Source organism: Geodermatophilus poikilotrophus, assembly GCF_900111455.1.
In the GTDB taxonomy this organism is placed as follows: domain Bacteria; phylum Actinomycetota; class Actinomycetes; order Mycobacteriales; family Geodermatophilaceae; genus Geodermatophilus; species Geodermatophilus poikilotrophus.
In genome coordinates this window covers 288,357-344,325 of record NZ_FOIE01000002.1, presented here as the reverse complement: position 1 = coordinate 344,325, position 55,969 = coordinate 288,357, and the positions used below count along the sequence as shown (strand labels likewise).

Sequence of the window (55,969 nt, the reverse complement as noted above, 5' to 3'; positions counted from 1 at the left end):
AGCATCTCCAGCAGCGCCTTCTTCTCGGAGCTGAAGACCAGCGCGCCGTCGGCGAGACGGGCGGTGAACAACGGCTTGATGCCGAAGGGATCGCGGGCGCCGAACGCCGTGCCGGTCCGGGTGTCCCAGATGACGAAGGCGAACATGCCGCGCAGCCGCCGGACGACGTCCTGACCCCAGTGGTGGTAGCCGGCGACGATCGCCTCGGTGTCGCCCTCGGTGGCGAACTGCGCGCCGAGGGCGGCGAGCTCCTGGCGCAGCTCGACGTAGTTGTAGATCTCGCCGTTGAAGACGATCCGGTAGCGCCCGTCGGCGTAGGGCATCGGCTGGTGGCTGTGCTCGATGTCGATGAAGGCCAGCCGGTTGAAGCCGAAGGCCACCCGCGCGTCGTTCCAGACCTGGGTCTCGTCGGGGCCGCGGTGGCGCAGGCAGTGCAGCGCCTCGCGCACCTCCTTGACGCGGGTGTCGTCGACGCGGTCGGCGTCGGTGGACAGGTAGGCGAGCAGGCCGCACATGGGCGTGGTTCTCCGGGGGTCGTGGTGTGCCGGCGGAGTGGCCGCGGCAGGGTCAGACGCGAGCGCCGGCGCGGGTCTTGCGCGTGGCGTTGCGCTCGGCCACGAAGGACAGGATCGGAACGGTGCCTGCCACCAGGGTGAGAAGCGCGCCCCGCAACGTCCAGGAGGCGCGCAGGGCGAGGTCGCAGGCGGTCAGGAAGAAGACGAAGTACAGCCAGCCGTGCAGGGTGCCGAGGACGGTGACCGGGCCCTCGATGCCGGCGAGGTACTTCAGGGGGACGGCCACCAGGACCAGCGCGATGAGCAGGACGCCCACGATCCAGGCCATCACCCGGTAGCGGGTCAGCGCGGCGGGGACGTCCCGACCGACCCGGCGGGCGAGCGCGCGGGGCAGCCGCGACGCCGTCGTCGGTTCAGCGGCCATGCTCGGCCCGCTGCCGCAGCGCCCGCTCGTTGAGCTCGGCGAGGTGGGCGTTGTAGGCGGCCAGCTCCGGGTCGCCGGTGGTGTCGATGCGCGGCCGCTGGTAGAGCACCAGGTCGCTGCCCGGCTCGTCCTCGTCGGGGTCGCGACGGACCTCGTCGAGGCACATCTTCACGTAGAAGCCCAGACCCATGAACCCGTACAGGGGCCACTGCAGGGCGTAGCTCCAGTTCACCGCGCCGCCGCCGGCCTCGGCCTTGGACAGCTGCCAGTACCCGAGGAAGAAGGTGGCCACGAAGAGGGCGGCCACCACCAGGTGCAGGAGCACCCACTTGGGTGTCAGCAGCCGGGAGAACACGGCCCCGACTGTAACCGGAGGTACCCCCGTGGAGGGGACGCCGGTGAGGGGGCTCACCGTGCCGCCGCCGGGTCCCGGCCGCCGTCCGGCGCGGACCGCCGGGCCCTCGTCGGGCCGCCCGGCGACCCGACCCGCCCGTGCCGTGTCTCCGGTGGTCGGCCGCCGTGCGGGGTCGGCTAGTCTCGCCGCAGACTGTGGTCGGCACAGGCGCCGTTCGCCGGGCACCGGCTGACGGCCGGCCAGGAAGACCGTCCGGCGTGCCGGATGAGGACGAGGAGGCAGCGAGCAGTGGCTCGAGGCAGCAGGCTCGCGCGGGTCGCCGCGCTCGGTCTCCTGGGAGTGCTCGCCCTGACCGGGTGCACCCCGAACAACGAGTTCTGGCGCTGGGGCTGGCCCGACGGGATCACCGACGAGGCCTACGAGATGCGGACCCTGTGGATCTGGTCCGTCATCGCGGCCCTGATCGTCGGTTTCGCGGTCTGGGGGCTCATCGGCTGGTCGGTCGTCATGCACCGCAAGCGCGGCGACGAGCTGCCCAAGCAGACGGCGTACAACCTGCCGCTCGAGATCGTCTACACGATCATCCCGTTCCTGATCATCGCCGGGCTGTTCTTCTTCACCGTGGTGGTGCAGAACCGGGTGCAGGAGCGCAGTGCCGACCCCGACGTGACCATCGCGGTCAACGCCTTCAAGTGGAACTGGCAGTTCGTCTACCCGGAGACCACGGGGGCCGACGGCGAGCCGATCAACACGGTCGGGAACAGCGAGGAGATCCCGATCCTCGTGGTGCCGACCGACGAGACCGTCCGCTTCGAGGTGGCCTCGGCCGACGTCATCCACTCGTTCTGGGTGCCGGAGTTCCTCTTCAAGCTCGACGTCATCCCGGGCAACGAGAACGGCCGGGACAACGTCTTCGAGGTGACCGTCCGCGAGGAGGGTGCCTTCGTGGGCCGCTGCGCCGAGCTCTGCGGCACCTACCACGCCTACATGAACTTCGAGGTGCGGGCGGTCTCGTCGGCCGACTACGACGCCTACCTGGCCGCGCGCGAGTCGGGCCTGAACACCTACGACGCGCTGGAGAGCATCGGTCAGCCGGGCGCGGCGACCAGCACCGCGCCGTTCGACCTGATCGACGACCTGCAGCGGGCCGACGGCTGACGTGTCCACCACCCGCGATCCGCAGACCACGCAGGAGGGACGGCCGTGAAGGTCGAAGCGCTCATCTTCAACGTCATCGGCGTCTTCTGCCTCGTGATGGCCACCGTCTACGGCGTCTGGTCCCGTGAGCCGATCGGCACGACGGCCCTCGTCCTCTCCGGCGGGCTGACGTTCCTGGTCGGCGGCTTCTTCTGGTTCGTCTCGCGGCGCATCGACGCCCGTCCGGAGGACCGCAAGGACGCCGACATCGCCGACGGCGCGGGCGAGCTGGGCTTCTTCAGCCCCGGCAGCTACTGGCCCTTCGGCATCGCGCTGTCGGCCGGCCTGATGGGCCTGGCGCTGGCGTTCTTCTACACCTGGCTGATCCTGCTCGCGGGTGTCGCGCTGCTGGTCACCATCGGCGGGCTGCTCTTCGAGTACTACGTGGGCCAGAACGCGCAGGGCTGAGTCCCCGCTCGACCTCGAGGGCCCCTCTCCGCTTCGGCGGGGAGGGGCCCTCGTCGTGTCCGGGACCGCCGGGCCCTCACCTCGGGCGGGCCGCACGTCCTGGCCTCTGAGGGGCTGCTCCAGCGTGCGCGACGCCGACCCGGGCCCCTGGGGGCGCACCGGCCCACCGATGCGCTCAGCGGCCCGCGGGACGGCTGGGCACCGGCCCGTGGAACGGACCCTCCCGCCGGACCGCTCGCCGGCCACGGGGGAAGAGGCGGACCGGGGGCGTGCGCACCCCCGGTGGGCCACCCCGACCCGCCGACGGCCACGGCGTCGGGGCCGGGGCGCTCGGATCACCCCTCGGCGTGGTCCTGGTCGTCGACACGACGTCGTGACGTCGGTGGTGTGCCCGACCGGCGGCGCACAGAGCGGTGCGTCGCGACGGCTGGACCGCCCGTCGTGACGGCGCCGGGCAGGCCCACGGTGCGCTGGGTCCGGGCACGTCCCCTGGGGAGCGCTCCTCGCGTGCGGGGGAGGGCCACGCCGTCCGCTGGCGTCTCCGCCGGACGGCGCCGATGGAGGGGAGGGTGGTCGGCGGCGTCGGCGTGCTGGGCAGTGGAACCCCGGAACGCAGCAGGGCCCCGACGGGAACTCCGTCGGGGCCCTGCAGGGGGTCCTTCTTCAGTCGCGCGGCTCCTGCGGCCGGCCACCGTCGGAGGGGCGACCGGAGGTGGTGAGCTCCCGGGACTCCGCGGCCGCCAGGCCGTGCTCGTCGCGGCGCTGCTCGAGCTCGACCTGGGCCGGCTCCTCGATCGGCTTGAAGAAGCCGCGGATGGCCCGGCGGGCGCCGCCCACCTGGTTCATCCGCTTGGGCACCGGAGCGCCGCCGTAGGCCAGCTGGCTGTGGCCGTGCTCGTCGACCGGGCCGAGGGGCTGGTGCACCTCGATGAACTCACCGTGCGGCAGCCGGCGGATGACACCGGTCTCGAGGCCGTGCTCCAGGACCTCACGGTCGTGCTTCTGCAGACCGAGGCAGATCCGGTAGGTCATCACGTAGGCGATCGGCGGCAGGATCAGCACGCCGATCCGCCCGGCCCAGGTCATCGCGTTGAGGCTGATGTCGAACCTCTCGGCGATGACGTCGTTGGCGCCGGAGAGCATGAGCACGACGTAGAAGGTCAGCGCCATGACACCCAGCGAGGTCCGCACCGGGACGTCGCGGGGACGCTGGAGCAGGTGGTGGGAGGCCGTGTCGCGGGTGAGCTTGCGCTCGATCATCGGGTAGAGCGCGAGGACGGTGAAGATCAGACCGGCGATGACGACGGTCGGCCAGAACAGCGCCGGGATCGTGTAGTCGCCGGGCAGGTTGATGTCCCACGCCGGGAACAGTCGCGTCGAGCCGTCGAGGAACATGATGTACCAGTCCGGCTGCGACGCGGCCGAGACCTGGGCCGGGTTGTACGGGCCCCACAGCCACACCGGGTTGATCTGCACCAGGCCACCGAGCGCGGCGACGACACCGAACACGATGAAGAACAGACCACTGGCCTTGGCGGCGAAGGCGGGGAAGAGCCGGTTGCCGACCACGTTGTGCTCGGTCCGCCCCGGGCCGGGGAACTGGGTGTGCTTCTGCTTGACCAGGATCAGCAGGTGGACGGCGATGAGGCCCAGCAGGATCGCCGGGATGATGAGCACGTGGGCGATGTAGAAGCGCCCGATGATGTACTCGCCGACGTAGTCGCCGTTGAAGACCGCCCAGTGGACCCAGGTGCCCACCACGGGGATGGACAGGATGATCGCCGAGGCGATGCGCAGGCCCGTGCCGGAGAGCAGGTCGTCGGGCAGGGAGTAGCCGGTGAAGCCCTCACCCAGGGCCAGCAGCAGCAGACCGACACCGATCAGCCAGTTGGTCTCCCGGGGACGCCGGAAGGCGCCGGTGAAGAAGATGCGCAGCAGGTGCACCACGATGGCGGCCACGAAGAGCAGGGCCGCCCAGTGGTGGACCTGACGCATGAACAGGCCGCCGCGGACGTCGAAGGACAGGTTCAGGGCAGAGTCGTACGCCGCCGACATCTCCAGGCCCCGCAGCGGGGCGTACGTGCCCTCGTAGACGACCTCGCGCAGGGAGGCGTCGTAGAAGAAGGTCAGGTACGTACCGGACAGCAGCAGGATGACGAACGCGTAGAGCGCGATCTCACCGAGCAGGAACGACCAGTGGTCGGGGAAGACCTTGTTCAGGGTGCGGCGCAGTGGACCGGCGACGATCAGACGGTCGTCGACCTCCAGCGCCGCCTTGCCCAGCGCGGTGGTCGGGACACCCGGCGCTGTGGCGGTACGAGCCATCAGATGCGCTCCCGGTTCCAGTAGGTGGGGCCAACAGCTTCAATGTAGTCACTACGCGCCACGAAGAAGCCCTCGTCGTCGACAGTGATCGGCAGCTGGGGCAGCGGGCGGGTCGCCGGGCCGAAGACCGCCTTGGCGCCCTGCGTCACGTCGAACTGCGACTGGTGGCACGGGCACAGGATGCGGCTGGTCTCCTGCTCGTACAGCGAGACGGGGCAGCCGGCGTGGGTGCAGATCTTCGAGTAGGCGACGTAGTCGCCGTAGCCGAAGTCCTCCTGGCCGTTGCGGGGGCGCTCGACCGACAGCTGCTCGGGGCGCAGCCGGATGAGCATCGTCGCCGCGTCGGCCTGCCGGTTGCCACCGGGGACGGCCGGGAAGACGGTCTCCAGGGAGCCGGGGACCTGGTCGCCGGGGCGGATGGGGCTGCCGTCGTCGCGGACGAGGCGGACGCCCTCGGCCCAGCTGGTGGTGCCCAGCGGGTCGCCGGTGTTGGGGTTGCGGATCAGACCGCCCAGCGGCATGACCAGCATCAGCCCGATCCCGCTGCCCATGAACACCAGGGAACGGGTGATCAGCTTCCGGCGGGCCAGGCCGCTGTTGTGCAGGCCGCCGACGAGGGTGGCGCCGGTGGTGACCCGGTCGAAGTGCGAGCCGTCGTGCTTGTCCTGCACCGCGGTCTCGTGCGGCAGCAGCTTCTTGGTGTAGAGCACCAGCCCGACGCCCACCAGCGTCAGGGCCAGGCCCCCGAGCGCCCCGATCAGCGGGGTGAACAGGGCGCTCCAGCCGCTGTCGGTGATGTCCCACTGCCAGTCGGGGAGGAACCAGCCGGAGCCGACGTAGACCACGAAGGCCGCGAACGCGGTCAGCCCGGCGAGGGCGAAGGTCAGGGCGACCTGGCGGACGGCCTGCTTCTCCACCGCGGAGCCCGGCTCGGGGCCCGGGTCGACGTGCAGGACCTGCACGCTGTCGTACCGGGCGCCCAGCAGGTCGAGCTCCTCGCGGGTCAAGGCCGCGAGCTGCTCGGGGGTGTAGTCGTCGTCCGGACCGCCGTGCAGGGGGCCGGGGACGTCCGCGCCGCCGGTGGAGCCGGGGGCGCTCTCGCGCGTGCTCACGCTTCCTCCTCGCTGGCGCTCCTCGGGAGCGTGACCAGTGCTGCCGTGGTGCTGCGGGAGCTCGCGCGCTCGCGCGCCGGTGCTCCCTCCTCGCCGTCCCCCGCGAGCGGGAGGCTCCCCCAGCGGAGGGTGAGCGCCCGCGGTGCGGTGGTGGGGATGGTGCGCGTGCTCACGCCTTGCTGCCCATCCAGAAGATGCCGAACATCAGCGCCGCGACGCCGACGACCCAGATGACGAGGCCCTCGGCAGCCGGACCGAGTCGGCCCACACCGGCACCGCCGGGGTCGGCCTGCCCCTTCACCGTCTGCACGTAGTTGATGATGGAGCGCTTCTCCTCGGGGGTGAGCTGGTTGTCCCCGAAGACCGGCATGTTCTCCGGCCCGCTCAGCATCGCGGTGTAGATCTCGAGGTCGTTGGCGTCGTCGAGGCTCGGGGCCCGCTTGCCGGAGGACAGGGCGCCGCCCTCACCGACGAAGTTGTGGCACGAGGCGCAGTTGAGCCGGAACAGCTCCCCGCCCTCGGCCAGGTCGCCGTCGCGCAGGTCACCGGACGGGAGGGTCGGGCCGCCACCGTTGGCCTGCACGTAGGCCATCAGCTGGTCGATCTCCTCGTCGGAGAAGATCGCCGGCTTGTCCGGCGCCTGGGCCTCCTGGCGGACCAGCGGCATGCGGCCGGTGTGCACCTGGAAGTAGACGGCGGCCTCGCCGACACCGATCAGGGAGGGCCCGCGCGTCGGCACGCCCTCGAGGTTCTCGCCGTGGCAGGTGATGCAGCTGCGCTCGTACAGCTCCCGGCCGGCGGCCTCGGCGGAGGACTCCGTCGTGTTGGTCTGCGCGGTCGCCTGGGACGGTGCGAGGGCGGAGTACAGCGTGCCGGTGAGCACGAGCGCGGCCATCAAACCGGCCACGTTGGCGACGCGGCGGCGCTGCTTGGAGCGCCGCCGGACGCGGGCCGCGGCGGCAGGGGAACCGGCGGTCGGACGGCGGGACCAGCGACGGAGGCCCCGGGGCGTGTCCTCGCCGGTCAGGGCGTCGGACTGCGGATCAGGAGTGGACACCGTTTCCCTAGCGGATCAGGTAGATCGTGGCGAAGAGCCCGACCCACACGACGTCGACGAAGTGCCAGTAGTAGGAGACCACGATCGCGGCGGTCGCCTGTGCCGGCGTGAAGCGGCCCATGGTGGACCGGATGAGCAGGTAGACGAAGGCCACCAGCCCGCCGATCACGTGCAGGGCGTGGAAGCCGGTCGTCAGGTAGAAGACCGAGCCGTAGGTCGAGCTGGAGATCGTCGTGGCGTGCTCGGTCACCAGCACCCGGTACTCGTTGGCCTGCGCCAGGACGAAGACCAGGCCCATCACGAAGGTGATCGTGAACCAGCGCCGCAGGCCGTAGACGTTGCCCTGCTCGGCCGCGAACACGCCGAGCTGGCAGGTGACCGAGGAGGCCACCAGGATGATCGTGAAGACGAGCGCGTAGGGCAGGTTCAGTTCGGTCGGCTCCGGTGGCCACCCCTCGAGGGCCCGGGCGCGCGCCGTGAAGTACATGGCGAACAGTCCGGCGAAGAACATCAGCTCGCTGGAGAGCCAGATGATCGTGCCGACGCTCACCAGGTTCGGTCGGGTCAGGGAGTGCACCCGGGAGGTGTCGAAGGTGCCGCTCGCCACGGGAGCCGTTGTCACGACGCCCATCATGGCATCGTTCCCGGTGAGGCCACGACCGCGGGTGGGACGGCGTGCCGACGCCGTGACCTCCTCGACACCGCGGTCCCGTGCTGCCTGGTCAGCGGGTCCGCTGCCACTACGCTCGGCGCCGTGAGCGACGCCGCCCCGGCCACCGTCCTGGTCTACAGCTCCCGGCCCGACGTGCGGGCCGCCGTGCGCACCGCGGTGGGCCGCCGCCCGGCCGCCGACGTGGGCCCCCTGACCTGGGTGGAGTGCGCCACGGGGGAGGACGTCGTCGACACCGTGGACGGCGGCGGCGTGGACCTCTGCATCCTCGACGGCGAGGCGCAGCCCACCGGTGGCCTGGCGCTGGCCCGTCAGCTCACCGTGGAGGTGGCCGACCGCCCGGCGCTGTGCGTGCTGATCGCCCGCCAGCCCGACCGGTGGCTGGCGCACTGGTCGCAGGCCGACGCCACCCTGCCCCTCCCGGTCGACCCGCTGACCGCCCCGGCCGTCGTCGCCGACCTGCTGCGCGACCGCGCAGGGCGGCGCCCGGTATCCCGGTGAGCGCGCGACCGACCTGGCCGGCCCTGCTCACCCGCCTGCTGGCGCGCGAGGACCTCTCCGCCGCCGACACCGCGTGGGCCATGCGCGAGGTCATGGCCGGTGAGGCCACCCCCGCGCAGATCGCGGCCTTCGCCGTCGCGTTGCGGGCCAAGGGCGTGGCCCCGCAGGAGCTCAGCGGGCTGGCCACGGAGATGCTCGCGCAGGCGACGCCGGTCGAGCTGCCGCTGGCCTCGGTCGACATCGTCGGCACCGGTGGCGACGGCGCGCACACGGTGAACATCTCGTCGATGGCCGCGGTGGTCACCGCCGCCACGGGCGTGCCGGTCGCCAAGCACGGCGGCCGCGCGGCGTCGTCGTCCTCCGGTGCCGCGGACGTCCTCGAGGCGCTGGGCGTGGTCATCGACCTGCCGGCCGCCGCGGTCGCGCGCTGCGTCGAGGAGGCCGGCATCGGCTTCTTCTTCGCGCCGGTGTTCCACCCGGGCATGCGCCACGCCGCGGTGCCCCGGCGCGAGCTCGGCATCGCGACGGTCTTCAACTTCCTGGGGCCGTTGACCAACCCGGCGCGCCCGGCCGCGGCCGCCATCGGCGTGGCCGACCCGCGCATGGCCCCCGTGGTGGCCGAGGTGCTCGCCGAGCGCGGCACGCGGGCGGTGGTGTTCCGCGGGGACGACGGCCTGGACGAGCTGACCACCGCCACGACGTCGTCGGCGTGGCTGGTGCGCGAGGGCGAGGTCGTGCCCGACCGGGTGGACCCGGGGGCGCTGGGCGTCCCGGTGGCGGGGGTCGACGCGCTGCGCGGCGGCGACCCGGCCTTCAACGCCGACGTGTTCCGCCGGGTGGTCGACGGCGAGCGCGGGCCGGTGCGCGACGCGGTGCTGCTCAACGCGGCCGCCGCGCTGGCCGCCTTCGACGAACGGTCCGTGCGGCTCCACGACGCCCTGGCGACGGGCATGGAGCGGGCGGCCGCGGCCGTGGACGACGGCCGGGCGGCGGCGCTGCTGGAGCGGTGGACCATGGTCAGCCGGGCGCTGCGGCAGGGCGCCGCGCGCTGAGGGAGGGCCCCGCTGGCCCCGTCCCGGGGCTCGCGCCGAGCGGAGCGAGGCGTGAGGAGGGCGGGGTCCCTTTTCAGTCGGCCGACTCGAAGCCGATCGCGAAGGCCGCCTCCAGGTCGTGCCGGGAGTAGGCGCGGAAGGCGATGTGCGTCTCGGTCTCGAGGACGCCGGGCACCTTGTTGATCCGACCGGCGATCACCTCGGCGACCTGGTCGAACTCGCGCACCCGCACGATCGCGATGAGGTCGACCTCGCCGGCGGTGGAGTAGACCTCGCTGACGCCGTCGAGGCCGGCGACGGCCTCGGCCACCTCGGGGATCGCGTCGGTGGCCGCGTCGATCATGACGATGGCGGTGATCACGCCGGGGATGCTAGAAGGACCCCGCTGCCCCCCACCACTCGCTCCGCTCGCGGCGGGTCCCTGCAGCGGGGCCGTTCCAGCAGGTCACCGGCTCGGCGCGGGCCCCTGCAGCGGGGCCGTTCCAGCAGGTCACCGGCTCGGCGCGGGCCCCTGCAGCGGGGCCGTTCCAGCAGGTCACCGGCTCATGGCGGCTCCGCGGGAGACCCGCTCGGGGCGTGCCCGGGTGCCCAGCGAGCGGCCGTCGGCGAACGGGTCGCGTCCGGCGCGGCCGGCCTCGACCCGGTCCAGGAACTCGGTGTAGCCGCCGGTGCCGGGTACCGGGCAGGCCAGCGTGCCGTCGACCTGCACCAGCCGGGTGCCGGGCTTCTCCATCCAGCGCAGCACCAGCTCGGTCTCGTCGACCGAGGCGGCCAGCTCGCCGTCGGGGCCCAGCGGCGTCTCCGCCGTCGCCAGCAGCCCCTCGAGGGTCGCCCGGACCGAGCTGCCGCGGGCCGCGCACCCGGCGGCCACCAGCCGGCCCCGGCGGACGACGGACAGCTGCCAGCCGCCGTCGCCGTCCGGGCGGGCCAGCACCAGCTCGGGCACCGCGGCCAGGGACTCCAGCCGCTGCCGTCGCCGGACCGCGCGCACGAGGGTGGCGGCGCGGTCGCGCAGGACGGCGGCGTCCTCGTAGCGCTCCTCGGCGGCCAGCCGCTCCACCCGCGCCAGCAGAGGCGCCAGCAGCGCGTGCGGGTCGGCGGCCACCGCGGTCCGCAGGACGGCGGCGATCTCGCCGTACTCCTCGACCGACTGGGCGCCGGTGCACGGTGCGCCGCAGCGGCCCATCCCGGCCAGCGCGCAGGCGGTGCCGAGCACCCGCACCGACAGCCGGCCGGTGCACTGGCGCAGCGGCAGCGACTCGTGGACGGCGGCCACCGCGGCGTCGGCCGCCCGCCGGTCGGGGAAGGGCCCGAGGAACACCCCGGCGCCCGGGCGCACCCGGCGCACCACCGACAGCCGGGGGAAGGGCTCCTCGGTCAGCCGCACCCACAGCGCCCGTTCGGGGAACCGGGAGCGCCGGTTGTAGCGCGGTTTGTGCTCGGCGATCAGCCGCAGCTCGCGGACGGCGGCCTCGAGGTCGTGCGCGCACGGGATCGCGTCGACCCGCTGGGAGAGCGCCACCATCTCGGTCATCCGGCTGCGCTGCTCACCGGCGGTGAAGTAGCTGCGCACCCGGCTGCGCAGGTCGGTCGACGTCCCGACGTAGAGCGGCTCGTCGCGGGGGCCGCGGAACAGGTAGACGCCCGGGCCGTGCGGGACGGTGTCGGCCAGGTGCCGCTTGCGCAGCCGGTCGGGGTCGACCTGCCGGGTGAGCCCGGTCAGCTCCTCCAGGCTGGTGATGCCCAACGGCCCCAGCCGCTCGAACAGGCCGTGCAGGACGTCGACGGTGGCGCGGGCGTCGGCCAGCGCGCGGTGGCAGGGCTCGGTGCTGGTGCGGAAGAAGGGCGCGAGGGTGGCCAGCTTGCAGTTGGGCACCTCGTCGCGACTGAGCAGCCGGCGGGCGAGGACGGCGGTGTCGACCGAGGCCGTGGCGGGCCAGGGGATGCCGTTCTCCGCGCAGGCGGCCTTGAGGAAGCCGAGGTCGAACGGCGCGTTGTGGGCGACCAGCACCGCGCCCCGGGCGAACTCGAGGAAGTGCGGCAGGACCGCGCCGATGCGGGGAGCCGCGGCGACCATCGTCGAGGTGATCCCGGTCAGCACGCTGATGTAGGGCGGGATCTCGCAGCCGGGGTCGACCAGGGTCTGGAACTCGCCGAGCACCTCCCCGCCGCGCACCTTGACCGCGCCGATCTCGGTGATCGCGCTGTCCTTCGGGGACCCCCCGGTGGTCTCCAGGTCGACGACGACGAAGGTGACCTCCGCCAGCGGGGTGCCGAGCTCGTCGATGGTGGCCTGCTCGAAGCGCGGCAGCCCGGCCGCGGCCCGGGCGGCCGTCCCGGCCAGGCGGGCGGGGGAGAGCGGCACCGGCCGGGAAGGGGAGGGGCGCACGGTCGGACGGTAGGTCGGGGCGCTGACAGTCCCGGGGACGCGCGCCGGGGAACGGGCTCCGCCGGCCCGTCCGGGGGGAGCGGCGCGCCGTCCCCTGGCGCGCCCGCCCGACCCCCGACACCATCTCGTCGAGGACCGCTGCGGTCCCGACTCGCCGAGGTGGTCCGTGCACTCGCTCTCCCGGTGGCGCCCCGGCCGCCGCGCGGTGGCGTCCCTGTCCGTGGGCGTCGTCGCGCTCGCCGCCGCGCTGTCGTCGGCGACGCCCGCGGGAGCCGACCCGGCCGACCCGGCCGGCGTGACCGCCAGCCTCCTGGACAGCCCCGAGCTCGACGCGCTGCAGCGGCGCGCCGCGGAGGTGCAGGCCGACCTGCAGGAACGGCAGTCCCGGGTCGTCGCGGCCCGCGAGGCCCTCGCCGCCGCCGAGGCGGCCGCGGCCCGGGCGGAGGCCGACATCGTCGCGGCGGACGCCGAGCTCGCCCGGGCCAGGGCCGAGGTGGCCCGGCACGCCTCGGCGGTCTACCGGGACGCGGGCGAGGTCACGCCGCTCTCGGTGCTGCTGTCCGGTGGTGGTCCCGGGGACGTCGTCGCCGCGGGCGGGCTGCTCGACGCGGCCGAGCGCCACGCCGCCGCGGTGGTCGCCGCCGCGGAGCGTCGACGGCAGGAGGCCGCGGCGCGGCGGGCGGAGGCGGAGACGACACGGGAGACCGCCCGTGCACGGGCAGCGGAGCTCACCACCGAGACCGCCGGGCTGGAGGCGGCCGCGGCCGCGGCGGGCCGGGACCTGGAGGTCGCCGTCGCCGCCGTCGACCGGCAGCTGGGCCGGCAGCAGGAGGAGCAGCGCGCGGCCGGCCGGCAGGCGGCGGCCGACTGGCAGGGGTACCTCGGCGAGCTGGCCGCGGCCGGCGTCGACCCGCCGCCGGCCGCGGCGCTGCGCGACCCGGCGGTCGGCCTGCCCGACGGGCTGGCGCCGGTGCCGGCGTCCGGCAGTGGGGTGCAGGCCGGGGCGGCCCAGCTGCCGGACGCGCCGGGTCCGCTGGTCGTCCCGGCCGCCGAGGCGGTCGCCGCGGTCAGCGCCGCGCTGGACACCCTGGAGCTGCCCTACGCCCCCGGGGCGGCGGGCCCGGACGCGTGGTCCTGCGGATCCCTGGTGCACGCCGTCTACGCCTCGGCGGGGATCGACCTCCCGGACGACCCGGTGGGGCTCCACGCGGGCACCACGCCGGTCGACCCGGCCGACGTCCTCCCGGGGGACCTGGTCTTCCTCGGTGCCGGCCGATCCGGTCCGGGCAACGTCGGCATCGCCCTCGACCGGCGGACCGTGCTGGCGGCCGACGCCCGCGCCGGTGCCGTCGTGGTCGGCCGCCCGGCGGCCGACCGGGTGCTGGGCGTCGGACGGCCCACCCTCGGGCTCCGCGCGGCCGTCCCCGCGACCGGATCCTCCGGCGGAGCGCTGCCGGTCGAGTGCGGCGACCTGCGGTACCCGCCCGGGACGTCCGGGGGGCGGGCGTGGGGCGGGTTCCCGAACGGGCTGGTCCCGCTCGGCGCGATGTGCCCGCTGGGGGTCCCCGGGCACGTGCTGCGCTGCGACGCGGCGGCGGCCTACCAGGCGATGAGCAGCGCCTTCGCCGGCGCCCTCGGGACGCCGCTGTGCCTCACCGACTCCTACCGCAGCTACGGCGACCAGGTCCGCCTGTACGGCGAGAAGCCGGAGCTCGCCGCGGTGCCGGGCACCAGCGACCACGGCTGGGGGCTGGCGGTCGACCTGTGCGGGGGCGTCGAGCGGTTCGGGACGGCGCAGTACGCCTGGATGCTCGCCAACGCCGGCCGCTTCGGCTTCCACCACCCGCGCTGGGCCGACCCGGGCAACGGCCGCGAGGAACCCTGGCACTGGGAGTACGCCGGCGGCTGAGCCGGAACTGTCGGTGCCCGCTCCTAGCGTCCTGCCCGGATCGACCGGGGCCACGGACGGCCTCCCGCGACGAGGGTCGGCCAGTGGAGGAGTGGACCGTGCACATCGACTGCGACACCTGCACCGCTCGTGGTACCGGCTGCGGCGACTGCGTCGTGACCGTCCTCCTGGGGGCGCCGCCGGGCTGGCGGGGTGCCGACCCGACGGTGGTGCCGATGACCGGCCGGCGGGACGGGGAGCTCAGCGCCGAGGACGTCGTCGTGCTGCCGCCCGGGGTGGTCGTGGAGTTCGACGAGGTCGAGCGCCGCGCCGTCCGGGTGCTGGCCGACGCCGGTCTGGTGCCACCGCTGCGTCACCAGCGCTCCGCCCGGCCGGCCCCGGCACGACGGGCCGCACCGCAGCGGCGGGCCGGCGGGCAGGGCGCCGGGCGGCGCACCGGGTGAGGGGGGTGGCGCAGCCGTCCGGCCGTGCGACGGCCGGCGTGTCGCGGACCACGAGGAGCCCCGATCCCACAGTCCTCGGCACCCCCGTTCGTCACTTGTTCAACAACCCCCGTACGGTGAGCCGGTCCGGCCGGGTGGTCGTCACCTGCAGACAGGTGACCTCGGCCGGTCACCGCCGAATCGCCCGACGCGCCGCACCGGCGCCGAGGGGGAACCGGGGACCCACCGCAGCACTGGGGTGAGTTCTCCTGCGCGCCGGTCCGCCGGGGTGCAGAGATAGGGCGCCTTCTTCCCAGCCCGAACCCGTCAGCTAACTCGGTAGGCGGTCGCTGAGGAAGAACGGAGAGCCGCCGCCCGTGGCGACCCCCCGCCCTGCCCTGGGGCATGCCGTCGACCAGTTCCACCCCGACCTCCCGGTCGCGGTCCGCCGCTCCGGCCCGTCCGGCGTCCTCGCCCGCGGGCTGGTCCTGGGAGCCACCGCCACCCTCGCCCTGACGCTCCTGCCGGGCACCGCGGCCGCGGACCCGGAGGAGGCCACCAGCGCCGCGCAGGCCGCGCAGCTGGTCGCCCGGGCCGCCCACGACCTCGAGGTCGTCACCGAGCAGGTGAACGAGGCCCGCGAGATCCTGGCGCAGCAGCAGGCCGCCGTGCAGAGCGCCGACCGGGCGGCTGCCGAGGCCCGGTCGCAGCTCGACGCGCTCGACGGCCACGTCCGCCAGGTCGCCCGCGCGGCCTTCACCGCCTCCTCCGGGAACGGCATGGCCGAGCTGGACCTGCTGATGACCAGCGGGTCGGCCGAGGAGTTCGTCTCCCAGCTGGCCACCCTCGACGCGATCGCCGGGCACACCGACGAGGTGCTCGGGGAGGTCGCCGAGTCCGCCGCCGCGGCGGAGCGGGCCCGCACCGAGGCCGACGCCGCCCAGGCCGCCGCGCAGCGGACGTTCGACGACGTCACCACCCGCCAGGCCCGGCTCGAGGCGGACACCGTCGAGTACCAGGCGCAGTACGACGCGCTGTCGGCGCCGCAGCAGCAGGAGGTCGTGGCCGCGCACGCCGGGCAGCCGGTGGCCGCCGCGCCGGCGGCCGCGGCCAGCGGCGCCGCGCAGACCGCCGTCGACACCGCGCTGGCCCAGGTCGGTGACGCCTACGTGTGGGGCGCCGGCGGGCCGGACGCCTTCGACTGCTCGGGGTTGACCCAGTACGCCTACGCCGCGGCCGGCACCAGCCTGCCGCACTCGTCGCGGATGCAGGCGACGATGGGCACCGCGGTGTCCCGGGCCGACCTGCAGCCGGGTGACCTAGTCTTCTACTACAGCCCGGTCAGCCACGTGTCGATGTACATCGGGAACGGCCAGATGGTGCACGCCTCGACCTCCGGGCAGCCGGTGAAGGTCGTGAGCGTGGACTCGATGGGGGGCATCACCGCCATCCGCCGCATCGCCGGCTGAGCCGAGCCGCGGCCTCGCGGCCCCGTCCGGGGGAGCCCGAGCGTGCGAGGGGTCCCCCGGACGGGCCTTCTAGGATCGGGCACGTGAGCGGGGCGGACGGGCAGGGCGCCCGCCGGGCCGCGCTGCTGGTCGCGGCCGTCGTCGGCGCCGCGCTCGTCGTCGTCCTCGTGGTGGTGCCGCCGTGGACGCTGCTGGCCGAGCCACCGGGCGGGCCCACTCCGGCCGACCCGTCGTCGGTCCTCCCGCCGGACGTGCTGCAGCGGGCGGAGTCCTTCGCCGCCGCGCTGCGCCCGGCCTCGCTCGTCTCGTTGACCCTCGGTCTGGCTGTCTCCGCGGTCCTGGGCCTGACCCGGCTCGGGGCGCGGCTGGTGCGCGCCGTCGCCGCGCCCCTCGGCGGCGGGTGGACGGCCCAGGTGCTGCTCGGTACGGCGGCCGTGGTGGTCGTCGGCCGGCTGGCCACGCTGCCGGTGTCGGCGTACGCGGAGGTGGTCCGCCACCGGTACGGCCTGTCGACCCGCGGCTGGGGGCTGTGGCTGCGCGACGTCGCCGTCTCGACCGCCATCAGCGCCGTGGTCACCGCGCTGGCGCTGGGCAGCTTGCTGTGGCTCGTCCGGCGGGCGCCGCGCACCTGGTGGGCGTGGGCCGCGGCGGTGGCGGCCGGCTTCGTCGTCGTCGGGTCGTTCCTGTACCCGGTGGTCATCGAGCCGGCGTTCAACCGCTTCGAGCCGCTCCCGGCCGGTGAGCTGCGCGCCCGGCTGCTGGACCTGGCGGAGGAGAACGGCACCCCGGTGCAGGACGTCCTCGTCTCCGACGCCTCCCGGCGGACGACGGCGCTGAACGCCTACGTCTCCGGGTTCGGCTCGACCCGCCGCGTCGTCCTCTACGACACGACCCTCGAGCAGCTGCCCGAGGACGCCGTCGCCTCGATCGTCGCGCACGAACTCGGCCACGTCGTCCACCGCGACGTCCTCACCGGCACCCTGGTCGGGGCGCTCGGCGCCGCGGCCGCCGTCGCGCTGTCGGGCTGGCTGCTGTCCTGGACGCCGCTGCTGGGCCGCGCGGGGGCGCAGTCGCCCGCCGACCCGGCCGTCGTCCCTCTCGTGCTGCTCCTGCTGTCGGTGGGCGGTCTGCTGAGCACGCCGGTGCAGAACCTGGTGTCGCGGCAGGTCGAGGCGCGCGCCGACCTGCGGGCGCTCGAACTGACCGGGGACGCCGGGGCGTTCACCGCCATGCAGCGGGAGCTGGCCGCCACCAACCTCAGCGACCCCGACCCGCCCGTCGCCTGGCAGTGGTTCTTCGGCTCGCACCCCACCGGCGCGCAGCGGATCGCCTTCGCCGAGGACTGGCAGCGCCTGGAGGACGCCGGGTGAGGACGCTGGTCGTCACCAACGACTTCCCGCCGCGCCAGGGGGGCATCCAGACCTTCGTCGCCGCCCTGCTGGCCCGCCGCCCGCCGGAGTCGCTGGTCGTGCTCGCCTCCCGCTCGCCCGGCTGGGAGGCACACGACGCCGCGCTGCCGTACGAGGTGGTGCGCCACCCGACGGGGGTGCTGCTCCCCACCCCGCGGGTGGCCCGCGCGGCGGCCGCCCTGGCCCGGCGGCACGGCTGCGACACGGCGTTCTTCGGCGCGGCCGCGCCCCTGGGGCTGCTCGCGCCTGCGCTGCGCGACGCCGGGGTGCGCCACCTGGTCGGGGCCACGCACGGCCACGAGACGGGCTGGGTGGCACTGCCCGGCGCGCGGCAGCTGATGCGGCGGATCGCCGCCGGGCTCGACGTGCTGACCTACATCAGCGACTACACGCGGGGTCGGCTGGCGCCGGCGCTGGGCGCGGTCACCCGGATGGCGCAGCTGCCGCCGGGGGTGGACGTCGACCGCTTCACCCCGGACGCCGACGGGGCCGCCGTGCGCGAGCGGTACGGGTTGGGGGCGGCGCCGGTCGTCGCCTGCGTGTCCCGGCTGGTGCCGCGCAAGGGCCAGGACGTGCTGGTCGCGGCCTGGCCGCGGGTGCTGGGCCGGCACCCCGACGCCCGGCTGCTGCTCGTCGGCGGCGGCCCGCTGGAGCACGACCTGCGCCGGGACGTCGCCGCACGCGGGCTGGCGCGCTCCGTCGTCCTCACCGGGCCGGTGCCGCCGGCCGGGCTGCCCGAGCACTACGCCGCCGGGGACGTGTTCGCCATGCCCTGCCGAACCCGCCGCGGCGGTCTGGACGTCGAGGGCCTGGGCATGGTCTACCTCGAGGCCGCCGCCTGCGGACGGCCCGTGGTGGCCGGCACCTCCGGTGGTGCGCCCGAGACGGTGCAGGAGGGCGTCACCGGGCACGTCGTGGCCGATCCGCGGTCGCCGGAGGCGGTGGCCGCCGTCCTCACCGACCTGCTCGACGACCCGGACCGGGCGCGGCGGATGGGTGCGGCCGGCCGGGCGTGGGTCGAGCAGCGCTGGTCCTGGACGTCGATCGCGGACACCTTCGCCGGGCTGCTGGAGCCCTAGGTCCCCTGCAGGGGCCGCCGACCCCGTCCCGGGCCTGCGAGGGGTGGGAGGACGGGGTCCTCCCACGAGGGACGGGGACGCGGGTCTGGCTACGTCCGGTAGAGCTCCTCGACCTCGGCGTCGAACTCCTTGAGCACCACCGAGCGCTTGAGCTTCAGGCTCGGCGTGAGCATCCCGTTGTCCTCGGTGAAGTCGGTGCCCAGCACCCGGAACCTCTTGATCGCCTCGGCCTGGGACACCGCCTTGTTGGCGTCCGCGACGGCCGCGTCGAGCTCGGCGAGCACGTCGGGGTCCTCGGCGAGCTGGGCGGCGGTGAGGCCGGCGTCCTTGCCCTGGGACTGCAGCCACAGCGGCAGCGCCTCCTCGTCGAGGGTGACCAGGGCGGCGATGTAGGGCCGCTGGTCGCCGACGACGATGCACTGGCTGACCAGGCGGTGGGCGCGCAGCCGGTCCTCGAGCACGGCGGGGGCGACGTTCTTGCCGCCCGCGGTCACCAGGATCTCCTTCTTGCGCCCGGTGATCCTGACGAAGCCGTCGGCGTCGATCTCGCCGAGGTCGCCGCTGCGGAACCAGCCGTCGGCGTCGATGGCCTCCTGCGTCGCGGCCTCGTTCCGCCAGTAGCCGCGCATGACGATGCCGCCGCGGATGAGGATCTCGCCGTCCTCGGCGATCGCGAAGCCGACGCCGGGCAGCGGGCGGCCGACCGTGCCGATGCGCAGCGCGCCGTCGTGGTTGACCGATGCGGCGGCGGTGGTCTCGGTCAGGCCGTAGCCCTCGAAGACGGTGACGCCGATGCCGCGGAAGAAGTGGCCGAGCCGCTCGCCGAGGGGGGCGCCGCCGGAGATGGCGCCCTGGCAGCGGCCGCCGAGGGCGGCGCGCAGCTTGCCGTAGACCAGCCGGTCGAACAGGGCGTGCTGGGCGCGCAGCCCGAGGCTGGGACCGCCGGTGTCCTGGGCGCGGGACCAGTCGATGGCCACCTGCGCGGCCCGGTCGAAGACCTTGCCCTTGCCGTCGCCCTCCGCCTTGGCCTTGGCGGAGTTGTAGACCTTCTCGAACACCCGGGGGACGGCGAGCACGAAGGTCGGCCGGAACTCGCCGAGGTCCTCGACCAGGTTCTTCACGTCCGGCGTGTGGCCGATGACCGTGCGGTTCTTCACCGCGCCGATCTGCAGGACGCGGGCCAGCACGTGCGCCAGCGGGATGAACAGCAGCAGCGAGCTCTGCGGGTTGATGAACCGGTCCAGCAGCGTGATGCCGTTGCCGATCTCGAACAGGAAGTTGCGGTGCGTCAGCTCGCAGCCCTTGGGCCGGCCGGTGGTGCCGCTGGTGTAGATCAGCGTGGCCGGGCTGTCGGCGTCCAGGGTGGCCCGGCGGGCGTCGAGCTCGCTGTCGGGGACGTCCTGGCCGGCGACGGTGAGCGTCCCGACGGCGTCGTCGTCGATGACGAAGACCGCCTTGAGGTCCGGCGCCTGGTCGCGGACCGACTCGACGGCCGCGGCGTGCTCGTCCCGCTCCACGACGACGGCGGTGGCGCCGGAGTCGGAGAGGATCCAGGCGACCTGGTCGGCGCTGGAGGTCTCGTAGATCGGGACGACGACGCCGCCGGCGGTCCAGATGGCGTAGTCGAGGACCGTCCACTCGTAGCGGGTCTTGGCCTGCAGGGCGACGCGGTCACCGGCGGCCACCCCCGCGGCGATCAGCCCCTTGGCGACGCCACGGACCTCCTCGCCGAACTGCCGCCAGGACACGTCCACCCACCGGCCGTCCACCCGACGCCGCAACCCGGTCTCGTCGCCGTACCGGGTGACGTTCTCGACCAGCATGTCGGTCAGGGCCTCGTCGGGGCCCACCTCGGTGGTCGCGGGGACGCTGAACTCGCGCACGCCTCGTCCTCTCCTGCCCGCCCGGTCCCGGGCGCCGTCGCCCCGGACCCCGCCGCGGGGCGTCTCCGGGGAAATCTAGCCGCTGCTCACTACCCGTGAGTAGGGACGGCCGGCGTCGTGCCACCCGTACGGGGGCGAGCGGTTAGCCTGCTCCGCATGGCCGACCAGTCCACCCAGTCGATCACGGTCGCGGCTCCGCCGGCCGACGTCATGGCGGTGATCGCCGACTTCCCGGCCTACCCGCAGTGGGTCGCAGCGGCCAACCGGGTCGACGTGCTGGAGACCGGTCCGGACGGCCGGGCCCGCCGCGTGCGCTTCGTGCTCGACGCCGGTGCCGTCAAGGACGACTACGTCCTGGAGTACACCTGGGACGGCGACCGGCGGGTGTCCTGGCAGCTGGTCCAGAGCCAGATGCAGAAGCGGCAGGAGGGCTCCTACACCCTGCGGGAGACCACTCCGGGCAGCACCGAGGTCACCTACGCCATCGCCATCGACCTCTCCATCCCGATGCTCGGGATGATCAAGCGCAAGGGCGAGAAGGTCATCCTCGACACGGCCCTCAAGGAGCTCAAGAAGCGCGTGGAGGGCTAGGCGGCCGGTGCGCACGCTCCTCCTCACCGGCCCCGGTGGGTCCGGTACCTCGACCCTCGCGGCGGCCACCGCCGTCCGCGCTGCCGCGGACGGCGCCCGCACGCTGCTGCTGCTCCGCCCCGGCCGGCGACCGGCCGGGCTGGACGACGTCCCCGGGCTCGCCGTCGCCTGCGTCTCGCCGCTCACCGCGGCCGAGTCCCTGTGGACGTCCGCCGGTGCGGCGCTCGGCGCCGTCCCGGGGCTGACGCCGCCCCCGTCGACCTCGGTGGTGCCGCTGCCCGGTGCCGCGGAGCTGGCGCTGCTCGCCCGGCTGGCCCGCGCGGCCGCCGAGGACGAGGCGGACACGGTGGTCGTCGACGCCGGCCCGCTGGAGTCGGGTACCGCGCTGGTCGGCCTGCCGCGCGCGCTGGGCTGGTGGCTGGACCAGGCGCTGCCGACCCGAGTGCGGGTGCTCGGCGCGGTGCGTACCGCGGCGGTCCGCTCCGGTGCGGCGGCGCGCGGACCGGTCGACGCCGTCCTCGAGGCGGTACCGCCGGTGGAGGAGGCGCTCGGCCGGCTGTTGCTGGACGACCCGGCGGCCACCGAGGTGCGGCTGGTGGCGCTGCCGCGCGCCGGCGCCGTCCCGGCCCTGCGCGCGGCGGTGACCGCGCTGGCGCTGCACGGCCAGCAGCCGGCTGCCGTCCTCGCTCGGGTGCTGCCCGACGGCGGGCCGGGGCAGTGGTGGGCCCGGCGCGCCGCCGAGCAGGACGACGCGCTGGCCGCGCTCGCCGAGCTGGCCCCGCTGCAGCGGGTGGCGGAGTCCGCCGAGGAACCGGCGGACGCCGCGGCGCTGGCCGCCCTGCTGCCTCCCGGGGACGACGTCGCACCCGTGGCCGCCCTGGCGCCGTCGGTGGACCGCGCGGACGGCATCCGCCGCCTGGTTCTGCCGCTGCCCTGGGCCGAGCGCGCGGGCCTGGACCTGACCCGCTGGCAGGACGACCTGGTCGTCACCGTGGCCGGGGCGCGCCGGTCGGTCCCGCTGGACTCCCTGCTGCGCCGCTGCGTGGTCACCGGCGGCGCCCTCGCCGACGCCGGCACCGCGGCGGCGCGGCTGGAGGTCGCCTTCACACCTGATCCGCAACAGTGGCCGGCGGACCTGCTGGCCGCCGAGGGGAGTACGCCATGAACGACGGACCCGACTGGGTCGACCAGGCCCGCCGGCTGGTGACCGGGCTGGGCCAGACCCTCGGCTCGGCCCTGGGTGAGGGCGCGGGGGATGGGAAGGCCGCCGGTGCGCACCCGGCCGACTGCCACTGGTGCCCGGTCTGCCAGGTCGCAGCCGTGGTGCGCGGCGAGCGGCCCGAGGTCACCGACGCGCTGGCCGACGTCCTCACCGCCGCGGCGGCGGCGCTGCGCAGCGTCTCCGAGCGGGCATCGGCCGCGGCGGCGGAGCCGGCCGCGGCGGCGGAGCCGGCGGCGGCAGCGGAGCCCCCGCCGCCCGCGCCGCCGGTGCAGCACATCGAGATCGCCTGAGTGGCCGTGGAGCCCGTCACCGACGCCACCGCGGCCGACCTGCCCGCGCTGGGCATCGACATCGGCGGCACGAAGGTGGCCGGTGGCGTCGTCGCCCCGGACGGCACGGTGCTGGCCACCGCGCGCCGGGCGACCCCCGGCTCGTCGGTGCAGGAGACCGAGGACGCCATCGCCGCCGTGGTCGACGTGCTGGCCCGCGGGCACGACGGCCCGCTGGTCGGCGTCGGCGTCGGCGCGGCCGGCTGGTTCGACCGCACCGGCGACACCGTGCTGTTCAGCCCGCACCTGGCCTGGCGGCACTCGGCGCTGCGCAAGGACCTCGCCGCCCGGCTGCAGCGGCCGATGTGGGTGGGCAACGACGCCGACGCCGCGGCCTGGGCCGAGTACCGCTACGGCGCGGCCCGCGGAGCGGACCTGGCGCTGATGATCACCCTGGGCACCGGCATCGGCGGCGGGATCGTCATGGACGGCCGGCTGCAGCGCGGCTCGCACGGCGTCGCGGGGGAGTGGGGCCACATGCGCGTCGTCCCCGACGGGCGGCTGTGCGCGTGCGGCAACCGCGGCTGCTGGGAGCAGTACGCCAGCGGTACGGCGTTGGGCCAGACCGCCCGCGAGGTGGCCCGCAGCTCACCGGCCGCCGCGGCCCTGCTGCTCGAGCGGGTGGACGGCGATCCGGACAGGCTCACCGGCGAGCACGTCGCCACCGCCGCTGCCGAGGGCGACCCGCTGGCGCTGGAGCTGCTCGCCGAGGTCGGCGCCTGGCTCGGGCAGGGGATCGCCGACCTGTCCGCCGTCCTGGACCCGGAGGTCGTCGTCATCGGCGGCGGGGTCAGCGTGCTGGGCGAGATGGTGCTCGGGCCGGCGCGCCACCGGCTGGAGCGGGCACTGCCCGGCCGCGGGTTCCGCCCCGGCCCCCGGGTGGTGGCCGCCCGGCTGGGTGCGGAGGCGGGGATCGTCGGTTCCGCGGACCTCGTCCGCCGGGCCGTCGCCGACGGCCAGGGGTAGTCAGGTGGCCCCCGGGCACGGTCGGCCTCGTCCCGGGTCCCGCCCTGAGCTGGCGGAGGGTGGGGAGGACGCGGCCTCCCTGCAGGGGCCCGCCGCGAGCTTGCGAGTGGCGGGGTGCAGGGAGGTCCTCCATCAGACGACGGCGCCGTCGTCCCCGTCGTCGGTCGTGCGCTCGCGCATCCGTGACAGCAGGACGCCGACCCCGCCGGCCACGGCGGTCACGCCGAGCACCAGCCCGAGGTCGGCGGACAGCCCGATGACCCGCGGCGCGGCGACCAGGACCGCGCCGGCGGCGATCAGCAGCACCGCGTACAGCGAGGCCGGCGCCGGAGCGGGCACCGGCGGGGGCGGCGGCGGCTCGTAGTGCTCCTCCGGACGGTCGAGCACCGACGGCTCGGCCGGGGTCGGCGGGAGGAGGCCGGCGGGGTCCTCGTCGACGACGGTGCGCCCGTGCTCGGCCTCGAAGGCGGCCACGATGCGGGCCCACTCGGCGTCCTCGTCGACGTCGCGCCGCGCGGGCTGCCGGGCGCGGCGGCGCTCCTGCACGTGGTCGTCGGCGTGCTCGTCGACCAGGGCGCGGGCCTCGCCGCTGCGGGCGCGGTCGACGAACAGCCGGTCGCTCGGCGGGCTGGGCAGGGAGACGGTCCGGGTGTAGGGCTCGACGTCGGCCGAGGGTTCCAGGTAGGCGGCCACCCCGGCGTCGCGGAGGACGTCGAGCAGGTGCTCGCCGACGCGGGGGTCGACGTCGCGCAGCGGGGTCCACAGCGCGGCGTCCAGGCCGTTGTCCCGGCGGCCGCGTCCGCGGGCGTTCACGCGCTCCCCCGGCGGGGCAGGAAGGACGGCGCGACGCCGGTCATCGGCTCGGGCTCGGGCACGGGTCCTCCTCGGCGGCCGGCGGTGAGCCGGTGTGGCGGGGACGGCAGGGAGGTGGGATTGTCCTCCCGTCCCCGGGCTCCCTAGTCTGGCAGCCCCCGAGGGAGGCGTGTTGTTCTACTGGTTCCTCAAGTTGGTGGCGCTCGGCCCGGTCGTGAAGCTGGTGTTCCGGCCGCACGTGGAGGGTGTGGAGCACGTGCCGCCCCGCGGGGCGGCGATCCTCGCGAGCAACCACCTGTCGGCGGCCGACTGGGTCTTCATGCCGATGTCGGTGCGCCGGCGGGTGACCTTCCTGGCCAAGGCCGAGTACTTCACCGGCTCCGGGCTGAAGGGCTTCCTGCAGCGGGCCTTCTTCACGGGCGCCGGGCAGGTCCCGATCGACCGGACCAGCGCCTCGGCTGCGGAGGACGCCATCCAGACCGGCCTGCGCCTGCTCCGGCAGGGACGGCTGCTGGGGATCTACCCCGAGGGCACGCGGTCGCCGGACGGCCGGCTCTTCCGCGGCAAGACCGGCGTGGCCCGCATGACGCTGGAGACCGGCGTGCCGGTCGTGCCGGTCGCCATGGTCTACCGGCCGCGCCGGCTGCTGCTGCTCGGGTGGAACCTCCCGGCGGTGACCGTCCGCTTCGGGGAGGCGCTGGACTTCTCCCGCTACGAGGGCCTGGCCGGCGACCGCTTCGTCGAGCGCTCGATCACCGACGAGATCATGTACGAGATCATGACGCTGTCCGGCCAGGAGTACGTGGACGTCTACGGCGCCCGGGTGAAGAAGTCGATGGACGCCACCGGGGCCAGCGCCTCCGACGTGATCAGCCGGCTGCAGCCGCCCGCCGACGAGGCCGCCGACCGGGCGCCGGAGTCGCTGGCGGGCTGACGAAGGACCCCCTGCCCCCCACCACTCGCGAGCTCGCGGCGGGACCCTGCAGGGGGCCGGCGGGGCGGGACGGGCGCACGGGGCCGGTCCTCAGGGCCGCCAGTCCTCCCGGTAGTGCGGGTGCTCGGCGTAGGTCTGCCCGATGAGCCGCAGCGCCCGCTCCATGGTGGCGCCGCGCGGGCCCTGCTGCTCCAGATCCCGGAAGTAGCGGACCAGGTCGCGCTTGGCCCGGACGTCGCGCAGCACGTGCGCCACCAGCGAGGCGTTGGACCGCGACGCGCTGAGGGCGACGAACCGGGCGGCCTCCTCGTCCTCGTCGAAACGGGTGAGCAGGAAGTCGACCAGGTCCTCGTTGCGGATGCTGCTCGGCAGGTCCGGGTGCGGCGCGCTCACCCGGGCACGCTAGCCCGGCCCCTCCCGGCCGGCACCGCGACCCGGGGACGGCGGGACCTACCGTGAGGGCGTGCGGCGCTTCTTCTACGACACCGAGTTCATCGAGGACGGCACGACCATCGACCTCGTGTCGATCGGCGTCGTCGACGAGGCCGGCCGGGAGTTCTACGCCGTCAGCACGGAGTTCGACGAGCGGCGGGCGATCCCCTGGGTGCGGCGCAACGTGCTCGACCAGCTGCCGCCGCCGGCTGACCGGGCGTGGCGCAGCCGGCAGCGCATCCGCGACGACCTGCTGGCCTTCCTCACCGGTCCCGGGGAGGAGGTGGAGCTGTGGGCCTGGTACGCCGCCTACGACCACGTGGCGCTGTGCCAGCTGTGGGGCGCGATGCCGGCGCTGCCGCGGCCGATCCCACGGTTCACCCGGGAGCTGCGCCAGCGCTGGGACGACGTCGGGCAGCCGCCGCTGCCGCCCCGGCCCAGCGGCACCCACGACGCGCTGGTCGACGCCCGCTACAACCTGGCCCGCTGGCGGGCGATGGAGGGCACGGCCCGCTGACCCCGCGCCGTCACCACCCCGTCGGATCACGACGGGACGGCGGCGCAGGAGTCTGCGCCCCGTCCCGATCCGGCCCGTCGCGGACGGCTCGTCCGCTCAGACGGTGAAGGCCCCCAGCAGGCGGGTCAGCTCGGCGGAGAGCCGGTCGAGCTCGCGGGCGGCGGTGCGGGCGGTGTCCACGTCCTCGGCGCTGCGCTCGGCGTCCTCGCTGACCGCGGCGAGCGTGCTGGTGAAGGCATGGGCGCCGTCGGCCGCGGCGCCCACGCTGCGGGTCAGCTCCTCGGTGACCGCCGTCTGCTCCTCGACCGCGCTGGCGATCGTGGTCTGGTGGTCGTTCACGTCCCGCACGACCTCGGCGATCCGGCCGATGGAGCCCACCGCCGCCGTCGTGTCGGCCTGGATGCCCTGCACCCGCTGGGCGATCTCCTCGCTGGCCCGGGAGGCCTCCTGGGCCAGCTCCTTGACCTCGTTGGCGACGACGGCGAAGCCCTTGCCCGCCTCGCCGGCCCGCGCGGCCTCGATGGTGGCGTTGAGGGCCAGCAGGTTGGTCTGCTCGGCCACCGCGGCGATCACCTCGACGACGTTCCCGATCTCGGCCGAGCTGGCCCCCAGCGTGGCCACCGTGGCCTCGGTCTGCCGGGCGAGGTCGGCGGCGCTGCGGCCCACCCGTGCGGCCTCGCTGGCGCTGCGGGCGATCTCGGCGATCGAGGCGCCCATCTGCTCGGCGCCGGCCGCCGCGGAGGTCACGCCCGCGCTGATGTCGCCGGCTGCCACCTGCGCGTGCCGGGCCTGGTCGCGGCTGCGGGTGGCCCGGTCGCCGAGGCCCTCGGCCACCGTCGCCACGTCCACGTTGCCCGCGGAGGAGGCCAGGGTGCGGGCGCACTCGCCGACGTCGCGGAGTCGCACATCGGCAAGCCGCGGCCGGTTGTGGACCCGAACGGTGCAACCCGGGGTCCTGGACCCCTCGGTTCCCGTTGTCGCAGGTCGCAGGGGTTCAGGAGCGCAGGTGGACCCAGTCCTCGGGGTGCGTGCGCAGGTGCTCGGCCACCGTCCGCGCCGGGTGTCCGGTCAGCGCCGGGACGGCGTCGGTCACGCGGGCCATCTCGCCCGCGGCGATCGCCCGGTAGCTGGTGACCCAGCCCTCGATCTCCCAGTCCGGGTGCCCCGACGGGCGCCGGGTCGCCCACGCCTCCGCCACGGTCTGGCGCCGGTAGACGGCGGGCCGGCCGGTGACGTCGGCGAGCACGGCAGCGGCGTCGTCCAGTGACAGCGCCTCGGGCCCGGTGACGTCCAGCACGGCGCCGTCGAGGGCGGGGGAGTCCTCGCCCAGGACGGCGGCCGCGACGTCGGCCAGGTCGTCGCGGGAGACGAAGGACGCGCGCCCGTCGTCGGCCGGTGCGGCGATCACCGCGCGCCCGCCCTCGGCGACGGCGAAGAACGGCACGAAGTCGGCGTACATCGCGTGCCGCAGCACCGTGGTGCGCACGCCGGTCGCGGCCAGGGCCGCCTCGGTGGCGGCGTGCTGGCGGGCCAGGGTGAAGACGGCGTCCGGCGCGGCCCCGAGGAAGGAGGTGTAGACCACGCGCTGCACGCCGGCCGCGGCGGCCGCGGCGACGGCGGTGAGGTGCTGCTGCAGCCGGTCCTCGGCCTCGGCGGCCGACACCAGGTACAGGGTGTGCGCCCCGTTCAGGGCCGCGGCCAGGCCCGGGCCGTCGGCGTACCCGGCCGGGACGGCGGCCACCTCGGCACCGGTCACCCGGGGCGCGCGGGCGGCGTCGCGCACCACCAGCCGCAGCCGCACGTCGTCCCGGCCGGCGAGCCGCTCGACGACACGTCGGCCGAGGGCGCCCGTCGCCCCTGTGACAGCGATCACCCTGGGCATACGATCCGGCCGCTCACCTGCACCACGACACCGGCCAACGACCGGCAGCGCGCGACCCTTCCCGGAGGACGGCACCATGCGCATCGGCATCCTGACCGGCGGCGGCGACTGCCCGGGCCTCAACGCGGTCATCCGCGCGATCGTGCGCAAGAGCGTCCAGTCCGGCGACGAGGTGGTCGGCTTCCGGGACGGCTGGCGCGGGGTGCTCGAGGGCGACACCGTGCCGATGGACCTGGCCGCCGTCCGCGGCATCCTGCCCCGCGGCGGAACGGTCCTGGGCACCTCGCGGACCAACCCCTACGCGCTGCAGGGGGGCGGGGACCGGGTGCTGGCCACGCTGGAGCGGCTCGGCGTCGACGCGCTCATCCCGATCGGCGGCGAGGACACCCTGGGCGTGGCCACCAGGCTCGCCGAGGCCGGCGTGCGCGTGGTGGGCGTCCCCAAGACCATCGACAACGACCTGGACGCCACCGACTACACCTTCGGCTTCGACACCGCCCTCGGCGTGGCCACCGAGGCCATCGACCGGCTGCACACCACCGGGGACAGCCACCACCGCACGCTGGTCGTCGAGGTGATGGGCCGGCACGCGGGCTGGATCGCGCTGCACGCGGGGATGGCCGGCGGCGCCACCGTCGTCCTCATCCCCGAGCAGCCCTTCTCCGTCGACGCGGTCGTCGAGCACTGCCAGCGCCGGTTCGACTCCGGGTACTCGCCGATCGTGGTGGTCTCCGAGGGCGCCTCGCCCAAGGACGGCGACCTGGTGGTGGCGACGGGGGAGCGCGACGCGTTCGGCCACGTCCGGCTCGGCGGCATCGGCACGGCCCTGGCCTCGCTGATCGAGGCGCGCACCGGCCGGGAGGCCCGCGCCGTCGTCCTCGGGCACATCCAGCGCGGCGGCACCCCGTCGCCGTTCGACCGGGTGCTGGCGACCCGCTTCGGGCTGGCCGCGCTCGACGCGGTGCACGCCGGCGAGATCGGCGTCATGGTCGCGCTGCGCGGCACCGACATCGTGCGGGTGCCGCTGGCCGAGGCGACCGCGCAGCTGAAGCTCGTCCCCGTGGAGCGCTACGCCGAGGTCGAGGTCTTCTTCGGCTGAGGGAGGACCCCGTCCTCCCCGCCCTCCGCGCGCTCGGGGCGCGACCCGGGACGGGGCCGACGGCGGGACCCCCGCAGAGAGGCCGTTCCGGAGGGCTGCGGTCGACCCGCCGGTACCCTCTGGAGGCGTGACACTCTCCGACCCGGCGACCTCGCTGCCCGACCTGGACCGCTGGCGGCAGCTGCCCGTCGCCCAGCAGCCGGAGTGGCCCGACCGTGCCGCGCTGGACGCCGTCCTCGCCACCCTCTCCTCCGTGCCGCCGATCGTGGCGCCCACCGAGGTCGACGAGCTGCGCACGCGGCTGGCCGAGGTGGCGCAGGGCCGGGCGTTCCTGCTGCAGGGCGGGGACTGCGCCGAGACCTTCGACCTCAACACCGACGCGCACCTGCAGAGCACCACGCGCACGCTGCTGCAGATGGCCGTCGTCCTGACCTACGGCGCCAGCGTGCCGGTGGTCAAGGTGGGCCGGGTGGCCGGGCAGTACGCCAAGCCGCGGTCGTCGAACACCGACGCGCTGGGTCTGCCCTCCTACCGGGGCGACATGGTGAACGACCTCGAGCCGGTGCTCGAGAAGCGGATCCCCGACCCGAACCGGCTGGTGCGCGCCTACGCCAACTCCGCGGCCGCGATGAACATGATCCGCGCCTACGCCCGCGGCGGCCTGGCCGACCTGCACGCGGTGCACGACTGGAACAAGGACTTCGTCGCCAGCTCCCCGGCGGGCGTGCGCTACGAGGTGATCGCCCGCGAGATCGACCGCGCCCTGGCGTTCATGAAGGCCTGCGGCGTCGACGACACCGCGCTGCGCGGCGTGGAGCTCTACAACAGCCACGAGGCGCTGATCCTCGACTACGAGCGGGCGCTGCTGCGGGTCCACGAGGGCCGCCCCTACGCCGCCTCGGCGCACTTCGTCTGGATCGGCGAGCGGACCCGCCAGCTCGACGGCGCGCACGTGGAGTTCATGTCGCGGATCGCCAACCCGATCGGCGTGAAGATCGGCCCGACGACGACCCCCGAGCAGGCGACCGAGCTGGTCGAGCGGCTCGACCCCGAGGGCATCCCGGGGCGGCTCACCCTGATCAGCCGGATGGGCAACGGGAAGATCCGCGACGTCCTGCCGGCGATCGTGGAGAAGGTCACCGCCAGCGGCCACCAGGTCGTCTGGCAGTGCGACCCGATGCACGGCAACACCCACGAGTCCTCCACCGGCTACAAGACCCGGCACTTCGACCGGGTCGTCGACGAGGTGCTCGGCTTCTTCGACGTGCACCGGGCGCTGGGCACCTGGCCCGGTGGCATCCACGTGGAGCTCACCGGCGAGGACGTCACCGAGTGCCTCGGCGGCGCCATGGAGATCAGCGACGAGGACCTGAACAGCCGGTACGAGACCGCCTGCGACCCGCGGCTGAACACCGGGCAGTCGCTGGAGCTCGCCTTCCTGGTCGCGGAGATGCTGCGTGGCTGACGTGATCGACCTGCGCTCCGACACCGTCACCAGGCCGACGCCCGGCATGCGCCGGGCGATGGCCGAGGCCGAGGTCGGCGACGACGTCTACGGCGAGGACCCGACCATCCGCGCCCTCGAGGAGCGCGTGGCCGGCCTGTTCGGGCACGAGGCCGGGCTGTTCGTGCCGTCGGGGACGATGGGCAACCAGATCGGGCTGCGCCTGGTCTGCGAGCCCGGCCAGGAGGTGCTCTGCGACTCCGAGGCGCACATCGTCACCTACGAGATGGGCGCCGCCGCGGTGCTGTTCGGCATCTCCACCCGCACCGTGGTCTCCGACGGCGGCCGGCTCGACGTCGCGCAGCTGGTCGACCAGGTGCGCCCGCACGGCAACTGGCACCTGACCGCGACGGCCGCCGTGGCCGTGGAGAACACGCACAACCGCGGCGGCGGGCTGGTGCAGCCGCTGGACCAGCTGCAGGCGCTGTGGGACTGGTCCCGCCAGGCCGGGGTGAACGTGCACCTCGACGGCGCCCGGATCTGGAACGCGCACGTGGCCTCGGGCGTCGACCTCGTCACCTACGGCCGGCTCGCCGACACCGCCTCGGTCTGCCTGTCCAAGGGGCTGGGCGCGCCGGTCGGCTCGGTGCTCGTCGCCTCGGCCGACCGGATCGCCGCCGCCCGGTTGTGGCGCAAGCGGCTCGGCGGCGGGATGCGGCAGGCCGGGGTGCTCGCCGCGGCCGGGCTGTACGCACTCGACCACCACCTCGACCGGCTGGCCGAGGACCACGAGCACGCGCAGCTGCTGGCCAAGCGGCTCGGGCTCGACCCCGCGACGGTCGAGACCAACCTGGTCCGGCTGGGCGGCGTCCCGGCGCCGGCCGTGGCCGAGGCCGCCAAGGCGCGGGGCGTGCTGGTCAGCCAGACCGACGCCCGTCGGCTGCGGCTGGTGACCAACCTCGGCGTCGACCGGGAGGGCGTCGACCGCGCCGCCGACGTCCTGGCCGAGCTGCTCGACCGCTGAGGGGACCTCCCTGCCCCGGCACCCGCGAGTTCGGCGGGACCCTGCAGGGAGGCCGCCGGTGGTCGCCGCGCGGGGTCGACGGCGGTCCGAACACACGTCAGGCGCCCTCTCGCTGCTGCGGAGCGGGCGCCTGACGTGTGCTCCCTCGCGGGCGACGCCGGGTCAGTAGGAGCTGAACAGCAGCCGGTTCGGCGTGCCGGCCCGGGCCGCCGTGCGGGACAGGACGACGTGGTCGGTCGTCGCCGTGCCGGTGACTGTCGTGGCGACCGCGGCGGGCTGCGCCGACGGCGTCGATGACAGGACGAGCGCAGCGACCCCCGCGACGTGCGGCGTGGCCATCGACGTCCCGCTGATCGTGCTGGTCGCCGTGGCGCCGGTGTGCCAGGCGCTGGTGATGCCCACGCCCGGGGCGAACAGGTCGACGCAGCGCCCGTAGTTGCTGAACGACGCCGCCTGGTCGGCCTGGTCGGTGGCCCCGACGGTCAGTGCGCCCGCAACCCGCGCGGGAGAGGAGGTGCAGGCGTCCTGGGCCACGCCGGCGGAGTTGCCGTTGCCGGCCGCCACCGCGTAGGTGACGCCGTCGGCGATGGAGTTCTTCACCGCGGTGTCGATGGCCGTGCTGGCCCCGCCGCCGAGGCTCATGTTGGCCACCGCGGGGGCGCCGGCCTGGTGCGTCCGGGTCACCCAGTCGATCCCGGCCACCACGCCCGCGGTGGTGCCGCTGCCGTCACAGCCGAGCACGCGGACGCCGACCAGCTGGACGGACTTGGCCACGCCGTACGTCGTCCCGCCGATGGTGCCCGCGACGTGGGTGCCGTGGCCGTTGCAGTCGTCGGGCGTGCCGCCGTCGACCACGTCGTACCCGGCGCCCAGGCGGCCGGTGAACTCCGCGTGCCCGGCGGCGATGCCGGTGTCGATGACGTAGGCGGTGACGCCCGCGCCGGTCCCGCTGTAGCCGTAGGTCCCGTTGAGCGGGAGGTCCCGCTGGTCGGTGCGGTCCAGGCCCCAGGTCGCGCCGGACTGGGTCCCGTCGAGGGTGACGACCTGGTCGCGCTCGACGGCGACCACCCCGGGGATGGTCGACAGCCGGGCGGCAGCGGTCTCCGGCAGCGTCACCGCGAAGCCGGTCAGCGCCGTCGAGTAGACGTGGTCGACACGACCCCCGATGCCGCGGGCCCCCTCCGCCGCCTCGGCGGGCAGGGTGGCGCGGTCGACGGTGACGACGTAGGTGGCACGCGGACCGTCGGGCGGTGCCGCGGCGGCGGGACCGGCCGGAACGCCGAGGCCGGCGGTCGCGAGGGCTGCGAGGACGGCGGCAGCCAGGGTGCGACGAGTGGGCAAGGGACGGCTCCTCGAGAGGCTCTGCCGCGGCCGGGCGACCGCAGGGACCTGTAGCCAACGTCGCGACATGGATCACCGCAAGTGACGGCTGCGGTTCGGAGTGTCACGTCGGCGTGTCGGCCGGACACGCCGAACGACGGGGACCGCCGCTCCGCTCGCCCCCGGGCAGGGTCCCGCCGAGCTCGCGAGTGGTGGGGGCCGGGGGGGGCCTGCTTCAGGCGGCTGGGGCCTGGGCCTGCACGGTCCCGTCACGCAGCGAGCACAGCAGCGCGATGTCGGCCGCGTGCCCGGCCGAGGCCACGCCGTCCCGCTCGCTCGGCGTCTCGACGACGACCGGGACGCCGGCCATCGACCGGTGGGCGAGCAGCTCCGCGAACGGGGCGACGCCGATCGAGCCCGCCCCGATGGTGGTGTGCCGGTCCCGCTTGGAGCCGCACTCGTCCAGGGAGTCGTTCGCGTGCACCAGGCCCAGCCGGCCGGGACCGACGGTGGCCTCCAGCGCGTCGAGGGTGCCGGCCATCCCGCCGGGCACGGTCAGCTCGTGGCCGGCCGCCCAGGCGTGGCAGGTGTCGAAGCAGACGCCGAGCAGCGGGTGGTCCTCGAGCGCGGCGAAGTACGGGCCGAGGTCCTCGACCGTGGCGGCCAGCGACCTCCCGCCGCCGGCGGTCGGCTCGACCAGCAGCCGCGGACCGTCGTCCGGCGCGGCCTCCAGCACCGGCAGCAGCCGCTCGTGCAGCTGGCGCAGCGCGTCCTCGTAGCGGTCCTCGCCGACGGCCGAGCCGGCGTGCACGACGACGCCCCGGCAGCCGAGCTGGGCGCCGCGGGCGAGGTTGTGCGCGATGGTGGCCACCGACTGCTCGACGGTCGCCTCGGTGGGGGACCCGACGTTGACCAGGAACGGCGTGTGGATGAAGGAGGGCACCCCGCGCTCGGCGCAGCCGGCGGTGAACCGCGCGTCCTGCCGGGGGTCGCCGGGGGTCAGCCGCCAGCCCCGCGGGTTGCCGACGAAGACCTGCACGGCCCGCGCGGCGACCGCGTCGGTGTAGGCCAGCCCGCCCGTGGCCAGCCCGCCCTTGATCTGGATGTGCGCCCCGATCGGCGGCACACCGGCAGCAGTGCGCAGCGTCCTCAGTCCTGTCCGAACGTCACCAGGATCGTCACCGGGGTGCCGATGTCGACCGTCTGCCCGGCGGGCGGGCTCTGCCGGAACACGCGGTCGCCGTAGAACTGGCTGACCTGCACCTGCAGGCCGGCCTGCTGCAGCAGTGCGGCCGCCTCCTGCTGGCTGCGGCCGACCACGTCCGGCACCTGCACCTGCGGCAGCCCGGCCGACACCTGGAGGGTGACGGTGCTCCGGTAGGGCGCCTGCTGGCCGGCGGCCGGGTCGACCGCCATGACCTCGCCGAGGTCGACGTCGGCGCTGCGGCCCTCGCTGCGCTCGACGGTGAAGCCGAGCGTCTCCAGGTTGGCCGTCGCCTGCTCCGGGGAGAGCCCGACGACCGCGGGCACCGGCACCGGCGCGTGCCCGCGGCTGACGTAGACCACCAGCTCCTCGTCGCGCTTGAGCTCGGTGCCGGCCTCGGGCTTGAAGCCGGTGACGTGGCCCACCGGGACCTCGTCGTCGTAGTCCTGGACCTCGCGGGTGGCCACCGGGACCCCCTCGAGCGCGGCACGGACCGCGTCCAGCGGCTGGCCGACCAGGTCCGGGGGGGCCGTGAACCGCTCCGGGCCCTTGGAGACCACCAGCCGGACGTCGGTGCCGCGGATCGCCTCGCCGCCCTCGGGCTGGGCGGAGATGACCACGCCGTCGGGGACGTCCTCGCTGAACTGCTCGTCGCAGCAGTCGGGGTCCAGGCCCGCCTCCTGCAGCAGGTCGATGGCCGCGGCCTGCTCCCGCCCGGTCAGCTGCGGCACCGTCGTCCACCGCCCGGAGCCCAGCCACCAGCCGACCGCACCGATGGTGACCGCCGTGAGCAGCACGAGGGCGACGGCGAGGCGGGCGCGGCGCTGCCGGATGTGCGCGGGCACGCCGGGTCGCGCCCGCCCGGGCGCGGGCCGCCGTCCGCCGGCGTCGGGCGCCGCGCCGCCGACGGTGCCCGGGAGCATCGAGGTGCGGTTGCCGCGGCCGGGCCGGGTGCCGCCCGGGCCGAGCACCTCGGTGCGCGGGGCGGCCGGTTCGCCGGTGTGCCGGGCCGGGTGACTGGGCCGGTTCGTCGGCCGCAGGACCTCCGGGCCGCCGGTGCTGCGCCCGGTGGGCACCGGCACGCGCTCGATGCTCAGGTCGTTGCGCACGTCCTCGAGGTCGGCGAGGAACGCGCCTGCGTCCAGCGGGCGGACGGCGGGCTCGCGGCGGGTGGTTCGTGCGACCAGTTCGTCGACCTCCCACGGCAGGCCGGGCACCTCCTCCGACGGCCGCGGCATGTCGTGGTGCACGTGCTGGTAGGCCACCGCCAGCGGGGTGTCGCCGCCGTAGGGCGGGTGGCCGGTGAGCATCTCGTAGAGGACGACGCCGGCGGCGTACACGTCGCTGCGCGCGTCGGCCTTGCCGCGCTCGAGCTGTTCGGGGGAGAGGTAGGCGACCGTGCCGATGAGCACGCCGCCGGTGTGGCTGGTCTGCCCGGTGCCGGTGAGCGCGCGGGCGAGGCCGAAGTCGGCCACCTTCACCACGCCGTCGGCGCCGATGAGGACGTTCTCCGGCTTGATGTCGCGGTGCACGATCCCGGCGCGGTGGGCGGCGGTCAGCCCGGAGAGCACGGGCTCCAGGACGGCGAAGGCCTCGGCGACGGTGAGCCGGCCGCGGGCCTGCAGCAGGTCGCGCAGGGTGCGCCCGCGGACCAGCTCCATGACGAGGAAGACCAGGCCCTGGTCGCTGCCCTGGTCGCTGACCGAGACGACGTTGGGGTGGCTGAGCATGGCCGCGGCCCGCGCCTCGCGGGTGAACCGGTCGACGAACGTCGGGTCGTGGGCCAGGTGCTCGGCCATGACCTTGACCGCGACCGTCCGGTGCAGCCGCAGGTCGGTGGCGGCGTAGACGGTGGACATCCCGCCCCGGGCGAGGCGCTCCTCGAGCAGGTATCTCCCCTCGAGGACGAGGCCGACCACGGGGTCGGTCACGGCGGTGTCCACCCGGCCGAGTGTAGGAGCGTGTCGGTCCTGCGCAGGCCGTACACGCGGCGCGTCGGCCGGTGTGACGGGTTCACCCGTCACAACAACACCGGCGTCCTCCGGACGCCACCGCGACCACCTGACCTGTCGGCCCCCTGCCCCCACCGCGAGCTCGCGAGCGATGGGGGCAGAGGGTCCTGCAACCGTCCCGCCCCGGAGGAGCCCCCGGCCCCCCGCTCGGCGAGACCCTCGGCCGCGCCCCGTCCCTCAGAGCTCCAGGCCGGGGTAGAGCGGGTGCCGGTCCAGCAGCTCGGCGGCCGCGGCGCGGGTCCGGTCGGCCAGGCCGTCGGCCGTCGCGTACCGGGCCTTGGACGGCGAGCCGTCGCGGGTGGCGGTCGGCGTCGTGCTCGACAGGACGTCGACGATCAGCTCGGCGGTGCGGTCGAACTCGTCCGCCCCGAAGCCGCGGGTGGTCAGCGCCGGGGTGCCCAGCCGGATGCCGGAGGTGTACCAGGCGCCGTTGGGGTCGGCCGGGACGGCGTTGCGGTTGGTGACGATGCCGGCGTCCAGCAGCGCGGACTCCGCCTGGCGGCCGGTGAGGCCGAAGCCGGAGACGTCGACGAGCACCAGGTGGTTGTCGGTGCCGCCGGTGACCAGCCGCGCGCCGCGGCGGGTCAGCCCCTCGGCGAGGGAGACGGCGTTGTCGACGATGCGCTGCGCGTACCCGGCGAAGGCCGGCTGGCGGGCCTCGGCGAAGGCGACGGCCTTGGCGGCCATGACGTGCGGCAGCGGGCCGCCGAGCACCATGGGGCAGCCGCGGTCGACGGCGTCGGCGTACTCGGGCTGGGCCAGCACCATGCCGCCCCGCGGGCCGCGCAGCGACTTGTGCGTCGTGGTCGTGACGACGTGGGCGTGCGGCACCGGGTCGAAGTCGCCGGTGAACACCTTCCCGGCGACGAGGCCGGCGAAGTGGGCCATGTCGACGACGAGCGTGGCGCCCACCTCGTCGGCGATCTCGCGCATCCTCGCGAAGTCGACGCGGCGGGGGTAGGCGGAGTAGCCGGCCATGAGGATCAGCGGCCGGAATTCCTGGGCCCGGGCGCGGACGGCGTCGTAGTCGAGCAGCCCGGTCCCGGGGTCGGTGCCGTAGGAGGACTGCTCGAACATCTTGCCGCTGATGTTCGGGCGGAAGCCGTGGGTCAGGTGGCCGCCGGCGTCCAGGGACATGCCGAGCATCCGCTGGTCACCGAGCTGGCGGCGCAGCGCCGCCCAGTCGGAGTCGGTGAGCTCGTTGACGTGCCGGACGCCGGCCTTCTCCAGTGCCGGGGACTCCACGCGGGAGGCCAGCACCGCCCAGAAGGCCACGAGGTTGGCGTCGATGCCCGAGTGCGGCTGGACGTAGGCGTGCGGGGCGCCGAACAGCTCGCGGGCGTGCTCGGCGGCGAGCGCCTCGACGGTGTCGACGTTCTGGCAGCCGGCGTAGAAGCGGTGCCCGACGGTGCCCTCGGCGTACTTGTCCGACAGCCAGTTGCCCATGGTGAGCAGCACCGCGGGGCTGGCGTAGTTCTCGCTGGCGATCAGCTTCAGGGAGGCCCGCTGGTCGGCGAGCTCGGCGCCGATCGCGTCGGCCACCCGGGGCTCGACCGCGCCGATGACCTGCAGCGCGCTGCGGTAGGCGGCCGAGGCGGCGTCGGCATCGAAGGAGGCGGTGGCGTCGGTCGTGGGAACGTCGGTCATGGGAGGGCTCCAGCGCGAGGGGACGACGGGTGGGTGCCCAGGCGCCCGGCGGGGTGGTGCGGGCCGCTCCCCGGTGGTGGTCCACCTCAGCAGCGCCAGTCACGGCCCCGGCCCATCGTATCCGGGCAGCCCGGCGGCCGGACGGCGTCCCGGGGACGACGGACGGCGGGGGTCATAGGCTCGGACGTCATGGAGACGCTCACCCCCGCGGAGGTCGCCGGCGTACTGGGGGTCTCGCCGAACCGGGTCCGCCAGCTGCTGCGCGAGAACAAGCTCATGGCCGTCCCCGGCAGCGGCAACAGCAGGATCCCGGCCGACTTCCTCCAGGACGGCGCCGTCCTCAAGCACCTGCCCGGCCTGATCACCGTGCTCAAGGACGGCGGCTTCCGGGACGAGGAGGTCTTCGAGTGGCTGTTCCGCGCCGACGAGACCCTCCCCGGCACCCCCGTCGAGGCGCTGCGCGGCGACCGGCACACCGAGGTCACCCGGCGCGCCCAGGCGCTGGCGTTCTGACGGTCCGGGCAGGGCGGGGAGCGGCATGGGGCAGCTGACCTACCTGGCGCTGCTGGCCGGCTGCCTGGTCGTCACCGCGCCGCTGGAGCTGCTGCTGCGGGTCCGGGTGTACGCCCGCTGGCGACGGCTGCTGGTCGCGGTCGCGCCGGAGTTCGCCGTCTTCGTCGTCTGGGTGCTGTACGCGATCGCGCAGGGGCACTGGGACTACTCAGGCGAGCTGACCCTCGGTGTCCGGCTGCCCGGGGGGATCCCGGTGGAGGAGGTGCTGTTCTTCCTCGTCGTCCCGTTGTGCTCGGTGCTGGCGCTGGAGGCGGTGCGGAAGGTCACCGGCTGGGACGCGGGCTACCCGCCCGAGGAGGCCGGCGCGTGAGCTACTCGGCGCTCGCGGTGACCGCCGTCGTCGCCGTCCTCGTGCTGGACCTGGCCGTCTACCGCACCCGGATGGTCACCCGGCCGGTGTTCTGGGTGGCCTACGCGATCATCATCACGTTCCAGCTGCTGATGAACGGCGTGCTGACCGGGCTGGAGGTCGTCACCTACGACCCGGACACGATCTGGGGCTCGCGGATCGCCTACGCGCCGGTCGAGGACCTGCTGTTCGGCTTCGCCATGGTGACCCTGACCCTGGCCAGCTGGGCGGCGGTCAACCGGCGGGCGAACACCGCCAGGCGGCGCGGCCTGGACACCCGCACCCGGCGGTCGAGCACCCGGTAGTCGGCCCGTTCGATCTCGGTGAGGATGCCGCCGTAGAGGTCGGTGGCCGCGCGCACGCAGTCGCGGGACTCCGGCGCGAGCATCGGCGTCCCCGGGGCGGCGTCGTCGTAGCGGCGGCGCACGATCGCGACCATCTCCCGCATCAGCTCGCGGAAGGCCGCGTCGTACCGCTTCTCGGCGAGCTGCTCGCGGGTGACGCCGTGCGCGGCCATGACGTCGGCGGGCAGGTACACCCGGCCGCGGTCGACGTCCTCGGCGACGTCGCGCAGGAAGTTGGTCAGCTGGAACGCCTCGCCCAGCGCGATCGCGTGCGGCGCCGCCTCCTCGCGGGCGACGCCGGGCGCGGTGCCGAGCACGGGCAGCACCTGCAGCCCGATCACCGACGCCGACCCCCACATGTACCGGTCGAGCGCGGCCATGTCCGCGTAGCCGGTGACGGTGAGGTCGCTGGTCATGGCGGCGAGGAAGTCCACCAGGTGCTCGACGGGGATGGCGTACCGGCGGTAGGTGTGCACGGTGGCCAGCCGCACCGGGTCGTCGGACCAGCCGGCCTCCAGCTCGGCGAGCAGCGCGCGGGACCAGTCGGCCAGGTCGCCGGACGGGTCCGCGCCGGGGTGGTCGACGAGGTCGTCGGCGGTGCGCGCGGCGGCGTAGAGGGCGTGGACGGCCGGGCGCCGGTCGGCGGTGAGCAGCCGGGTGGCCAGGTGGTAGCTCTTGCCGTGCTCGGCGTTGATCGCCGCGCAGTGCCGGTAGGCGGCGTCGAGCAGCGCCTGCCGTTCGGCCTGCGTGCGCGGCGGGTCGACGAGCGTCATCGGGGGTCCCGTCCGGTGATCCGTTCGGCGGCGAGCCGGCCGCTGATGACGACCATGGGCACGCCGACGCCGGGCTGCACCGACGAGCCGGCGAGGACGACGTTCTCCGGGCCGCGCCTGGGGAGCGTCGGCGTCCGGAACGGGCCGGTCTGGCCGAAGGTGTGCGCCAGCGCGAACGGCGTGCCGGCGGCCATGCCCTGCGCCGCCCAGGTCAGCGGGGTGTCGACGTGCTCGACCTCGATCGCGCCGGTCAGGCCGGTCCAGCCGCGGGACTCCAGCACCGCGAGCACCTCGTCGCGGTAGCGGGGGCCGAGCGTGGCCCAGTCCAGGTCGGGGTTGCCGCCGCTGTGCGGGTCGAGGTTCGGGGTGGGCGCGACGATGCTCAGCACCTGGCCGCCCTCGGGGGCGAGGCTGCGGTCCGTGTGCGACGGCATGCTGACCAGCAGGCTCGGGTCGGTCATCGGGCGGCCGTCCCGGGTCAGCTCGTCGAAGACCTCCCGCCAGGCGGCGCCGAAGCTGATCGTGTGGTGCGCCTGGCCGGCCAGCTCGCTGCGGACGCCGACGTGCACGGCCACGCAGGACGGCGAGTACACCGGCCGCCGCAGCCGCCGGAACCCGGGCACCAGCGTCTCCGGCCGGTCGACGGTGACGACGACGGCGTCGGCGGGCAGCCGCTCGCCGTCGTCCAGCAGCACGCCGGTGACCCGCGACCCGCTGACCTCCAGCTCCCGCACCCCGGTGTCGTGGCGCAGGGTCACGCCGGCGTCGGCGGCCGCGGCGGCCATCGCGCGGGGCACGGCGGCGATCCCGCCCACCGGGTGCCAGACGCCGGCACCGATGTCGAGCTGGGCGATGACGGCGTAGGCGGCGATCGCGCGGTACGGCGAGACCCCCGCGTAGAGGGCCTGGAAGCTGAACAGCCGGCGCAGCCGGTCGTCGGTGAAGAACCGCTCGACGTGCCGGGACAGCCGGCCGAAGCCGCCGCGCCGGGCCAGCTGGACCAGCTGGGGGCCCAGCAGGTCCAGCGGGGTGTCGAGGTTGCGGTCGATGAAGGTGGTCAGCTGCAGCCGGTACAGCTCGGCCAGGTCGGCCAGGTACCGGCGCAGCGCCGCGGCCTCACCCGCACCGCACAGCGCCTCGACCTCGGCGGCGAAGGCGTCGACGTCGGCGTGCACGTCCAGGTGCGAGCCGTCGGCGAACTGCGCGCGGTAGGTGGTCTCCAGCGGGACCAGCTGCAGCCGGTCCTCGAGCTTCTCGCCGACCGCGGCGAGGGCGTCGGCGACCAGCTCGGGGGCGGTGAAGACCGACGGGCCGGTGTCGAGGGCGTAGCCGCGCTCCTCGATCCGCCCGGCACGCCCGCCCGGGCCGGCGGCGCGCTCGACGACGGTGACCTCCCGGCCGGCGCCACGCAGCCGCAGCGCCGCGGACAGCCCGGCGAGGCCGGCGCCGACGACGACGACGCGGTCGGTGCGCCCGGGGACGGTGCGGACCATCAGGCGGTGCGGGTGGTCGCGGCGACGGCCAGCGCGTCGAGCGCGGCCCGGGCGTCGTCGGCCAGCGGGGCGTCGGCGATGGTGGTGCGGGCGAGCGCGGTGCGCTCGGCGATCCGCTGCTCGACCTGCGCGCGGGCGCCGGTGGACTCCATCAGCGCCCGCAGCGCCTCGAACTCCTCCGGCCCGGCCCCGGGGTTCCCCAGCGCCTCGCCCAGCAGCTGCCGGCCGGCGTCGTCCGCGGCCTCCTCGGCCAGGGCGACCAGCAGCGTCTGCTTGCCCTCGCGCAGGTCGTCGTCGGCGGACTTCCCGGTGACCGTCGGGTCCCCGAACACCCCGAGCACGTCGTCGCGCAGCTGGAACGCCTCGCCCAGCGGCAGGCCGATGGCGGTGTAGAGCTCCACGGCGCGCGGGCCGGCGCCGGCGATGGCCGCGCCCAGCTGCAGCGGCCGCTGCACGGTGTAGCCGGCGCTCTTGTAGCGCGCCACGGTCAGCGCGCCCTGGGCGCCGGGCAGGCCGCCGGCGGCGCGCAGCAGGTCCAGGTACTGCCCGGCGGTCACCTCGGTGCGCATGGTGTCCCAGACGGTGCGGGCCCGGGACAGGGCGGCGGTGGAGATGCCCGAGCGGCGCAGCAGCTCGTCGGACCACACCAGGGCGAGGTCGCCGACGAGGATCGCCGCGCCGATGCCGAAGGTGTCGCCGTCCCCGGCGAGCGCGCCGTCGCCGTGCCGGGCGGCGAAGCCGACGTGGGTGGCCGGGCGGCCCCGGCGGGTCAGCGCGCCGTCCATGACGTCGTCGTGGACCAAGGCGCTGGCGTGCACGAACTCCAGCGCGGCGACCGCCCGGAGCACGGCGGCGTCGGACTCGCCCGGGCGCTCGCCGCGGACACCGCGCCAGCCCCAGTAGGCGAACAGCGGGCGCAGCCGCTTGCCGCCGTCGGCCAGGGCACGCACCTCATCGACCACCGGCAGCAGCGACTCGTCCATCGCCGCGAGCGTCTGCCGCTGCACGTCGAGGAAGCCCGTGAGGGCGGCGGAGACGGCCGCGCGGACGCGGTCGATCTCGGCGGCGGCCGGCGGGGGAGCCGGGCGGAGGACGGGAGTCTCGCGCTGCTGCGCCCCGGCGATCACGGACCGAGTATCGCGCGCGACCCGATCTGGCGCGGCCGGGATCGGGGTGGAGTGGGTCAGGGCCACGGGTCGAGCCTCCTGGGGCCGGGGGTGCAGCAGTGCCAGGGGTGCTTCGCCCGACCGGCGCCGTCCGGATGCAGGGCGGCTCCCGGGGTGGCCGGTCCGTATCCTCGCTGTCCATGAGCCGGACCGTGCGCGAGCTGCTCGACGAGGGCCGGCCGACGTGGTCCTTCGAGTTCTTCCCGCCCAAGACCCCCGAGGGCGCCACCCAGCTGTGGACGGCGCTGCGCGACCTGGAGCGGCTGCAGCCGTCGTTCGTGTCGGTCACCTACGGCGCCGGTGGGTCGACCCGCGAGGGCACCGTGTCGGTCACCGAGCGCATCGCCACCGAGACGACGATGACCCCGCTGGCCCACCTGACCGCCGTCGACCACAGCGTCGCCGAGCTGCGGCACGTGGTCAGCCGGCTGGCCGCCGCGGGGGTGCGCAACCTGCTGGCGCTGCGCGGCGACCCGCCGGGCGCCGACCCGCAGGCGGAGTGGGTGGCCCACCCGGAGGGGCTGCAGTACGCCGCGGAGCTGGTCGAGCTGATCCGCTCGATGGGCGACTTCTCCGTCGGGGTGGCCGCCTTCCCGGAGCGGCACCCGCGGTCGCCGGACTTCGACACCGACGTCGCGATGTTCGTGCGCAAGTGCCGGGCCGGCGCCGACTTCGCCATCACGCAGATGTTCTTCCGCGCGGAGGACTACCTGCGGATGCGCGACCGGGTGGCCGCCACCGGCTGCGAGGTGCCGATCATCGCGGGGGTCATGCCGGTGACCAACGCCCGGCAGATCACCCGGATCGTGCAGCTGTCGGGGCAGGCGTTCCCCGAGCAGCTGGCCGCCCGCTTCGCCGAGCTGGACGGCGACACCCCCGAGGCGAAGGCGGCGGTGCGGGCCTACGGCGTCGAGGTGGCCACGGAGCTGTGCCGGACGCTGCTGGCCGAGGGCGTGCCGGGCATCCACTTCATCACCATGAACCGGTCGACGGCGACCCGCGAGGTCCACGCCAACCTCGCGGCGGTCGGTTCCCCTCACTGAGCCGGGTCGGCCGGCCGGCTCCCGGGTCCGGCCGCCGGGGTCCGGCCGGCGCGGTCGGCCAGCAGCGCCGCCGTCTCGGCCGCAGCCCGGCGCAGGCCCTCCCGCTCGGCCGCGTAGCCGCCGATCGTGCCGACCACCGGCAGGTTGGCGAGCGCCCGGTGCCGCAGCTTGCCCTTGGGCCGGGCGTCGAGGGTGTCGTCGATGCGGCTCAGCAGCCGGGCGACCCGCCACAGGGTGCGGACGGCGCTGCGGTCCTCCCTCCCCCCGAGGACGTCGTCGGCGTAGGCGCCACGGGCGCGGGCCAGCAGCGGCCGCACGCGCTCGGCGGGCAGGTCGCGGTCCAGCAGCACCGCCGCCAGCAGCGACACCCGCTCGGCCTCGTCCTGGACGCCGTGCTCCGCGGCCACCCCGCCGACGACCAGCGCCTGGACCGCCGAGCCGACGGTGTTCTGCAACGGCAGCAGGTCGGCCAGCTTGCCGGCGAGGCGGGGGACGGCGCTGACGCCCGCGGCGACGCGGGTCACCCGGTCGGCCCACCACTCCTCGCGCTCGGCCCGGGGCAGCTCCGGTGGGCGGCCCAGCCGGCGGACCAGCGGGGCGGTCAGCCGGTCGACCCGGCGGAGGACGTCGACGACGACCGCGTCGCCGATGGGAGGCGCCATGGGGTCGCTCTACCCCCGGTCGCCGCCGGGCCATGCACGCGGGTGGGCTGGTGGTGTGCGGTTGCGGCGCACTCCGGCCCCCGAACGCGCCGCGAGCGCACACCGCCCGCCGAGGCGGCCGCGTCGCGCGGACGACCGCCGTCCCCCCCACGGCCTGTCCCGAGGGGAGGGGGCTGCGGGCGCTGCCCGAGCGGGTCAGTCCGGCGGCTCGGCCAGCGGCGCCCGGGTGCGGGTCATCAGCTCGACCAGCTCGGCGACCGCGCCCCGCACCGCGGCGATCTCGTCGGCCACCCCGCGCAGGTCGCCGTCCCCCCGGCCGGATAGCGCCGACGTCGCGGCGGTGATCCCGTCGACCTCCGCGGCGCTGCGCTCCAGCCGCTCCAGGTCCGCGAGCTGGCGCAGCTCGGCCGAGAGCAGCGCGGCCTGGTCGCGGTAGCGGATCAGCGCGTCGGCGCGGCGCCCGAGCCGGAGCGCCGCGGCCTCCAGGGCGGCGGACTGGCGGTCCCAGTACTCCGCCGCGGTCCCGGCCGGGCGCAGCCCCAGGGAGACGCGAGCCGAGCGGATGCGCAGCGCGAGGTCGACGATGCGGTCGACGTCGGCCCGGCCGTCGAAGCGGCTCGCCGCCAGCAGCGGCGAGGACCAGGAGGGCTCGCGCACCGTCTCCGTCCACGCCCGCCCGGCGGCCGCGGCGACCCGCGCCTCGGTGGTGTCCCACGCGGCGAACGCCGCCTCGGGTGCCGGCTGCGGCGGCTCGGGGGCCGGAGACGGCACGCGCAGCCGGGCACGGGCGGCCCGGTCCAGCCGGACGGCGACCGCGCGCAGCCGGGCCCGCCGTGACGACGCCTCGCGCCGGGGCGACCGGACGACGACCAGCCGGCCGTCGGTGAGGTACCGGTCCGGCCAGAGCGCCGCGCCGTCGTCCGCCGTCCGCATGGTCCTGCCCTCCTGCTGCGCCCGGTGAGCAGCCCGTCGCTCCAGGGTGCCGGTCCCGGTCGCCGGAGGACGCGCCTCCACGGGGCGTTCGGCGTGTCCCCAGCCGGGTAGTCCTGCCCGAGATGCCGAGCGGGGAGTCGCCCGGTGCGGCCGGACGGGCCATGATCGCCGAGACTGCACACGAGTGCAGACCAACTGGGAGGACGTCACGTGGCCGGTGGACTCGTAGCCCTGTTCGACGACGTGGCGGTCCTGGCGCGCGCCGCCGCCGCGTCCGTCGACGACATCGGGGCGGCTGCAGGACGAGCCAGCGTCAAGGCCGCGGGTGTCGTCGTCGACGACACGGCCGTCACGCCGCAGTACGTGCACGGCCTGGCCGCCGAGCGCGAGATCCCGATCATCAAGCGCATCGCCCTGGGCTCGCTGCGCAACAAGCTGGTGATCATCCTCCCCGCCATCCTGCTGCTCAGCCAGTTCCTGCCGTTCCTCCTCACCCCGATCCTCATGGTCGGCGGGGCCTACCTGTGCTACGAGGGCGCGGAGAAGGTCTGGCACAAGCTCAGCGGCCACTCCGAGGCCCACGGATCGGTGGAGCAGGCGCTCCCGGACGAGAAGACGATCGTGACCGGGGCCGTGCGCACCGACTTCATCCTCTCGGCGGAGATCATGGTGATCTCGCTGAACGAGGTGGCCGACGAGGGCTTCTGGTCCCGCGCGGTGATCCTCGCGGTCGTCGCGGTCGGCATCACGATCCTCGTCTACGGCGTCGTCGGCCTCATCGTGAAGATGGACGACGTCGGGTTGTCCCTGTCCCAGCGCCCCGGGAAGGGGATCTCCCGGTTCGGCCACGGACTGGTGAAGGCGATGCCGCGGCTGCTCACGGCCCTGACCGTGGTCGGGACCGCGGCGATGCTGTGGGTCGGTGGGCACATCCTGCTGGTGGGCTCGGACGAGCTGGGGCTGCACGCCGTCTACGGCGCCGTGCACCACCTGGAGGAACTCGCGCACGACGCCACCGGAGCGCTCGGCGGGGTCGTGGGGTGGCTCGTCAACACCGTGGCCAGCGCGCTCGTCGGGCTCGTCGTCGGGGCGCTGATCGTGCTGGTCATGAACCTCACGGTGCACCGGCGCAAGTCCGCTGCGTCCCACTAGTCGGCCCGGCCCCGGCGGGTCGCCGTCCGCTCGTACCGTGGGGCGCATGGCGGCACGGGGGCGGGGCGCGTCCGCCCGGTGGGCGGCGGTGGGCCTGCTCGTCGCGGTGCTGGTGGCGCTGCCCTCGGTCGTGGCGGCGCTGCCGGCCGACGACGCCGACGCGCCCGCCGCCGAGCTGCGCGCCGCGGTGCTGGCCAGCGAGGACGTGGGCTTCTCCGGCTACGCGGTGTCGGCCGGGGGGCTGGCCCTGCCGGTGTCCGAGCGGCTCACCGACGTCGCCGACCTGTTCAGCGACCGCACCTTGATGCGGGTGTGGTGGCGCGGCCCGGCGGAGCACCGGGTCGACGTGGTCAGCGGAGCCGGGGAGACCGGCGTGCACCGCGACCCCGGCGGCACCTGGACGTGGGACTTCGAGGCCGGCACCGCCACCCGCGGCACCCCGGCGTCTCTCGCGCTGCCCGCCCCGCCGGACCTGCTGCCCGCCGCCCTCGGCCGCCGGCTGCTGTCCGAGGCCGCCGACGACGAGCTCTCCCGCGCCGGAGCGCGCCGGGTGGCCGGCCGCGACGCGCTGGGGCTGCGGCTGGTGCCTGCCGATGCCGCCTCGTCCGTCGGTCGGGTCGACGTCTGGGTCGACCCCGCCAGCGGGCTGCCGCTGCAGGTGGAGGTGTTCGCCGAGGACGCCGACCTGGCGGCGCTGGACACCCGCTTCCTCGACCTGGACCTCGCCGTCCCCCCGGCGGACGTCGTCGCCTTCACCCCGCCGCCGGAGGCCACCCTGCTGACCGCGCCCGACACCGAGGGGCTGATCGCGCAGGCCGAGGAGCGGGCGCCGGACGTGCGGCTCCCGCGGGAACTGGCCGGCCTGCCGCGGCGGAGCTTCGAGGGGGTGCCCGACGCGGTCGGGGTGTACGGCCGCGGCGTGACCCTGCTGGCGGCCGCGCCGGTGCCCGGCCGGCTGGCCGGGGGGCTGCGCGAGGCGCTGACCGCGAGCCCGGACGCCGTCACCGACGAGCTCGGCACCCGGGTCGCCGCGGGCCCGCTGGGGTTGATGCTGGTGACCCCGCCCGACGGCCCGGCCTACGTGCTCACCGGCACGGTCACCCTCGACGCGCTGGCCGACGCCGCCCGCCGGCTGCCCGGGGCCGCGTCATGAGCTCGGTGATCCGCACCCGGGGGCTGGTCAAGCGCTACGGCCGGCTGCGCGCGGTCGACGGCATCGATCTCCACGTCCGCGCCGGTGACGTCTACGGCTTCCTCGGCGCCAACGGCTCGGGGAAGACGACGACGGTGCGGATGCTGCTGGGCCTGGTGCTCCCCACCGCCGGCGAGGTCGAGCTGCTGGGCGGGCGGATGCCGCGCGCCGGCCGCCGCGTGCTGCCCCGTGTCGGCGCGCTGGTCGAGGGGCCGGCGCACCACGGGCACCTGTCCGGGCGGGCCAACCTCGGGCTGATCGACGCCGCCGGGCCGGGCGGCTCCCGGCGCACCCGCCGGGCCCGGATCGAGGAGGTGCTCGAGCAGGTGGGGCTCGGCGGCATCGACCGGCGGCCGGTGCGCGCCTACTCCCTCGGCATGCGGCAGCGGCTGGGGCTGGCCGCCGCGCTGCTGCGCCGTCCCGAGCTCCTGGTGCTCGACGAGCCCACCAACGGCCTGGACCCGCAGGGGATCCACGAGATCCGGGACCTGCTGCTCGAGCTGAACCGCGGCGGGACGACGGTGTTCCTCTCCAGCCACCTGCTGGCCGAGGTCGAGCAGCTGTGCACCCGCGTCGGCGTGCTCGACCGCGGCCGGCTGGTGCTGCAGGACGAGCTGGCCCGGCTGACCGCGCCCACCGGCGCCACGGTGGTGGACACCCCGGCCGCCGACCGGGTGCGGGCGGTGCTCGACGGGCGGGTGCTCGGCGTCGACGGCTCGCGGGTGGTGGTGCGCGGCACCGACCCGGCCGAGGTCAACGCGGTGCTCGTGGGCGCGGGGGTGCCGGTGACGGGGCTGGCGCTGCAGCGGCCCACCCTGGAGGAGGTCGTCCTCGCCGCGGCCGGCACCAGCGCCGACCGGGTGGAGGCGGCCCGGTGATCGGCGTCGAGCTGCGCAAGCTGTTCCGCCGTCCGCGCACCTGGGTGACGATCGCCGTCCTCAACGCGCTGCCGGTGCTGGTCGCCGTCCTCGTGCAGCTGACCGACCTCGCGCCCCGGCCGGGGGAGGGGCCGCCGTTCCTGTCCGCCGTCCTGACCAACGGCGCGCTGTTCCCGCTGGCGGCGCTGGCCATCGTGCTGCCGCTGTTCCTGCCCATCGCGGTCGCCGTCGTCGCCGGGGACGCCGTCGCCGGCGAGGCGCAGGCGGGCACGCTGCGCTACCTGCTGGTCCGCCCGTCCGGGCGCACCCGGCTGCTGGTCGCCAAGCTGGTCGCGCTCATGGCGTTCGTGCTGGTGACCGTGCTGGTGGTGGCGGGCGTGGGCTACGTCGTGGGGACGACGCTGTTCGACGCCCAGCCCGTCGGCGGCGGGACGTCGGTGTCGGGCACCTCGCTGTCGCAGCAGGAGCTGGCCGGCCGCAGCCTCATGGCGATCGGCTACGTGACGGTCTCCATGCTCGGCGTCGCCGCCTTCGGGCTGTTCTTCTCCACGCTCACCGACTCACCGCTGGCCGCCGCGCTCGGCGCGCTCGCCGTGCTGGTCACCTCCTCGCTGCTGTTCACCCTGGACGCCGCCTCACCGATCGCGCCCTACCTGCCCACCCGGTACTGGCTGGCGTTCGTCGACCTGTTCCGCGACCCGGTCCTGTGGCGGGACGTCGTGCGCGGGCTGGCGCTGCAGGGCGTCTACGTCGGCGTGCTGCTGGCCGCGGCCTGGGCGAACTTCACCACCAAGGACGTCACCAGCTAGCAGCGCACCGGGCGGACGTGCGCCGCGGCCGGTGAGGGGAGGACCTCGGCGCGCCCCAGCGGTGGTGTTCCTTCGAGACGGGCGGACAGCCGCAGGTCAGCGGCTCAGCCGGCCGCAGTCCGCGGGGCCCAGCGCGGACGGGGCGGCGACCCCGAGCTGCTCGAGCACCATCGCCTGGACCAGCGGGTCGCGCGGCAGGTCGCCGTGGGCGACGCGGGCGTCCGCGCAGACCGACTGCACCGGCAGCTCCAGCGCCCCCTCCAGCCGGGCGGACTCCGGCGGGGTCACCGTCTGGTCCTGCGCCGTCCAGATCGAGATCCAGACGGGCCCCTCCGGCGTCTCGTCGCCGGCGTTGAGGTCGACCAGCAGCGGGCTGCCGGGGGCGAGCTGCCGGCAGGCCTCCGGGCACTGGTCCGGGGCGAGCGACCCGGCCAGGTCGGCCAGTGCGGTGCCGTGGTGCGGGGAGCCGAGCGTGACGATGCGGCGGGCGACGTCCGTGCCGCCGTCGGCCGCCCACAGCCGGGCGACGACGCCACCGGCGGAGTAGCCGACGACATCCACGCTGCCGGCACCGGTCCGCTCCAGCGCCGCGTCGGCGGCCTCGTCCAGCACGTCGGCGGACTCCCCGAGGTCGCCGGTGCCGTTCCCGGGGACGGCGACCACCGTGGCGTCGCGCCCCTCGGCGGACAGCCGGTCGGCCAGCGGCTGCAGCGACGCGGTGGAGCCGCCGTAGCCGGGCACCAGCAGCACCGGCCCGGGTTCCGACTGCGACACCGGCTCCCGGCCGGCGGCGCCCGACAGCCGGCCGAGCAGCAGGGTCGCGCCGGTGACCAGGACGGCGACGACGACGAGGACCAGGACGGTGACAACGAGGCGGCGGCGGGCGGGGGAGAGACCGGCGAGCACCCCACCACTGTCCCCGGCCGCCGCAGCCTGGTGGACTGCGCTGGTGGAGCGGGCGCCGTGCTGAGCCGCGAGGAGTACCTCGCCGCCTGGTCGACGTGGCACGGCGGGGCCGACCCGACGACCAGCCGGCTGGTGCACGGCTGGTTGTCCGGGGTGTACGCGCTGGCCCGCCGGTTCGCCGGGCTGCCGCCGGTCGCGGTGACCGTCGCGGGGCTGCTCGTCGCCGTGGCCGCCGTCGTCCCGGCCGCGGCCGGCGGTCCGTGGCTGGTGCTCGCCGGGGTGCTGGTCGGGTGCTCCGCCCTCCTCGACGGGTTGGACGGCGCGCTCGCGATCGCGACCGGCCGGGCGTCGCGCCGGGGTTTCGTCCTGGACTCGGCCGTCGACCGGCTCAGCGAGGGGGGGTTCGCCGCCGCGCTCTGGGTCGCCGGCGCCCCCGGCTGGCTGGCCGCGGGGTTCGGCGCGCTCTGCTGGCTGCCGGACTACCTGCGCGCCCGGGCCGGGCAGGCCGGCGTCACCGAGACGGGGGAGCTGTCGGTCTGGGAGCGCCCCACCCGGGTGGTGATGACCGGCTTCACCCTCGGCGGGGCCGGGGTGGTGGCCGGCCTCGGGTGGGCCGAGGCAGTGGTCACCTGCGGGACGGCGGTCGGCTGCCTGCTCGGCGTCGTCGGCGTCGCCCAGCTCGGGACGGCGCTGCGGCGGGCGCTGGCCGACTGAGGGAGGACCCCCTGCCCCCGCCGCTCGGAGGAGGACCCCGTCCTGCCCACCCCTCGTGAGCTCAGGTCGGGACCCGGGACGGGGCCTGCGGGTCCCTGGAGGGTGGCCGCGGGCGCGGTGCCCGGGCGGCTCCTAAGGTGTGGGCGTCGTCTTCCGACGTCCACCGGGCGTCCCGCCGCACGCCATCCCGAGGGAGCGCCCCCGTGCCCGTCGTCGTCACCGGCTCCATCGCCACCGACCACCTGATGACCTTCCCGGGGAAGTTCACCGAGCAGTTCGTCGAGGGCCAGATGGAGAACGTGTCGCTGTCGTTCCTGGTCGACGACCTCGTGCAGCACCGCGGCGGCGCCGGGGCCAACATGGCCTACGGGCTGGGCCTGCTCGGGCTGGCGCCGGTGCTGGTGGGCGCCGTCGGCAGCGACTTCGCCGACTACGACGCCTGGCTGAAGAGGCACGGCGTCGACACCGCGAGCGTGCACTGGTCGGAGCTCAAGCACACCGCCCGCTTCGTGTGCACGACCGACGCGGTGAACAACCAGATCGCGTCGTTCTACTCGGGCGCGATGTCGGAGGCCTGCTCCATCGAGCTGGCCCCGGTCGCCGACCGCGTGGGCGGGCTGGACCTGGTCGTCGTCGGACCCAACGACCCGACGGCCATGGTGCGCCACACCCGGGAGTGCCGGGACCGCGGCTACGCCTTCGTCGCCGACCCCAGCCAGCAGCTGGCCTGGGCCGACGGCGAGATGATCCGCGACCTGGTCGACGGTGCCGACCTGCTGTTCACCAACGAGTACGAGGCCGCCCTGCTGCTGCAGAAGACCGGGTGGAGCGACGGCGAGGTGCTCGACCGGGTGGGCACCTGGATCACCACGCGGGCGGCCGACGGCGTGCTCGTGCGGCAGGCCGGGGCCGAGCCGATCGAGGTGATCGCCGTCCCGGAGACCAAGCCGGTCGAGCCCACCGGTGGCGGCGACGCGCTGCGCGCCGGGTTCATCGCCGGCCGGGTCTGGGGGCTGGGCCTGGAGCGGGCCACCCAGCTGGGCTCGGCGGTCGCCACCGAGGCGGTCGAGGTCATCGGCACCCAGGAGTACGAGCTGCGGCGCGAGCCCTTCCTGGAGCGCTTCGCCGCCGCCTTCGGCCCCGGCGCCGCCGACGAGGTCGCCGCGCACCTGCCGGGCTGAGCCCGCGCAGCCGCGGGGGGACCGGGGTCCGAACGGCGGAACGGAGCCTGACCGCGGTGCGGCGGGTCCGGCTACTCCCGGCGCAGCTGCTCGCCGATGGTCGGGTCCTCGGACCACCGGCGGTAGGGGATCCGCTTGATCTCCTTGACCTCGCCCAGCGCCGTCCACTCGTTGCCGCCCAGGCGGGCCAGCGGCCGCAGCCGCTCGATGCGCGGCCGGCCCTCCTCGACGGCGCTCTCCCACACGCTGATGAGCTGCACCCGGCCGAACACCACCGTGCTGTCACCCAGGCGCACCGTCGAGTGCAGCGTGCACTCCACCGCGACGGGTGACTCCGCGACCCGGGGGACGCCGACCCGCTCGCTCGGCTCCAGCGCGACACCGACCTCCTCGGCCTCGCTGACCCCGTGCGGGAAGTCGGTGCCCGTGGCGTTGACCTGCTCGAACAACCACTCCGGGGTGAGGCTGACGGTGAACTCCCCGGTCGCCTCGACGTTGTCCAGGGTGTCCTTGCGGCCGACCGAGGTGAACTGCACGACCGGTGGGGACACGCACGCCACCGTGTAGAAGGAGTGCGGCGCCAGGTTCACCAGCCCCTCGGCCGAGCGGGTGCCCACCCAGGCGATCGGGCGGGGCACGACGATCGAGTTGAGCACCCGGTAGAAGGCGCCGCCGTCCATGGCCGTGGGGTCGAAGTGGACGCGGGTGTTCGGGCTGGTCACCCGGTCATGGTCTCCCGCGCGGCCGGGACGCCGCCGACCGGGCGGCCGCGCCAGGACAGCGTGCCCCGCCGTCTGCCCGCCACCGACCCGGCCAGCAGGACGTCGAACAGCAGCATCGACAGCGGGTGCGCCAGCGAGTCCGGCCAGACCCGGCTGCCGGTCGCCGCGGCCGACACCGCCCGCCCGGCCACGCCCGCCGCGTAGCCGACCAGCCCCGCCCGCGACCCGCGCAGCGCCGCGAGGGCGGGCAGCACCCAGACGGCGGTCAGCCCGGCCGCGACCGCCACGCTGGCTCCCGGCGACCCGCCGACCGAGGCCCACAGCGACTTGGCGTAGCCCGCCCGCAGCGCCGGCCAGCCGTCGTACATCCGGCAGGCGGCCAGCCGCGACCCGTCGACCGGCACCGCCCGACCACCGGCCCGCTTCACCGCCCGCGCCAGCGCGACGTCCTCGATCACCTCGCCGCGCACCGCGCCGTGCCCGCCGGCCCGCGCGTACGCCGACCGCCGGACGAGGAGGAACTGGCCGTTGGCCGCGGTCAGCGACGGTCGCCGGGACCGTTCGGCCAGCCGCACCGGCAACGTGGTGATCCACAGCCACGGGCCGAGCGGCTGCACCAGGCGCTCGGCCGCGGTCGCGGTGACCGGCCGGGGCCAGGGGGAGACCAGGTCCAGGCCGTGCGCGTCGAGGACGGCGACCGCGCCGGCCACCGCGTCGGGGAACAGCCGCACGTCGGCGTCGAGGAAGACCAGCACGCCGTCGCCCGGCTCCTCGCCGGTGGCCGCTCCGGTGGCGCAGGCGTGCGGCTTGCCCAGCCAGCCCGGCGGCGGGTCGGCGGCGGCGACCAGGCGCACCCGCAGGTCGGCCACCGAGCGGACCACGTCGGCGGTGCCGTCGGTCGAGCCGTCGTCCACCACGACCACGCGCAGGTCGGGCACCCCCTGCTGGGCCAGCACCGCGGTCAGGCAGCCGCCGACCTGCGCCTGCTCGTCACGCACCGGGAGCACGACGGTGACCGGCCGGCGCACGGGCGGCGGCCCGGCCGGCGGGCGGCGCACCAGCGCCACGTTGACCGCCGCGTGCAGCGCTCCGGCGACGGCCGCGCCGGAGAGGACCCGCAGCAGCCGGCCGGTCACGGTGTGGTGTCCGTGCGTGACCTCGCGGGCTCGGTCACGGCCGGCGGGCCTGCACCGCCAGGGCGACCAGCACCGGGACGGCGAGCAGCACTCCCCATGTCGCCGACCCGGGCAGCCCCAGCCAGCCGGCGTGCGCAACCGCGCCGCCGAGGGTCATCCAGCCCAGCACCAGCAGCGGGGCGCCGTCGCCGGTGCGCGGCGGCTCCGGGGCGGCGCCCGCGACCAGCAGGTCGAGCAGCGTCATGAGGACGAGGCCGGCGAGCAGCCAGCCGGCCAGGTTGGTCAGCGGGACCGTGTCGATGCCCGGCAGCGACGGCCGCGGGTGCGCCCAGGTCCAGTAGCCGGCCTGCACCATCTGCGGGTCGAGGACGACGTCCCACGCGGCGAAGACCGCCGCGGCCACCCCGACGCGGGCCGCGCGTCGCCCGCCCCGGGTGAGCCGGCGGGCCAGCAGCCAGCTCGGCCAGGCCATCATCAGCCAGGCCAGCGGCACGAGGAACGGGACGCCGAGCAGCGTGGGCCCGAGGTCGTCGCTGTAGGTGTACTCGCCGTAGGGGAACCCGGTGGCCAGGCCGACCGACTCGAACACCACGGCGGTGGCCGCGGTGACCAGCAGGACCCCGGCGCCGGTGCGGGCGCCCCGGCTGACCGTCGCGTGCACCACCGACACCGTCGAGCCGAGCAGCACGATCGTCCAGCTGACCGCGTCGCGGACCGCACCCCCGGCGTCGGTCAGGGGGTAGGCGATCGCGGTGAGCACCAGCAGCACCGCGGGCACCCACGGCAGCGCGGCCGTCCGGCTGCCCTGCCGCGCGAGGGCCGGACCGCTCACCGGCGGACCCGGGCCAGCCCGCGCCGGAGGGCCTCGCGGGCGCGGGCCGGCACGCCGCGGTCGCCGAGCACGACGCGGGCCGCCGTCCGCCCGGAGTTGCCCGACACCCCGCCGCCGGGGTGCGTGGAGGCGCCGGCGAGGTAGAGCCCGGCCAGGCCGGGCACCCGGTAGCCCGCCAGGGCCGGTGTCGGCCGGAGGGCGAACATGCTGGCCAGCCCCATCTCCACGTGCATGACGTTGCCACGCAGCAGCGACAGTTCGCGCTCCAGCAGCAGCGGGGTCTGCACGTACCTGCGCTGCACCGAGGCGGCGAAGCCGGGCGCGAAGCGGTCGACGGCGGCGACCAGCCGGTCGGCCTCGGCGTCGGCGAGCGCGTCCCAGTCGGCGCCGTCGGCCAGCGCGTAGGGGTACCACTGGCCCCACACGGTGACCACGTGCTGCCCGGGCGGGGCGAGGGTGTCGTCGGTGGCGGAGAAGCACATCGCCAGCGGCACCGGTTCCCGCGGCAGGCGGCCGGCCAGCCAGTCGCCGTGGGCGGCGGCCAGCTGCGCGCGGTCGGTGCACAGCAGCTGCAGCCCGCCCGACGCCGTCGCCGGGTCGACCCCGGGGTAGGACGGCGGGGCGTCGGTGAGCGCCCGGACCACCAGGCCGAAGCCGTTGCCCACCGGTGGCGCGGCGTCGGCCAGCGCCGGCGGGGCGTGCTCCCCGGCCAGGTCGCGGGTGGCCAGCACGTGGCACGCGGCGACGACGACCGGGGCTGCGACCCGCCGTCCCGACGCCGTCCCCACGCCGGTGACCCGGCCGTCCTCGACCAGCAGGCGGGCGGCGCCGTCCCCGAGGGTGACGTGCCCGCCGTCGGACTCCAGCCGGCGGCGCAGCGCCTGGGTGAGCCCGCCCGAGCCGCCCACCGGGTGGCCGGGCGGGACGTCGTGCAGCAGCGTCGCCCACGCGACCATCGCCGCGGTGCCGGGCTCGGACACCGGCGGGCCGGACTGCGCGCCGAACCAGGCCAGCGCCGCCTTGAGCCGCTCGCTGGTGAACCAGCGGTCCAGCAGCGCGTCGCCGGAGCCGAGGAAGTCGACGGCGATGTCGCCGCCAGGGGTCCGCGGCCGGCCGTCGGTGGGTGCGCCGATCGGCCAGAAGGACCGGGCCAGGCCGCCCACGGTCGGCCGCCGCGCGAAGGAGCCGACGACGGCGCGGCTGCGCGGGGCCCACACCTCGACGAAGCGGCGGTAGGCGGCGGCGTCCTCGGGTCCGCAGGCGTCGGCGATCGAGGCGCAGGTGGCGTCCAGGTCGACGGAGAACACCAGCGGCCGGCCGTCGGGCCCGGGGTCGCCGGGGGAGGGGGCGGGCGCGAAGCCCCACGGGTCGCAGTCGACGTAGCGCAGGCCGTGCGCGGCGAGGTCGAGCTCCTCGACGATGCCGCTCTGCCGGACGATGACGTGCGCGCTCGACCCCCGGTCGACCCGCACGCCCGGCCACCGCTCCACCGTGGAGAC

The 55,969-nt window shown here is 75.6% G+C and carries 56 protein-coding genes, 1 pseudogene and 2 riboswitches (2 of these 59 only partly in view); of the genes and pseudogenes, 28 read left to right on the top strand and 29 right to left on the bottom strand.

The features are described 5' to 3' along the window. The 3 genes in view from asnB to BMW27_RS06095 are tightly spaced (at most 52 nt apart) and all read right to left on the bottom strand, a layout consistent with a single transcriptional unit that may run on beyond the window. A protein-coding gene (gene asnB, locus BMW27_RS06105; protein WP_091440602.1) for an asparagine synthase (glutamine-hydrolyzing) crosses the window boundary here: on the bottom strand, nt 1–515 show its 5' end (the start). Its footprint begins 1,417 nt before the window's first position; 515 of the gene's 1,932 nt are visible here — the first part of the coding sequence; the start codon lies at nt 513–515; its stop codon lies off the left edge, out of view. A 52-nt stretch (nt 516–567) separates the two neighbouring features. Continuing rightward, on the bottom strand, nt 568–939 hold the full coding sequence (locus BMW27_RS06100) for a DUF3817 domain-containing protein (protein ID WP_091440598.1): 372 nt from the start codon (nt 937–939) through the stop codon (nt 568–570). Next, nucleotides 929–1,294, bottom strand: coding sequence for a metalloprotease (locus BMW27_RS06095; RefSeq protein ID WP_175486384.1), 366 nt, complete (start codon nt 1,292–1,294; stop codon nt 929–931). The genes BMW27_RS06100 and BMW27_RS06095 overlap by 11 nt, the downstream gene beginning before the upstream one ends. A gap of 288 nt (nt 1,295–1,582) precedes the next feature. Here BMW27_RS06095 and ctaC point away from each other — a divergent pair, with 288 nt between their 5' ends. Then, nucleotides 1,583–2,452: an aa3-type cytochrome oxidase subunit II gene (gene ctaC / locus BMW27_RS06090; RefSeq protein ID WP_091440592.1), complete on the top strand. Its 870-nt coding sequence runs from the start codon at nt 1,583–1,585 to the stop codon at nt 2,450–2,452. Between the two features lie 45 nt (nt 2,453–2,497). Then, entirely contained in the window at nt 2,498–2,899 is a 402-nt protein-coding gene (locus BMW27_RS06085) for a cytochrome c oxidase subunit 4 (protein ID WP_091440589.1), read from the top strand. Nucleotides 2,900–3,562: 663 nt separating this feature from the next. Here the strand turns inward: BMW27_RS06085 and qcrB are convergent. The 5 genes from qcrB to ctaE are packed head-to-tail and all read right to left on the bottom strand — an operon-like array spanning nt 3,563 to nt 8,024. Next, on the bottom strand, nt 3,563–5,224 hold the full coding sequence (qcrB, locus tag BMW27_RS06080) for a cytochrome bc1 complex cytochrome b subunit (protein WP_091440587.1): 1,662 nt from the start codon (nt 5,222–5,224) through the stop codon (nt 3,563–3,565). Beyond that, entirely contained in the window at nt 5,224–6,336 is a 1,113-nt protein-coding gene (qcrA, locus tag BMW27_RS06075) for a cytochrome bc1 complex Rieske iron-sulfur subunit (protein WP_091440585.1), read from the bottom strand. The genes qcrB and qcrA overlap by 1 nt, the downstream gene beginning before the upstream one ends. Then, nucleotides 6,333–6,509: a hypothetical protein gene (locus tag BMW27_RS23255; protein ID WP_175486383.1), complete on the bottom strand. Its 177-nt coding sequence runs from the start codon at nt 6,507–6,509 to the stop codon at nt 6,333–6,335. The genes qcrA and BMW27_RS23255 overlap by 4 nt, the downstream gene beginning before the upstream one ends. Further along, the gene (qcrC, locus tag BMW27_RS24275; RefSeq protein ID WP_091440584.1) at nt 6,506–7,393 is read right to left on the bottom strand and encodes a cytochrome bc1 complex diheme cytochrome c subunit; all 888 of its coding nucleotides are present in this window, start codon (nt 7,391–7,393) and stop codon (nt 6,506–6,508) included. Before qcrC ends, BMW27_RS23255 begins: the two co-directional genes overlap by 4 nt. Before the next feature lie 7 nt (nt 7,394–7,400). Then, nucleotides 7,401–8,024: an aa3-type cytochrome oxidase subunit III gene (gene ctaE, locus BMW27_RS06065; protein WP_245743332.1), complete on the bottom strand. Its 624-nt coding sequence runs from the start codon at nt 8,022–8,024 to the stop codon at nt 7,401–7,403. Between the two features lie 123 nt (nt 8,025–8,147). On the opposite strand from ctaE, the gene BMW27_RS06060 reads away from it, so the two are divergent. Next, nucleotides 8,148–8,564: a hypothetical protein gene (locus BMW27_RS06060; protein ID WP_012949371.1), complete on the top strand. Its 417-nt coding sequence runs from the start codon at nt 8,148–8,150 to the stop codon at nt 8,562–8,564. Continuing rightward, a complete protein-coding gene (gene trpD / locus BMW27_RS06055) occupies nt 8,561–9,616 on the top strand; it encodes an anthranilate phosphoribosyltransferase (RefSeq protein ID WP_091440580.1) in 1,056 nt (351 codons plus the stop codon). The genes BMW27_RS06060 and trpD overlap by 4 nt, the downstream gene beginning before the upstream one ends. Nucleotides 9,617–9,689: 73 nt before the next feature. Here the strand turns inward: trpD and BMW27_RS06050 are convergent, their stop codons facing one another. Further along, entirely contained in the window at nt 9,690–9,977 is a 288-nt protein-coding gene (locus tag BMW27_RS06050) for an Lrp/AsnC family transcriptional regulator (protein WP_012949369.1), read from the bottom strand. A gap of 174 nt (nt 9,978–10,151) precedes the next feature. Further along, nucleotides 10,152–12,005: a DEDD exonuclease domain-containing protein gene (locus BMW27_RS06045; protein WP_245743331.1), complete on the bottom strand. Its 1,854-nt coding sequence runs from the start codon at nt 12,003–12,005 to the stop codon at nt 10,152–10,154. Nucleotides 12,006–12,171: 166 nt separating this feature from the next. Between BMW27_RS06045 and BMW27_RS06040 the strand changes: the two genes are divergently transcribed. The 5 genes from BMW27_RS06040 to BMW27_RS06020 all read left to right on the top strand — a co-directional run bounded on the left by BMW27_RS06040 (nt 12,172) and on the right by BMW27_RS06020 (nt 18,293). Then, nucleotides 12,172–13,914 carry a D-alanyl-D-alanine carboxypeptidase family protein gene (locus BMW27_RS06040; RefSeq protein ID WP_091440576.1) on the top strand — a complete coding sequence of 581 codons (1,743 nt, stop codon included), beginning with the start codon at nt 12,172–12,174 and terminating at the stop codon, nt 13,912–13,914. Between the two features lie 98 nt (nt 13,915–14,012). Continuing rightward, the gene (locus BMW27_RS06035; RefSeq protein ID WP_091441477.1) at nt 14,013–14,357 is read left to right on the top strand and encodes a hypothetical protein; all 345 of its coding nucleotides are present in this window, start codon (nt 14,013–14,015) and stop codon (nt 14,355–14,357) included. Nucleotides 14,358–14,548: 191 nt separating this feature from the next. Continuing rightward, nucleotides 14,549–14,697: riboswitch (cyclic di-AMP (ydaO/yuaA leader) on the top strand. Between the two features lie 16 nt (nt 14,698–14,713). Further along, entirely contained in the window at nt 14,714–15,805 is a 1,092-nt protein-coding gene (locus BMW27_RS06030) for a C40 family peptidase (protein WP_091440574.1), read from the top strand. A gap of 83 nt (nt 15,806–15,888) precedes the next feature. After that, the gene (locus BMW27_RS06025; RefSeq protein ID WP_091440572.1) at nt 15,889–17,175 is read left to right on the top strand and encodes a M48 family metallopeptidase; all 1,287 of its coding nucleotides are present in this window, start codon (nt 15,889–15,891) and stop codon (nt 17,173–17,175) included. Beyond that, a complete protein-coding gene (locus tag BMW27_RS06020; RefSeq protein WP_091440570.1) occupies nt 17,172–18,293 on the top strand; it encodes a glycosyltransferase family 4 protein in 1,122 nt (373 codons plus the stop codon). The genes BMW27_RS06025 and BMW27_RS06020 overlap by 4 nt, the downstream gene beginning before the upstream one ends. An 89-nt stretch (nt 18,294–18,382) precedes the next feature. Here BMW27_RS06020 and BMW27_RS06015 read toward each other — a convergent pair whose 3' ends face one another. Then, nucleotides 18,383–20,176 (bottom strand): AMP-dependent synthetase/ligase, encoded by a 1,794-nt coding sequence (locus tag BMW27_RS06015; protein ID WP_091440568.1) that lies wholly within the window; start codon nt 20,174–20,176, stop codon nt 18,383–18,385. A 156-nt stretch (nt 20,177–20,332) separates the two neighbouring features. On the opposite strand from BMW27_RS06015, the gene BMW27_RS06010 reads away from it, so the two are divergent. The 4 genes from BMW27_RS06010 to BMW27_RS05995 are packed head-to-tail and all read left to right on the top strand — an operon-like array spanning nt 20,333 to nt 23,284. Continuing rightward, complete coding sequence (locus tag BMW27_RS06010) at nt 20,333–20,767, top strand: SRPBCC family protein (protein WP_091440567.1); 435 nt, start codon at nt 20,333–20,335, stop codon at nt 20,765–20,767. Between the two features lie 7 nt (nt 20,768–20,774). Further along, nucleotides 20,775–21,932: an ArsA-related P-loop ATPase gene (locus BMW27_RS06005; RefSeq protein ID WP_091440565.1), complete on the top strand. Its 1,158-nt coding sequence runs from the start codon at nt 20,775–20,777 to the stop codon at nt 21,930–21,932. Further along, entirely contained in the window at nt 21,929–22,279 is a 351-nt protein-coding gene (locus BMW27_RS06000; protein ID WP_091440563.1) for a hypothetical protein, read from the top strand. The genes BMW27_RS06005 and BMW27_RS06000 overlap by 4 nt, the downstream gene beginning before the upstream one ends. Nucleotides 22,280–22,285: 6 nt before the next feature. Then, nucleotides 22,286–23,284, top strand: coding sequence for an ROK family glucokinase (locus BMW27_RS05995; protein ID WP_091441474.1), 999 nt, complete (start codon nt 22,286–22,288; stop codon nt 23,282–23,284). A gap of 132 nt (nt 23,285–23,416) precedes the next feature. Here the strand turns inward: BMW27_RS05995 and BMW27_RS05990 are convergent, their stop codons facing one another. Next, nucleotides 23,417–24,097 (bottom strand): hypothetical protein, encoded by a 681-nt coding sequence (locus BMW27_RS05990; RefSeq protein WP_091440561.1) that lies wholly within the window; start codon nt 24,095–24,097, stop codon nt 23,417–23,419. Between the two features lie 169 nt (nt 24,098–24,266). On the opposite strand from BMW27_RS05990, the gene BMW27_RS05985 reads away from it, so the two are divergent. Then, nucleotides 24,267–25,031 carry a lysophospholipid acyltransferase family protein gene (locus tag BMW27_RS05985; protein ID WP_245743330.1) on the top strand — a complete coding sequence of 255 codons (765 nt, stop codon included), beginning with the start codon at nt 24,267–24,269 and terminating at the stop codon, nt 25,029–25,031. Between the two features lie 90 nt (nt 25,032–25,121). Here the strand turns inward: BMW27_RS05985 and BMW27_RS05980 are convergent, their stop codons facing one another. Further along, the gene (locus BMW27_RS05980) at nt 25,122–25,424 is read right to left on the bottom strand and encodes a DUF6221 family protein (protein ID WP_012949357.1); all 303 of its coding nucleotides are present in this window, start codon (nt 25,422–25,424) and stop codon (nt 25,122–25,124) included. A gap of 70 nt (nt 25,425–25,494) precedes the next feature. Between BMW27_RS05980 and BMW27_RS05975 the strand changes: the two genes are divergently transcribed. Further along, nucleotides 25,495–25,980, top strand: a complete 486-nt coding sequence (locus BMW27_RS05975; RefSeq protein WP_091440559.1) for a polyadenylate-specific 3'-exoribonuclease AS — start codon at nt 25,495–25,497, stop codon at nt 25,978–25,980. 96 nt (nt 25,981–26,076) lie between these two features. On the opposite strand, the gene BMW27_RS05970 is transcribed toward BMW27_RS05975, so the two are convergent. Next, the gene (locus BMW27_RS05970) at nt 26,077–26,886 is read right to left on the bottom strand and encodes a methyl-accepting chemotaxis protein (RefSeq protein WP_245743329.1); all 810 of its coding nucleotides are present in this window, start codon (nt 26,884–26,886) and stop codon (nt 26,077–26,079) included. Nucleotides 26,887–26,974: 88 nt separating this feature from the next. Next, on the bottom strand, nt 26,975–27,862 hold the full coding sequence (locus BMW27_RS05965; RefSeq protein ID WP_091440557.1) for an NmrA family NAD(P)-binding protein: 888 nt from the start codon (nt 27,860–27,862) through the stop codon (nt 26,975–26,977). 76 nt (nt 27,863–27,938) lie between these two features. On the opposite strand from BMW27_RS05965, the gene BMW27_RS05960 reads away from it, so the two are divergent. From BMW27_RS05960 to BMW27_RS05950, 3 genes are all read left to right on the top strand, one after another. Continuing rightward, the gene (locus BMW27_RS05960; RefSeq protein ID WP_091440555.1) at nt 27,939–28,961 is read left to right on the top strand and encodes a 6-phosphofructokinase; all 1,023 of its coding nucleotides are present in this window, start codon (nt 27,939–27,941) and stop codon (nt 28,959–28,961) included. Between the two features lie 127 nt (nt 28,962–29,088). Continuing rightward, nucleotides 29,089–30,426, top strand: coding sequence for a class II 3-deoxy-7-phosphoheptulonate synthase (locus BMW27_RS05955; RefSeq protein ID WP_091440553.1), 1,338 nt, complete (start codon nt 29,089–29,091; stop codon nt 30,424–30,426). After that, nucleotides 30,419–31,429 (top strand): threonine aldolase family protein, encoded by a 1,011-nt coding sequence (locus tag BMW27_RS05950; protein WP_091440551.1) that lies wholly within the window; start codon nt 30,419–30,421, stop codon nt 31,427–31,429. The genes BMW27_RS05955 and BMW27_RS05950 overlap by 8 nt, the downstream gene beginning before the upstream one ends. 162 nt (nt 31,430–31,591) lie before the next feature. Here the strand turns inward: BMW27_RS05950 and BMW27_RS05945 are convergent, their stop codons facing one another. The 4 genes from BMW27_RS05945 to BMW27_RS05930 form a co-directional block, all read right to left on the bottom strand. Then, nucleotides 31,592–32,770, bottom strand: a complete 1,179-nt coding sequence (locus BMW27_RS05945; protein WP_217638053.1) for a S8 family peptidase — start codon at nt 32,768–32,770, stop codon at nt 31,592–31,594. Between the two features lie 214 nt (nt 32,771–32,984). Beyond that, nucleotides 32,985–33,875, bottom strand: a complete 891-nt coding sequence (locus tag BMW27_RS05940) for a deoxyribonuclease IV (protein ID WP_091440546.1) — start codon at nt 33,873–33,875, stop codon at nt 32,985–32,987. 23 nt (nt 33,876–33,898) lie between these two features. Continuing rightward, on the bottom strand, nt 33,899–35,896 hold the full coding sequence (pknB, locus tag BMW27_RS05935) for a Stk1 family PASTA domain-containing Ser/Thr kinase (protein WP_175486381.1): 1,998 nt from the start codon (nt 35,894–35,896) through the stop codon (nt 33,899–33,901). Nucleotides 35,897–36,142: 246 nt separating this feature from the next. Continuing rightward, on the bottom strand, nt 36,143–37,612 hold the full coding sequence (locus BMW27_RS05930; protein WP_091440543.1) for a glycine hydroxymethyltransferase: 1,470 nt from the start codon (nt 37,610–37,612) through the stop codon (nt 36,143–36,145). A 28-nt stretch (nt 37,613–37,640) separates the two neighbouring features. Further along, nucleotides 37,641–37,725: riboswitch (ZMP/ZTP riboswitch) on the bottom strand. 76 nt (nt 37,726–37,801) lie between these two features. Here BMW27_RS05930 and BMW27_RS05925 point away from each other — a divergent pair. The 3 genes and pseudogenes from BMW27_RS05925 to BMW27_RS24470 form a co-directional block, all read left to right on the top strand. After that, the gene (locus tag BMW27_RS05925; protein ID WP_091440540.1) at nt 37,802–38,125 is read left to right on the top strand and encodes an Rv2175c family DNA-binding protein; all 324 of its coding nucleotides are present in this window, start codon (nt 37,802–37,804) and stop codon (nt 38,123–38,125) included. A 25-nt stretch (nt 38,126–38,150) separates the two neighbouring features. Continuing rightward, nucleotides 38,151–38,495 (top strand): lycopene cyclase domain-containing protein, encoded by a 345-nt coding sequence (locus BMW27_RS05920; RefSeq protein WP_091440537.1) that lies wholly within the window; start codon nt 38,151–38,153, stop codon nt 38,493–38,495. Further along, nucleotides 38,414–38,701 (top strand): annotated as a pseudogene (locus tag BMW27_RS24470) (hypothetical protein); the annotation flags it as partial. The gene BMW27_RS05920 and the pseudogene BMW27_RS24470, both read left to right, overlap by 82 nt. Here BMW27_RS24470 and BMW27_RS05910 read toward each other — a convergent pair. From BMW27_RS05910 to BMW27_RS05900, 3 genes are read right to left on the bottom strand one after another with little or no spacing between them, the layout of a single operon-like run. Next, the gene (locus tag BMW27_RS05910) at nt 38,698–39,651 is read right to left on the bottom strand and encodes a phytoene/squalene synthase family protein (protein WP_217638052.1); all 954 of its coding nucleotides are present in this window, start codon (nt 39,649–39,651) and stop codon (nt 38,698–38,700) included. The pseudogene BMW27_RS24470 and the gene BMW27_RS05910 sit on opposite strands and share 4 nt — an antisense overlap. Beyond that, nucleotides 39,648–41,144 (bottom strand): phytoene desaturase family protein, encoded by a 1,497-nt coding sequence (gene crtI / locus BMW27_RS05905; RefSeq protein WP_091440530.1) that lies wholly within the window; start codon nt 41,142–41,144, stop codon nt 39,648–39,650. The genes BMW27_RS05910 and crtI overlap by 4 nt, the downstream gene beginning before the upstream one ends. Continuing rightward, a complete protein-coding gene (locus tag BMW27_RS05900) occupies nt 41,144–42,271 on the bottom strand; it encodes a polyprenyl synthetase family protein (RefSeq protein WP_091440527.1) in 1,128 nt (375 codons plus the stop codon). The genes crtI and BMW27_RS05900 overlap by 1 nt, the downstream gene beginning before the upstream one ends. 179 nt (nt 42,272–42,450) lie before the next feature. On the opposite strand from BMW27_RS05900, the gene metF reads away from it, so the two are divergent. Beyond that, nucleotides 42,451–43,353, top strand: a complete 903-nt coding sequence (gene metF / locus BMW27_RS05895) for a methylenetetrahydrofolate reductase [NAD(P)H] (protein WP_091440525.1) — start codon at nt 42,451–42,453, stop codon at nt 43,351–43,353. Here metF and BMW27_RS05890 read toward each other — a convergent pair. Next, nucleotides 43,347–44,015, bottom strand: a complete 669-nt coding sequence (locus BMW27_RS05890) for a hypothetical protein (RefSeq protein WP_091440523.1) — start codon at nt 44,013–44,015, stop codon at nt 43,347–43,349. The genes metF and BMW27_RS05890 overlap by 7 nt on opposite strands. A 195-nt stretch (nt 44,016–44,210) precedes the next feature. Then, the gene (locus BMW27_RS05885) at nt 44,211–44,948 is read right to left on the bottom strand and encodes a hypothetical protein (protein ID WP_091440521.1); all 738 of its coding nucleotides are present in this window, start codon (nt 44,946–44,948) and stop codon (nt 44,211–44,213) included. 210 nt (nt 44,949–45,158) lie between these two features. Here BMW27_RS05885 and BMW27_RS05880 point away from each other — a divergent pair, with 210 nt between their 5' ends. The 4 genes from BMW27_RS05880 to BMW27_RS05865 are packed head-to-tail and all read left to right on the top strand — an operon-like array spanning nt 45,159 to nt 48,979. Then, complete coding sequence (locus BMW27_RS05880; protein WP_091440518.1) at nt 45,159–46,100, top strand: DUF808 domain-containing protein; 942 nt, start codon at nt 45,159–45,161, stop codon at nt 46,098–46,100. A 46-nt stretch (nt 46,101–46,146) separates the two neighbouring features. Next, entirely contained in the window at nt 46,147–47,253 is a 1,107-nt protein-coding gene (locus BMW27_RS05875; protein WP_245743327.1) for a sigma-E factor regulatory protein RseB domain-containing protein, read from the top strand. Beyond that, nucleotides 47,250–48,170 (top strand): ABC transporter ATP-binding protein, encoded by a 921-nt coding sequence (locus tag BMW27_RS05870; protein ID WP_091440515.1) that lies wholly within the window; start codon nt 47,250–47,252, stop codon nt 48,168–48,170. The genes BMW27_RS05875 and BMW27_RS05870 overlap by 4 nt, the downstream gene beginning before the upstream one ends. Next, nucleotides 48,167–48,979, top strand: a complete 813-nt coding sequence (locus BMW27_RS05865; RefSeq protein WP_091440513.1) for an ABC transporter permease — start codon at nt 48,167–48,169, stop codon at nt 48,977–48,979. Before BMW27_RS05870 ends, BMW27_RS05865 begins: the two co-directional genes overlap by 4 nt. Nucleotides 48,980–49,075: 96 nt before the next feature. Here BMW27_RS05865 and BMW27_RS05860 read toward each other — a convergent pair whose 3' ends face one another. Beyond that, entirely contained in the window at nt 49,076–49,885 is an 810-nt protein-coding gene (locus BMW27_RS05860) for a lipase family alpha/beta hydrolase (protein ID WP_091440511.1), read from the bottom strand. Nucleotides 49,886–49,942: 57 nt separating this feature from the next. On the opposite strand from BMW27_RS05860, the gene BMW27_RS05855 reads away from it, so the two are divergent. Both BMW27_RS05855 and BMW27_RS05850 read left to right on the top strand, forming a co-directional pair. Next, nucleotides 49,943–50,599 carry a CDP-alcohol phosphatidyltransferase family protein gene (locus tag BMW27_RS05855; protein ID WP_091440508.1) on the top strand — a complete coding sequence of 219 codons (657 nt, stop codon included), beginning with the start codon at nt 49,943–49,945 and terminating at the stop codon, nt 50,597–50,599. Between the two features lie 203 nt (nt 50,600–50,802). Then, the gene (locus BMW27_RS05850; protein ID WP_091440506.1) at nt 50,803–51,780 is read left to right on the top strand and encodes a carbohydrate kinase family protein; all 978 of its coding nucleotides are present in this window, start codon (nt 50,803–50,805) and stop codon (nt 51,778–51,780) included. A 71-nt stretch (nt 51,781–51,851) separates the two neighbouring features. On the opposite strand, the gene BMW27_RS05845 is transcribed toward BMW27_RS05850, so the two are convergent. The 4 genes in view from BMW27_RS05845 to BMW27_RS05830 are tightly spaced (at most 34 nt apart) and all read right to left on the bottom strand, a layout consistent with a single transcriptional unit that may run on beyond the window. Further along, a complete protein-coding gene (locus tag BMW27_RS05845) occupies nt 51,852–52,502 on the bottom strand; it encodes a flavin reductase family protein (RefSeq protein ID WP_217638051.1) in 651 nt (216 codons plus the stop codon). After that, nucleotides 52,499–53,638 carry a glycosyltransferase family 2 protein gene (locus BMW27_RS05840; RefSeq protein WP_175486380.1) on the bottom strand — a complete coding sequence of 380 codons (1,140 nt, stop codon included), beginning with the start codon at nt 53,636–53,638 and terminating at the stop codon, nt 52,499–52,501. The genes BMW27_RS05845 and BMW27_RS05840 overlap by 4 nt, the downstream gene beginning before the upstream one ends. Nucleotides 53,639–53,672: 34 nt before the next feature. Beyond that, entirely contained in the window at nt 53,673–54,470 is a 798-nt protein-coding gene (locus tag BMW27_RS05835) for a carotenoid biosynthesis protein (protein WP_091440504.1), read from the bottom strand. Further along, nucleotides 54,467–55,969: the 3' portion of a phytoene desaturase family protein gene (locus tag BMW27_RS05830; RefSeq protein ID WP_091440502.1), read on the bottom strand. Its footprint extends 135 nt past the window's final position; the window shows 1,503 of its 1,638 coding nt (coding positions 136–1,638); the start codon falls outside the window, past its right edge; the stop codon is at nt 54,467–54,469. The genes BMW27_RS05835 and BMW27_RS05830 overlap by 4 nt, the downstream gene beginning before the upstream one ends.

What these genes read in the sequence shown, in the direction of transcription:
- BMW27_RS06100 (WP_091440598.1), bottom strand. Translation starts at nt 939, where the DNA reads ATGGCCGCTGAACCGACGACGGCGTCGCGGCTGCCCCGCGCGCTCGCC.
- qcrB (WP_091440587.1), bottom strand. Translation starts at nt 5,224, where the DNA reads ATGGCTCGTACCGCCACAGCGCCGGGTGTCCCGACCACCGCGCTGGGC.
- ctaE (WP_245743332.1), bottom strand. Translation starts at nt 8,024, where the DNA reads ATGGGCGTCGTGACAACGGCTCCCGTGGCGAGCGGCACCTTCGACACC.
- BMW27_RS06010 (WP_091440567.1), top strand. Translation starts at nt 20,333, where the DNA reads ATGGCCGACCAGTCCACCCAGTCGATCACGGTCGCGGCTCCGCCGGCC.
- BMW27_RS06000 (WP_091440563.1), top strand. Translation starts at nt 21,929, where the DNA reads ATGAACGACGGACCCGACTGGGTCGACCAGGCCCGCCGGCTGGTGACC.
- BMW27_RS05965 (WP_091440557.1), bottom strand. Translation starts at nt 27,862, where the DNA reads ATGCCCAGGGTGATCGCTGTCACAGGGGCGACGGGCGCCCTCGGCCGA.
- BMW27_RS05960 (WP_091440555.1), top strand. Translation starts at nt 27,939, where the DNA reads ATGCGCATCGGCATCCTGACCGGCGGCGGCGACTGCCCGGGCCTCAAC.
- BMW27_RS05930 (WP_091440543.1), bottom strand. Translation starts at nt 37,612, where the DNA reads ATGACCGACGTTCCCACGACCGACGCCACCGCCTCCTTCGATGCCGAC.
- BMW27_RS05925 (WP_091440540.1), top strand. Translation starts at nt 37,802, where the DNA reads ATGGAGACGCTCACCCCCGCGGAGGTCGCCGGCGTACTGGGGGTCTCG.
- BMW27_RS05920 (WP_091440537.1), top strand. Translation starts at nt 38,151, where the DNA reads ATGGGGCAGCTGACCTACCTGGCGCTGCTGGCCGGCTGCCTGGTCGTC.
- BMW27_RS05910 (WP_217638052.1), bottom strand. Translation starts at nt 39,651, where the DNA reads ATGACGCTCGTCGACCCGCCGCGCACGCAGGCCGAACGGCAGGCGCTG.
- crtI (WP_091440530.1), bottom strand. Translation starts at nt 41,144, where the DNA reads ATGGTCCGCACCGTCCCCGGGCGCACCGACCGCGTCGTCGTCGTCGGC.
- metF (WP_091440525.1), top strand. Translation starts at nt 42,451, where the DNA reads ATGAGCCGGACCGTGCGCGAGCTGCTCGACGAGGGCCGGCCGACGTGG.
- BMW27_RS05890 (WP_091440523.1), bottom strand. Translation starts at nt 44,015, where the DNA reads ATGGCGCCTCCCATCGGCGACGCGGTCGTCGTCGACGTCCTCCGCCGG.
- BMW27_RS05885 (WP_091440521.1), bottom strand. Translation starts at nt 44,948, where the DNA reads ATGCGGACGGCGGACGACGGCGCGGCGCTCTGGCCGGACCGGTACCTC.
- BMW27_RS05875 (WP_245743327.1), top strand. Translation starts at nt 46,147, where the DNA reads ATGGCGGCACGGGGGCGGGGCGCGTCCGCCCGGTGGGCGGCGGTGGGC.
- BMW27_RS05870 (WP_091440515.1), top strand. Translation starts at nt 47,250, where the DNA reads ATGAGCTCGGTGATCCGCACCCGGGGGCTGGTCAAGCGCTACGGCCGG.